This window comes from Mesorhizobium sp. M0048 (assembly GCF_040323405.1).
GTDB lineage: Bacteria > Pseudomonadota > Alphaproteobacteria > Rhizobiales > Rhizobiaceae > Mesorhizobium.
Map to the genome: position 1 here is coordinate 57672 of NZ_JAMYUV010000015.1, position 45200 is coordinate 102871.

General features: G+C 59.3%; 36 protein-coding genes and 1 pseudogene (1 of these 37 only partly in view). 18 read left to right on the forward strand and 19 right to left on the reverse strand.

What is annotated here, in order from left to right:
* The 3 genes in view from NKJ84_RS15845 to NKJ84_RS15855 are tightly spaced (at most 22 nt apart) and all read left to right on the forward strand, a layout consistent with a single transcriptional unit that may run on beyond the window.
* A protein-coding gene (locus tag NKJ84_RS15845) for an ABC transporter permease (protein WP_352507220.1) crosses the window boundary here: on the forward strand, window positions 1-689 show its 3' portion. Its footprint begins 133 nt before the window's first position; only the last 689 of its 822 coding nucleotides appear in the window; the start codon falls outside the window, past its left edge; it ends in the stop codon at window positions 687-689.
* A gap of 22 nt (window positions 690-711) precedes the next feature.
* Window positions 712-1854: an extracellular solute-binding protein gene (locus NKJ84_RS15850; RefSeq protein ID WP_254819524.1), complete on the forward strand. Its 1143-nt coding sequence runs from the start codon at window positions 712-714 to the stop codon at window positions 1852-1854.
* On the forward strand, window positions 1847-3022 hold the full coding sequence (locus NKJ84_RS15855) for an ABC transporter ATP-binding protein (protein ID WP_352507221.1): 1176 nt from the start codon (window positions 1847-1849) through the stop codon (window positions 3020-3022). The genes NKJ84_RS15850 and NKJ84_RS15855 overlap by 8 nt, the downstream gene beginning before the upstream one ends.
* 19 nt (window positions 3023-3041) lie before the next feature.
* On the opposite strand, the gene NKJ84_RS15860 is transcribed toward NKJ84_RS15855, so the two are convergent.
* The 7 genes from NKJ84_RS15860 to NKJ84_RS15890 form a co-directional block, all read right to left on the reverse strand.
* Entirely contained in the window at window positions 3042-4019 is a 978-nt protein-coding gene (locus NKJ84_RS15860; RefSeq protein ID WP_352507222.1) for a branched-chain amino acid ABC transporter permease, read from the reverse strand.
* A gap of 1 nt (window position 4020) precedes the next feature.
* Window positions 4021-4908 carry a branched-chain amino acid ABC transporter permease gene (locus NKJ84_RS15865; RefSeq protein ID WP_352507223.1) on the reverse strand — a complete coding sequence of 296 codons (888 nt, stop codon included), beginning with the start codon at window positions 4906-4908 and terminating at the stop codon, window positions 4021-4023.
* 7 nt (window positions 4909-4915) lie between these two features.
* Window positions 4916-5626, reverse strand: coding sequence for an ABC transporter ATP-binding protein (locus NKJ84_RS15870; RefSeq protein WP_352507224.1), 711 nt, complete (start codon window positions 5624-5626; stop codon window positions 4916-4918).
* On the reverse strand, window positions 5619-6392 hold the full coding sequence (locus NKJ84_RS15875; protein ID WP_352507225.1) for an ABC transporter ATP-binding protein: 774 nt from the start codon (window positions 6390-6392) through the stop codon (window positions 5619-5621). Before NKJ84_RS15875 ends, NKJ84_RS15870 begins: the two co-directional genes overlap by 8 nt.
* A gap of 11 nt (window positions 6393-6403) precedes the next feature.
* A complete protein-coding gene (locus NKJ84_RS15880) occupies window positions 6404-7612 on the reverse strand; it encodes an ABC transporter substrate-binding protein (RefSeq protein WP_352507226.1) in 1209 nt (402 codons plus the stop codon).
* A 312-nt stretch (window positions 7613-7924) separates the two neighbouring features.
* Window positions 7925-8005, reverse strand: a complete 81-nt coding sequence (locus NKJ84_RS33245; RefSeq protein WP_502895561.1) for a hypothetical protein — start codon at window positions 8003-8005, stop codon at window positions 7925-7927.
* A gap of 195 nt (window positions 8006-8200) precedes the next feature.
* Entirely contained in the window at window positions 8201-8422 is a 222-nt protein-coding gene (locus NKJ84_RS15890; protein ID WP_352507227.1) for a hypothetical protein, read from the reverse strand.
* Between the two features lie 305 nt (window positions 8423-8727).
* Between NKJ84_RS15890 and NKJ84_RS15895 the strand changes: the two genes are divergently transcribed.
* The 6 genes from NKJ84_RS15895 to NKJ84_RS15920 all read left to right on the forward strand — a co-directional run bounded on the left by NKJ84_RS15895 (window position 8728) and on the right by NKJ84_RS15920 (window position 16856).
* Window positions 8728-8976, forward strand: coding sequence for a hypothetical protein (locus tag NKJ84_RS15895; RefSeq protein ID WP_352507228.1), 249 nt, complete (start codon window positions 8728-8730; stop codon window positions 8974-8976).
* Window positions 8977-9236: 260 nt separating this feature from the next.
* Complete coding sequence (locus NKJ84_RS15900; RefSeq protein ID WP_352507229.1) at window positions 9237-11975, forward strand: AMP-binding protein; 2739 nt, start codon at window positions 9237-9239, stop codon at window positions 11973-11975.
* On the forward strand, window positions 11972-12955 hold the full coding sequence (nadE, locus tag NKJ84_RS15905; protein WP_352507250.1) for an NAD(+) synthase: 984 nt from the start codon (window positions 11972-11974) through the stop codon (window positions 12953-12955). Before NKJ84_RS15900 ends, nadE begins: the two co-directional genes overlap by 4 nt.
* 3 nt (window positions 12956-12958) lie before the next feature.
* Window positions 12959-14980: an asparagine synthase (glutamine-hydrolyzing) gene (asnB, locus tag NKJ84_RS15910; protein ID WP_352507230.1), complete on the forward strand. Its 2022-nt coding sequence runs from the start codon at window positions 12959-12961 to the stop codon at window positions 14978-14980.
* Window positions 14977-16533 carry a class I adenylate-forming enzyme family protein gene (locus NKJ84_RS15915; protein ID WP_352507231.1) on the forward strand — a complete coding sequence of 519 codons (1557 nt, stop codon included), beginning with the start codon at window positions 14977-14979 and terminating at the stop codon, window positions 16531-16533. Before asnB (NKJ84_RS15910) ends, NKJ84_RS15915 begins: the two co-directional genes overlap by 4 nt.
* A 56-nt stretch (window positions 16534-16589) precedes the next feature.
* Entirely contained in the window at window positions 16590-16856 is a 267-nt protein-coding gene (locus NKJ84_RS15920) for an acyl carrier protein (protein ID WP_254819389.1), read from the forward strand.
* 85 nt (window positions 16857-16941) lie between these two features.
* Here the strand turns inward: NKJ84_RS15920 and NKJ84_RS15925 are convergent, their stop codons facing one another.
* The gene (locus NKJ84_RS15925) at window positions 16942-17634 is read right to left on the reverse strand and encodes a N5-glutamine methyltransferase family protein (RefSeq protein ID WP_352480482.1); all 693 of its coding nucleotides are present in this window, start codon (window positions 17632-17634) and stop codon (window positions 16942-16944) included.
* Between the two features lie 406 nt (window positions 17635-18040).
* Here NKJ84_RS15925 and NKJ84_RS15930 point away from each other — a divergent pair, with 406 nt between their 5' ends.
* Both NKJ84_RS15930 and NKJ84_RS15935 read left to right on the forward strand, forming a co-directional pair.
* Window positions 18041-19792, forward strand: a complete 1752-nt coding sequence (locus NKJ84_RS15930) for a type I secretion system permease/ATPase (protein WP_352507232.1) — start codon at window positions 18041-18043, stop codon at window positions 19790-19792.
* Window positions 19793-20034: 242 nt separating this feature from the next.
* Complete coding sequence (locus NKJ84_RS15935) at window positions 20035-21333, forward strand: HlyD family type I secretion periplasmic adaptor subunit (protein WP_352507233.1); 1299 nt, start codon at window positions 20035-20037, stop codon at window positions 21331-21333.
* A 37-nt stretch (window positions 21334-21370) separates the two neighbouring features.
* Here the strand turns inward: NKJ84_RS15935 and NKJ84_RS15940 are convergent, their stop codons facing one another.
* The 6 genes from NKJ84_RS15940 to NKJ84_RS15965 form a co-directional block, all read right to left on the reverse strand.
* Window positions 21371-22633, reverse strand: coding sequence for a polysaccharide biosynthesis/export family protein (locus NKJ84_RS15940; RefSeq protein WP_352507234.1), 1263 nt, complete (start codon window positions 22631-22633; stop codon window positions 21371-21373).
* A complete protein-coding gene (locus tag NKJ84_RS15945; protein WP_352507235.1) occupies window positions 22620-23894 on the reverse strand; it encodes a hypothetical protein in 1275 nt (424 codons plus the stop codon). Before NKJ84_RS15945 ends, NKJ84_RS15940 begins: the two co-directional genes overlap by 14 nt.
* Window positions 23891-24895, reverse strand: coding sequence for an SDR family NAD(P)-dependent oxidoreductase (locus NKJ84_RS15950; protein WP_352480477.1), 1005 nt, complete (start codon window positions 24893-24895; stop codon window positions 23891-23893). Before NKJ84_RS15950 ends, NKJ84_RS15945 begins: the two co-directional genes overlap by 4 nt.
* Window positions 24896-24969: 74 nt before the next feature.
* Window positions 24970-25644 carry a sugar transferase gene (locus tag NKJ84_RS15955; RefSeq protein ID WP_352507236.1) on the reverse strand — a complete coding sequence of 225 codons (675 nt, stop codon included), beginning with the start codon at window positions 25642-25644 and terminating at the stop codon, window positions 24970-24972.
* The gene (locus tag NKJ84_RS15960; RefSeq protein ID WP_352480475.1) at window positions 25641-26777 is read right to left on the reverse strand and encodes a DegT/DnrJ/EryC1/StrS family aminotransferase; all 1137 of its coding nucleotides are present in this window, start codon (window positions 26775-26777) and stop codon (window positions 25641-25643) included. Before NKJ84_RS15960 ends, NKJ84_RS15955 begins: the two co-directional genes overlap by 4 nt.
* Window positions 26778-26824: 47 nt before the next feature.
* Complete coding sequence (locus tag NKJ84_RS15965) at window positions 26825-27547, reverse strand: nucleotidyltransferase family protein (protein WP_023675619.1); 723 nt, start codon at window positions 27545-27547, stop codon at window positions 26825-26827.
* 511 nt (window positions 27548-28058) lie between these two features.
* Here NKJ84_RS15965 and NKJ84_RS15970 point away from each other — a divergent pair.
* On the forward strand, window positions 28059-28733 hold the full coding sequence (locus NKJ84_RS15970; protein ID WP_352480474.1) for a LuxR C-terminal-related transcriptional regulator: 675 nt from the start codon (window positions 28059-28061) through the stop codon (window positions 28731-28733).
* Window positions 28734-28914: 181 nt separating this feature from the next.
* On the opposite strand, the gene NKJ84_RS15975 is transcribed toward NKJ84_RS15970, so the two are convergent.
* Entirely contained in the window at window positions 28915-30654 is a 1740-nt protein-coding gene (locus NKJ84_RS15975) for a PAS domain S-box protein (RefSeq protein ID WP_352507237.1), read from the reverse strand.
* A gap of 287 nt (window positions 30655-30941) precedes the next feature.
* On the opposite strand from NKJ84_RS15975, the gene NKJ84_RS15980 reads away from it, so the two are divergent.
* The 5 genes from NKJ84_RS15980 (at window position 30942) to NKJ84_RS16000 (ending at window position 36858) form a co-directional block, all read left to right on the forward strand.
* Window positions 30942-31652, forward strand: coding sequence for a helix-turn-helix transcriptional regulator (locus NKJ84_RS15980; protein ID WP_352507238.1), 711 nt, complete (start codon window positions 30942-30944; stop codon window positions 31650-31652).
* 243 nt (window positions 31653-31895) lie between these two features.
* Complete coding sequence (locus NKJ84_RS15985) at window positions 31896-32978, forward strand: NAD-dependent epimerase/dehydratase family protein (protein ID WP_352507253.1); 1083 nt, start codon at window positions 31896-31898, stop codon at window positions 32976-32978.
* 447 nt (window positions 32979-33425) lie between these two features.
* Window positions 33426-34676, forward strand: a complete 1251-nt coding sequence (locus NKJ84_RS15990) for a lipopolysaccharide biosynthesis protein (protein ID WP_352507239.1) — start codon at window positions 33426-33428, stop codon at window positions 34674-34676.
* Entirely contained in the window at window positions 34673-35716 is a 1044-nt protein-coding gene (locus NKJ84_RS15995; protein WP_352507240.1) for a glycosyltransferase family 2 protein, read from the forward strand. The genes NKJ84_RS15990 and NKJ84_RS15995 overlap by 4 nt, the downstream gene beginning before the upstream one ends.
* A 95-nt stretch (window positions 35717-35811) precedes the next feature.
* The gene (locus NKJ84_RS16000; RefSeq protein WP_352507241.1) at window positions 35812-36858 is read left to right on the forward strand and encodes a class I SAM-dependent methyltransferase; all 1047 of its coding nucleotides are present in this window, start codon (window positions 35812-35814) and stop codon (window positions 36856-36858) included.
* Between the two features lie 315 nt (window positions 36859-37173).
* Here the strand turns inward: NKJ84_RS16000 and NKJ84_RS16005 are convergent, their stop codons facing one another.
* From NKJ84_RS16005 to NKJ84_RS16020, 4 genes are read right to left on the reverse strand one after another with little or no spacing between them, the layout of a single operon-like run.
* Window positions 37174-39390 (reverse strand): GumC family protein, encoded by a 2217-nt coding sequence (locus NKJ84_RS16005; protein ID WP_352507242.1) that lies wholly within the window; start codon window positions 39388-39390, stop codon window positions 37174-37176.
* Between the two features lies 1 nt (window position 39391).
* Window positions 39392-41386: an asparagine synthase (glutamine-hydrolyzing) gene (asnB, locus tag NKJ84_RS16010; RefSeq protein ID WP_352507243.1), complete on the reverse strand. Its 1995-nt coding sequence runs from the start codon at window positions 41384-41386 to the stop codon at window positions 39392-39394.
* A gap of 4 nt (window positions 41387-41390) precedes the next feature.
* Complete coding sequence (locus tag NKJ84_RS16015) at window positions 41391-42599, reverse strand: O-antigen ligase family protein (protein ID WP_352507245.1); 1209 nt, start codon at window positions 42597-42599, stop codon at window positions 41391-41393.
* A gap of 44 nt (window positions 42600-42643) precedes the next feature.
* Window positions 42644-43864: a glycosyltransferase family 4 protein gene (locus NKJ84_RS16020; protein ID WP_352507247.1), complete on the reverse strand. Its 1221-nt coding sequence runs from the start codon at window positions 43862-43864 to the stop codon at window positions 42644-42646.
* An 888-nt stretch (window positions 43865-44752) separates the two neighbouring features.
* Between NKJ84_RS16020 and NKJ84_RS16025 the strand changes: the two are divergent.
* Window positions 44753-45200 (forward strand): annotated as a pseudogene (locus tag NKJ84_RS16025) (calcium-binding protein); the annotation flags it as partial.

The following is a 45200-nucleotide window of genomic DNA, read 5'->3' on the forward strand; positions in this document are numbered from 1 at the left end:
TCGGCGGCTTTCCCCTCACCGGCTTCAGCCTGCGGTGGTATGAGAAGCTGCTCACCAACGAGCCGGTTCTCGACGCCTTCCGGACATCGATGTGGATTGCCCTGGTAACGGCAACGGTGACGACACTGCTCGGCATCATGGCGGCATTAGCGCTGGTGCGCTTCGAGTTTCGTGGCAAGCAGGTGATCAACACGCTTGTCATTCTTCCCGCGCTGGTCCCCGAAACGATACTCGGCGTCGGCCTGCTGGTCATGATCAAAGCCGTCGACCAGCCGCGCAGCATGACGCTGCTGGTGCTCGGCCACATTCTGCTCACGCTCCCCTACGTGGTGCTGATCGTCCAGGCGCGCATGGTCGGCATAAAGCGTTCCTATGAGGAGGCGGCGCTGTCGCTCGGGGCGCCGCGTGTGTCGACATTCCGCGAGATTACGCTGCCGCTGCTCATTCCCGCAGTGCTTGCCAGCGTCCTGCTCGCTTTCACCATTTCGTTCGACAACACTTCGGCCAGCCTGTTCTGGCGGCCGGCGGGCGTCGAGACCATGCCGACGCAAATCCTTTCGATGCTGAAGATCTCGATCAGCCCCGAGGTGAACGCGCTCGGAACCGTCATGATCCTTTTGACGGTCGGCATTCCCTTGGCTGGCGGGCTCATCCTGCAAAGCCTCACCTGGTTCAAGGCAGGCAAGTGAAAATGAAAATGGGAGAACGGAAATGAAAGTGACAACCACCAAACGACTGGAACGGCTGAATGAGCGCTATGCCGATGGCGACATCAGCCGGCGATCATTCCTGACGCTGACGGCCGCCGCTGCCGCCGCCACCGGGCTTTCCATGCCCTGGATGGGACGGGCGCTGGCCGCGGTTTCGGAAGTGCGCTTCGACGGATGGGGCGGCGTGGTGCAGGAAGCGATCGATAAGTACGCGTTCCAGCCTTACACCGCCAAGTCCAAGGTCAAGGTCGTCCAGGGCACCTTTGGCGACGAGAACGAGATCATCACCAAGATCAAGACGTCGAAGCCGGGCGACTTCCAGATCGTCCATTCTTCCGGCGTCAACTACTACATCAAATACGTCAATGGCGGTTTCAATTCGGAGATCAACGAGGCGAACATCCCGAACATGGCAAATGTGCTGACCGCCATGATCGAGCCGTTCCGCAAGATCACGCCAAAGCTGTCGGCTGTGCCCTATGATTACGGCACCACCGGCATCGCCTACAACAACAAGGTCATCTCGCCGGAGGAAGCCAAGGAAAAGGGCGCCAACCTGCTTACCGACAAGAAATATGCCGGCAAGATCGGCGGCTACGCCGATATGACGACGCGCGTCTGGTATGCGGCGCTGCAGACGAAACAGGACCCCAACAACATCCAGGACATGGATGCCATCTGGGCCAAGGTTCGCGAGACCCGCGACCTGGCCAAGAAGTTCTGGAGTTCCGGCGCGGAACTGATGGACCTCCTGTCGCGAAACGAGATCGTCGTCACCGACGCCTGGTCAGGACGTGTCGCCGCCCTGCAGCAGCAGGGCCAGCCAATCGGCTATCTCGACCCTGCCGGCTCATACGCGTGGATGGAGGACATGCTGGTGCTCAAGGGTTCGCCCATGGCCGAATGCGAGGAACTGATCAACTTCATGCTGGATCCGGCAACGTCGATCGCCGTCGCCGAGGGCCAGAACTATCCGCCATCGCTTGACCCGACCAAGGTGAAGCTGACCGACAAGATCGCGGCACTTCCGGCCTTCGATCCGACCGGATCGATGAAGTCGCTGACCTTCGCCGATCCGCTCTACTGGGCGAAGAACGAAGACGCCTGGACCAAGCAATGGGACAGGGTGTCGAAAGGTGCATGACGACAACAGCCACGACCAGCAGCCCCGGCCGGCTTCGGCCGGGGCCGCTGGCGACCCGCTCGCCCAAGGTGAGAGACAGCCGACAGGAAAGCCTGCGGTCGAGTTTCGCGACATCGATATTTTTTACGGCAAGTTCGCCGCTGTGCGCGATTTTTCACTGGCGATCCGCAAGGGTAGTTTCGTCACCTTGCTCGGGCCGTCCGGCTGCGGCAAGACGACGATCCTGCGATCGATCGCGGGCCTGGTCGACATCTCCAGCGGCCAGATCTCGATCGGCGGAAAACGGGTCGACGACATCCCGATCTACAAGCGCAACATTGGTCTGGTGTTCCAAAACTACGCGCTCTTTCCGCACAAGAACGTCTTCGACAACGTCGCATTCGGCCTGAAATATCGAAACGTGCCGAAACCGGAAATCGTGCGCCGGGTCAAGAAGGCGCTGGACATGGTGCGGCTGCCCGGCAGTGAGACAAAGCTGCCATCACAGCTCTCTGGCGGCCAGCAGCAACGCATCGCACTGGCCCGCGCCATCGTCTTCGAGCCGGAAGTGCTGCTGCTGGACGAGCCTCTGTCGGCACTCGACGCCAACATGCGCGAGGACATGCGCGTCGAGATCAAGAAAATCCAGAGGGAGACGGGCATCACCGCTATCTTCGTGACGCACGACCAGGAAGAAGCTTTGTCGATGTCCGACCACATCGTCGTCATGAATGCCGGCCTGATCGAGCAGATCGGCTCCCCCGCGCAGGTCTATGACCAGCCGGCCACCGCATTCGTCGCCAATTTCCTTGGCAAGGCCAACATGCTGCCCGGCAGCGTGACTGTGATGGACGGCAAGATGGCGACGATCGCGCTGGCCAGCGGCCATGTCGTAAAGGCGGCCGCGCCGAAGGCGCTCGCGACCGGCAGCGCGGTCACCGTCGTCGTTCGCCCGCAGAAGCTTACCGTCGGTACCGTCGGTGCTGCCAACAGGCTGGCGGGACGGATAGTCTCGACCTCCTATCTGGGCGGCAATGCGGTCTACGAGATCGACATCGGCGCCGGCACGCTGGTGCGCGCCAACACGCTGATCGACGGCCAGCCGCTGCGTGAAGGCGAAATGGTCGATGTCTGCTTCGATCCTCTGGGCTGCGTGCTTCTCGACGCGCAAGGCTTACGCATCGCGTAGCGAGGCGGAACTGAGCCGTTCAGTCTTTCCCGTTACCCTTTGGCCCGAGAAACCGCGCATAGACCTCACCGACAATACCGCGCCGGAAAACCAGCACGCAGACCATGAAGGTCAGGCCGGTGGCGATGGTCACCGGAAAACTCGAGGTGGCGAGCGTGTTTTCCAGGCCGACGACCAGACTGGCCCCGATGATCGGCCCGACCATGGTGCCGATGCCGCCGAGGAGCGTCATCAGGATCACCTCGCCCGACATCTGCCAGGTGACGTCGGTGAGCGTGGCAAACTGAAAAACGATCGCCTTGAGCGCGCCGGCCAGCCCGGCCAATGTCGCCGACATGACGAAAGCCGCCAGCTTGTAGTTGGCGACGGAATAGCCCAGCGAAATGGCCCGGCTCTCGTTTTCCCGGATGGAACGCAGGATCATGCCGAAAGGCGAGTTGATGATGCGCCAGATGGCGAACACGCCGATGAGGAAGACTGCCAGCACGAAATAATAGATGTTGATCGAGACGTTCAGGTCGAGCATTCCAAGCAGCCTACCACGCGGCACGCCCTGGATGCCGTCCTCACCTCCGGTGAACGGTGCCTGCACGCAGAAGAAGAAGAACATCTGCGACAGCGCCAGCGTGATCATGGCGAAATAGATGCCTTGCCGGCGGATGGCAAAGAAGCCCATCACAAGGCCGAGCAGCGCGGCACCCAGGACGCCGAGCAGGATGCCGGCTTCCGGCGGCCAGCCCAAGACCTTGACCGCGTATGCGGTGAAATAGGCCGCCCCGCCGAAGAACGTCGCATGGCCGAAGGACAACAGGCCGGTGTAGCCGAGCAGAAGGTTGAACGCGCAGGCAAACAGCGCAAAGCACAGCATCTTCATCAGGAAGATCGGATAGACGAAGAAAGGCGCCACCAGCAGCGCCAGGATGCCGAGCCCGACCAGCGCCCATTCAAGCCGTGCGGAATTCTTGGCACGCGTCTCGCGAAGGGTCAGTTCGGCCATCTCAGGCATCCCTTCCGAACAGGCCGGCTGGCCGGACCAGAAGCACGATCGCCATGATGACGAAGACCACCAGATTGGAGGCTTCGGGATAGAAAACCTTGGTCAAGCCTTCGGCGAGGCCAAGCATGTAACCGGTGACGATCGCCCCGAGGATCGATCCCATGCCGCCGACCACGACAACGGCAAAAACGACGATGATGAGGTCAGATCCCATCAGCGGGCTCACCTGATAGATCGGCGCGGCGAGAACCCCCGCAAGCCCGGCAAGAGCGGCGCCGAGGCCGTAGGTAAGGGTCAGCAGCAACGGCACGTTGACGCCGAAAGCCTGCACCAGGCCGGGGTTCTCCGTTGCCGCGCGCAGATAGGAGCCCAGCCTGGTCTTCTCGATCAGCGCCCAAGTGCCGAAACAGACGATCATCGAGGCTACCACCACCCAGCCGCGATAATTGGGCAGGAACATGAAGCCGAGATTGGTGCCGCCGGACAGCAGCGGCGGCACGGAATAAGGACTTCCCGATACGCCATAGTAGTAACGGAATACCCCTTCGAGCACGAGCGCGAGGCCAAAGGTGAAAAGCAGCCCGTAGAGCGGGTCGATGTCGTAAAGCCTCGACAGCGCCAGGCGCTCGACCACGATGCCGAAGCCGCCGACGATCAGCGGCGACAGGATCAAAGCCGGCCAGTAGCCGATACCGAACCGGGTGAGAAGCAGGTAGCCGATGAAGGCGCCGAGCATATAGAGCGCGCCGTGAGCGAAATTGATGACGCGCAACAGGCCGAATATGACAGCAAGGCCCAGGCTCAGCATTGCGTAGAACGAGCCGTTGATGAGGCCGACCAGCAATTGGCCGAGGAATGCCTGAACGGGTATTCCGAAGATCATCGTCATGGCGCCATCATACACCCAGCACTTCATGCAGCAGCGTCATGCGATCCGGCAGTTCGCCGACCGGAAAGGCCGCCACGACCTTGCCGTGCTCCATCAGGTAGAAACGGTCGGTGACGCGGCTGGCAAAGCGGAAATTCTGCTCGACCAGCAGGATCGTCATACCGCGCTTTTTCATCGTCGCCAGCAGATCGCCGATGCGCTGCACGATGACCGGAGCCAGGCCCTCGGTCGGCTCATCGAGAAGCAGCATTTTCACGCCGGTTCTGAGCATGCGCGCAATCGCCAGCATCTGCTGCTCGCCGCCCGAGAGCCTGGTGCCGGGGCTGTTACGGCGCTCCTTCAGATTGGGGAAAAGATCGAATATTTCCTCCACGCTCATGCCGCCTTCGGCGACGATCGGGGGCAGCACCAGATTCTCGTCCACGGTCAGCGTCGCGAAGATGCCGCGTTCCTCCGGCACCAGGCCGATGCCTTGCTGCGCAGTCCGGTGCAATGGCAGGCGCATCAGATCCTTGCCGTCGAAAAAAATCTGGCCGGTCCGCTGGCGGATTAGCCCGATGATGGCGCGCAATGTCGTGGTCTTGCCGACGCCGTTGCGGCCCAGCAACGTCACAGTTTCACCTGGAAAGACCTCCAGATCGACGCCGTGCAGCGCATGGCTCTCGCCATACCAGGCGTTGAGGTCGCGGACTGCAAGAAGCGGCGCGGCGTCAGTCATCGGCGGTGCCCATATAGGCGACCCTCACCCGCTCGTCGCGGCTGACCGTGGGGTAGTCGCCGGCGGCAAGGATTTCGCCGCGCTGCATGACGGTTATCCAGTCGCAAAGATCGGCCACCACTGTCAGATTGTGCTCGACCATCAGCACGGCGCGATCCCTGGCAACCGAGCGGATGATGTCGGAAACCGTACGCACGTCCTCATGCCCCATGCCGGCCATCGGCTCGTCGAGCAGCAGCACTTTCGGCTCGAGCGCCAGCGTCGTGGCGATCTCGAGCACACGTTTCCTGCCATAGGAGAGATCGGCGGCGGGCCTGTTCTTGGCATCGTCGAGACCGACAGACCGCAAAAGCTCCTCGGCGCGCGGCGTCAATCTATCGAGCGCCGATAGCGAGCGCCAGAACTGAACGCTGAGCCCGCCCGGTCGCTGCAATGCAACGCGCACATTGTCGAGCACGCTGAGATGCGGAAACACTGCCGATATCTGGAACGAGCGCACCAGGCCCATCCGCGCGACTTTGGCCGGCGAGGTGCGGGTGATGTCGTGGCCGAGCAGTTCGATCCTGCCGCTGGTCGGCGGCAGGAACTTGGTGAGCAGGTTGAACACGGTGGTCTTGCCGGCGCCGTTGGGTCCGATCAGCGCGTGGATATTGCCGTGGTAGACGTCGAGATCGACATTCCTGACAGCAACGAAGCCGGCGAAGTCGCGCCGCAAACCGCGGGCGGAAAGCACTACCTGCGGCCGATCCGGTTCAGGCGGCGCCATCGGTCCGCCAATCACTCGCCGGCCGTGGGACAGCCGCTCTCTTTGGCGCTCAGGAACGCCTCGTTACCGGGGATCGTGGCGAGGGGTTTGTAATAGTCCCACTCCTTGGTGCTCTCACTCGGCGACTTGACCTGATAAAGATACATGTCGTGAACCATGTTGCCGTCGGGCTGCACTTTGCCGTTCGCCGTAAAGACGTCGTTCACCGGCATCGAATGCAATTCCTTGGCGACCGCCTCGGTTCCATCGGTGCCGGCTTTGTCGATCGCCTTCAAATACTGTGTCACGGCTGAATAGGTGGCGGCCTGGATCATATTCGGCATGCGGTTGGTGCGCTTGAAGAACCGCTGGGCGAACTCGCGGCTCTTGTCGTCGCGATCCCAGTAGAAGCCTTCGGTCAGCACCACGCCTTGCGCCGCCTCGAGACCGAGCCCATGCACCTCGGCCAGCGTGAAGAGAAGCGCTGCAAGGCGCTGACCGCCCTGCACGATACCGAATTCGGCCGCTTGCTTGATCGAGTTGGAGGTGTCGAGGCCGGCATTCGCCAGGCCGATGACCTTGGCGCCCGACGATTGCGCCTGCAGCAGGAAGGATGAATAGTCGGTCGAGCCGAGCGGGTAACGCACCTCGCCAACCACCTTCCCGCCATGGCTCTCGACGAACTTTGCGGTCTGCTCCTTGAGCGAATATCCGAATGCATAATCGACGGTGACGAAGAACCAGCTGTCGCCGCCTTGCTGGACGAGAGCGCCACCGGTCCCCACTGCCTGCGAATGCGTGTCGTAGGCCCAGTGGAAGCCATAGGGCGAGCACTGTTTACCAGTTAGCTCGGTGGTCGCGGCGCCGGTGACGATATCAATTTTCTTCTTTTCCTTGGAAATCCCCTGGACGGCGAGTGCCACCGAGGAGGTGGTGAGTTCCATGATGGAATCGACCTGTTCGGTGTCATACCACTGCCGCGCAATGTTGGAGGCGATGTCCGGCTTGTTCTGGTGGTCGGCGCTGACGATCTCGACCGGCGCACCTTGCACCTTGCCGCCGAAATCCTCGACCGCCATCTTGGCGGCCTCGACCGACCACTTGCCGCCGAAATCGGCATAGACGCCCGACTGGTCGTTGAGAATGCCGATCTTGACCTTGCCATCGGAAATCTCGGCGGCTGCAGCAGGCATCGCAGTCGCTGCAAGAAGCGCGGCCGAGACCAGGTACGATAGCTTCATTGGTGACTTCCTCCCTTATGGTCGACAACCGAGCAACATGTCGGCGGCTGCCTGCTGCGGCACGAAGAGCGGCCTCCCATATTCCATCCTCTCCAGCGCAAAATCACGCAGCGCTGTACGGCCACCGTCCTTCAAATCGTAACATCGCTCGGCAACGCGAGAACAGTTACTTTAGTATTAGGCATCCGCGATACCCGGCCGCCGAAGCGCAACATAGCGCCGGATCGTGCGGCGTCCAGATCGGCCTTTATTCTCGCCGAAGCAACAATTACGGCTGACGGTCCGGATATCGTTGAACGAGAATTCCCCTCGTCAACCGTCGGCTGGATGATGGCAGGCGACCAGGCGGCCCTCGCCGATGCTTTGGAGAAGCGGGCGCTCGCTGCGGCAGATCGGGGTGGCAGCTGGGCAACGGGTGTGGAACCGGCACCCCGAGGGGTGGGTTCATCGGGCTGGGCAGGTCACCCTTGAGCACCAGCCGGCCACGCCGCGCCCGGTCGATGCCGGGTATCGGCACGGCGGAACGCAGCACCGCGGTGTAATGGTCTCCCGGACATTCGCGGCAATCGAGGAAGATCCGACCGTCTATCACACCATAAATGGTCCCAATGAGTTCCACGTCATCGGCACGATGCGGGACTGGACCATCGTCGACCGCCTGCATCGGATCGAGGCGCCGACCTGGTTTTCCGCGGCTTCTACAACGAAGCGACCGAGGCCTGCGTCCAGCCCTTTCTGGATCTTATCCCCTACGTCGAAGGCCTGGTCTTCCCGAATTCCAGCCACATGCCGCATGTCGAGGAAAAGCACGACGGCCTCGCCGCCGTCGGGCGCTTCCTGGCCAAATACGATTGACGTTGCAGCACCAGGCCTTCTGCTCCAACGGATCGTCGACACGGCGCAGTGGTCATGAAGGCCGGCATGGCCGGAATCAGCCTGCCTTCACCTGTACTGGCTTCCCGTCGCTGAAAAATCTGACGGATACGGAGTGGGAGGGACCCCCGGCGCCGGTGGGTATGGAAACCATCGCCTCCAAGTTTCGCAAAACACGTTGCAACCGAATTGATTAGCCGTCGTTAAAGTGCGGGTGATCTAGCGGGGCATGGGGAGCTTTCATGCAGACGTATCTCGTCGAGCGTATGGACGGCGACGATGTTATATCGGTGCGCGTTGTCAACGCGCCGAGTCCGTTCAGAGCCGCAGCTATGATGACGGGCGGGCGTATTACCTTCCGAACGTGGGAAAAGGATTGGATTCGTGTGACCGACGAAAATCGGGGACAGATCTATGCATATTGTTTCGTCTCCGGCAGCTATTCCGACACCGAAGCATCGCCTGTATCGCCCGGGAGAACCACAGAATAGGCAATATGCCTGCGTAGCGGCAATTCCGTCTTCAACCCGCCTTGGTCTTCGATCCCGCCTTGGCATGTGTCCAACAGGTGTTGCCAACTTGGCACAAACGCCAGTGCTCGCCGTGTCATGCGCACCACGGCAGCCAGCGAGCTCGGCATGATTGGCTCGGCCCGCGGCTTGCGAAACAGGCGAAGGGCATCATCAGAATGATCGATGAAAAGATCGGGGCGGGGGGCGATAAGTGACCCTAATCTTAGCGTAGGCAACTCATGTCTTCGGCATATTTGGGATCAGAAGTCGCGGATCAGGATCTAGCGGTGGATTGTCAGACAACGACCTCCGATAATTGGTCAAGTGTCCCACAATACCCACTGGATCAGGGTGGTCCCGTACTGCGCCCATTTCAAAGATTGGGCGCCGATTTTGCCAACAGTGCGGCCTTCGAGCACCTGAGAAATATCGTCCGCCAGTACCCCGACAAGCTTGCAATCAGCGACGGCGCCAATCGTCTGACCTATTCCCAGCTTCTCCGGTCAGTCGAGACGCTGTCCTACCAGATCGCGGCGGCCGTCCCAGATGGACAGGCGATAGGGATTCTTCAGGCCAACTCAGCCTGGTATCCCATCGCCATGCTGGCCAGCATGGCGGCTGGGCGCCCTTCGGTGCCGCTCAACGCACGAGATCCTGGCTCGCGGATTCTTGAAATCGTGGCCGGGGCGCGACTCTCAGCTATTCTGGGCGAGGGCAATGTCCGACCCGAACGTTTGCCTCACCGGGTCAGTTGGATCGATGTGTCGACCAGTGCGGCCTCGCAGGGTGGGCAAGTGCCTCAGTCTTATTCCGCCTCGGTCGATGCGCCCGCCATCGTGCTTTATACATCAGGAAGCACGGGCCGGCCCAAAGGCATCGTTAACAGCCAGCGCAGCTTGCTGTGCCGGGTCCAGCAATATGTCGATGCATGCCACATCAACTCGGATGATGTTTTCCTGCCATTGACCGGACCCGCCACAATCGCCGGGTGCCGGGAGATTCTTGCGGCTCTTCTCACCGGCGCCACCTTGCATCTGGTCGAAGTCGAAGCGGTCGGCTTGCGCGCCGTGCAACGTCTGGTGCGATCCGCGGGCGTGACAATCACCTATCTGGTGCCGGCACTGCTTCGCGCGCTTATGGCAGACGGACCTGCGGAAGCATTTCATTCACTCAGAGTCGCCCGGATCGGTGGCGAGAAGGTGCCGTGGAGCGACATCGCCCTGCTGCGCAAGGCCGTCTCCGATACGTGCCTCATCCAGATCGGTTACTCGTCAACCGAGACCACGGGCTCGCAATGGTTCCTGCCGCGAGACTGGCCGGAGCATGGAGATTCGGTTCCAGTTGGCTGGCTACTGCCTGGCATCACCTTTGCAATTGTCGACAAAACGGGCCGCCGCGTTCAACCAGGCCGCAGCGGAGAGCTTCTGATCAGGAGCCCCTATGTCTTGCTTGGCCATTGGGAGGACGGGGCTGTTGTGCCGACAACATCAGACCCGGACGATCCAAGCCTTCGGATTTTCGCGACGGGTGACCTCGTTAGACTTGATGACCAAGGCCTACTGCACATCGTCGGTCGCAAGGGGCGCCAGGTAAAGATCAATGGTCGACGCGTCGAGCCAGCCGAGCTCGAACGGGTGCTGCGTTGCGCACCCTCTGTTGCGGATGCTGTGGCAATCGTGGCTGCGGCGAATGAGCTTGTCGCCTTTGTTGTTCCTCGGCGCTCGGCCGAAGCGGCCTTTTCAGACGAGCTTCGCCAGCTTGTCAGGTCCAATCTGCCGCCGCCGCTGCGTCCCCTGCGGTTGCACACGATCGCCGAGATGCCGCGTCTGCCGAGCGGCAAAGTCGACATCACGACACTTGCAGACATGGATCTTTCAGCCAGAGAGACGGCAGCGATCGAGCGTCCGCTCGAGCCGCGAGGCAAGCTGACGGCGCAGCAGGTCGTCCAGCGGGCATGGACCAGCATTCTTAATACGCGGGTGGCGGCAGGGCGCTGGGACGACGCCGGAGGAGATTCACTGAAGCTGCTGCACTGCGTCATGGAAATCGAAAGCGCTATCGGGCAGGAACTCGGTCTTGAGGCCTTCACCGTCGGGATGAGCCTGGACGAAATGGTCAAGGCGGTCGTATCTGCACAGGCAGGCGACCAAAGCGCGCGCGCCGAGAAGCACGATCCTCCCATTCTTTTTCTGTTCCCGGGGTCGGTCGGCTATGGCCCGAGCCTTGCTGCCTTTGCAGCAGCGATGGGCAAGGTCACCCGCGTTGCCCCGATCAGGTATCCGGCCCTGGCTCTGATACTGCGCGGGCAAAACAGCCTCGCCGACATGGCCGATGCCGCCGTCGAGCAGATCCGCCGCACTCAACCTTCGGGTAACATACGACTTCTTGGCCATTCGCTCGGCGGCGCTGTTGCTTTCGAAGTGGCGGCGCGGCTGCTGGCCGCGGGGCGAACCATAAAGTTTGTCGGCATACTCGACACCAGCCTCGTCGGCGAGCGAAGCGCCTACTTGGAGACGTTTACGCGCACATTTAATCGAATCCGGACCAACCGCGTATCCGCTTACCGGATGGCTTGCCGCGCCCTCGCGAAAGTCGCCGTGAAAATGGGGCGAGAGGCGCAACTGGTCCGGTTTCTCGATCGCTACGCTCAGGGACAATTCAATGCGACGAGCTTTAGAACCAAACTGGAACTGCAGGAGGTTTTGCGGGCACGGGCCTTCTTCCAATGGCTGACAGAGCCGAAGCCGGCGCTGCCGATCACCGGCACCCTGTTTCGCTGTGCTCGACCCGGAATGACTCTGGCCATCGGCTGGGATCGCGTTTTCGCCCATCTGGACGTGATTCCGATCGTCGGCACCCATATCGACCTGGTCATAGAGCCTCACCTCGCCACCAACCGTCCCCTTATCGAGAAAGCGGTGGCGCAAACCTATTCGCCAACCGAGTCTCGCAAACTGGAGTACAAGCCATCGACCTGATCTCAACATTCGGCAAGGACGCGCTGGTGCTCGAGGCTGGCGCGGAAGTCGATCGTATCGTCCAGATCTTGCGCCAGCAGGTCTTTGGCACGCTGCGACGTCGAGGGGTGGTTGTCGGCCTCTCAGGCGGCATCGACAGCTCAGTCGTCGCGGCGTTGTGTGCTCGCGCCTTTGGAAAAGACAAGGTCCTCGGGATATTCATGCCGGAGCGCCATTCCTCCGGCGACTCGCTAAGGCTCGGCCGCACCGTCGCCGCGCAGCTTGCTATCGATACGGTCCTGGAGGATATAACGCCGGCCCTGGAAGCGATCGGCGCCTATAGACGGCAGATCGAAGCAATCAAGACTGTCGTTCCCGAATATGGGGACGGCTGGAAATGCAAGCTGGTGCTCGCCTCGGTTCTCGAGAGCAACGGTCTCAACATCACGCGCCTCACGGTTCAGGACCCCGAGGGCAGGACCGACACGGTGCGTCTGCCGTCGGCAGCCTATCTGCAGATCGTCGCGGCAACCAATTACAAGCAGCGCCTGCGGAAGATGACCGAATACTACCATGCCGACCGCCTCAACTACGCGGTAGCGGGCACGCCGAACCGCCTGGAGTACGACCAGGGCTTCTTCGTCAAGCAAGGCGACGGAATTGCCGACCTGATGCCAATCGTCCACCTCTACAAGACCCAGGTCTATCAATTGGCGGAATATCTTGGGGTGGAGGAAGAGGTCCGGCGAAGACCGCCCACCACGGACACCTTCTCGATGCCGCAGAGTCAGGAGGAGTTCTACTTCGCGCTGCCTTATTATTTGATGGATCTGTGCCTCTACGGCTTGAACCACGGGATAGCCAGCGAAGAGATCGCTGAGGCAACCGGCCTCACCGAGGCGCAGGTCCAGAAGGTTTTCAAGGATATCGACAGCAAGCGGCGCGCCGCACGTTATCTTCACGCGCGGCCGTTGGTGTCCTCTTCAATGGGCGAGGGCTAGGCGATGTGCGGCATCGCCGGAATTGTGTCGCTGAGCGCCGCAGCGGCGTCCCCTTCCCGGGATGCGCTGATACGTATGGCGGGCGCGCTGGCGCATCGCGGCCCGGACGAGCGCGGCCTTTACCGGGACAGACGTGCAGGATTGGCGCATGCCCGCCTGTCCGTCATCGATCTCGCAAGCGGCCAGCAGCCACTCGCCGGCGCGGACGACACAATGTGGATCGTCTTCAACGGCGAAATCTTCAATTACGTCGAGCTGCGACAAGACCTGGCCGCGCTCGGTTATCGCTTCCGCACACGCAGCGACACCGAGGTCATCGTCCATGCCTATCATGCCTGGGGCGAGGCCGCCTTCGAGCGAATGAATGGGCAGTGGGCAGTCGCCATCTGGGACTCCGTGGCTGGTCGTCTCGTCTTGTCGCGGGATCGGTTCGGCATCTGCCCGCTGCACTTTTGCGAGCATGGCGGACGGCTTTACTTCGCCAGCGAGGTGAAGGCCATTTTCGCGGCCGATGCGGACATACCCCGCGCGTTCGATCCAGCCGGCATCGATCAGACTTTTACTCTTTGGACTGTCGCGCCGCCACAAGGCGTGTTTGGAGGAGTAAGCGAACTCACGCCTGGGCATGTCCGCATTTATGACCGCGGCGTCGTTCGCGAGCGGGCTTTTTGGAAGCCTGCCTATCCAGAGGTTGACGGGCCTGGCGATGATGAATTCAGCGGCTCGCTTGATGACGCGGTGGAGGAAGTGCGCAGCGCCTTGGAGACCGCGACGGCGCTCAGGATAGTACGCGCCGACGTGCCGGTTGGCTGCTATTTGTCCGGCGGGCTCGACAGCTCACTGGTCGCCACGCTGGGGAGACGCTTCGCGGGCGAGCGCTTCCAGACTTTCTCGCTGCGTTTTGCCGACGCCGAATATGATGAGACGCATTTCCAGCGCCTGGTTGCCGGCGTGGCCGGCAGCGACCATCATGAGGTGGTTGTTTCGCGCAGCGATATCGCTGGCATCTTCCCTGAGGTTATCTACCATGCCGAGCGGCCAATCCTAAGAACCGCGCCGGCGCCGCTGTTCCTGCTCTCGAGACTGGTGCGCCAGCATGGCATCAAGGTCGTGCTGACCGGCGAAGGGGCCGACGAAATGTTCGCCGGCTACGATTTGTTCCGCGAAGGCAAGGTCCGCCGCTTCTGGGGACGCCAGCCCGCCTCGAAGCGACGCTCCCGTTTGCTGGAGCGCCTCTATCCCTATCTCAGCCGCTCGCCGGTACAGCAGCAAGCTATGGCACGCCAGTTCTTCGGGCGCGACATCCACGCCTGTGGTGCGCCTGGTTTTGCGCATGGCACGCGCTGGCGTACCACAAGCGCCATCAAGCGGCTGTTTTCGCCAGACATGCGCGCCCAAACGGAGCGCCATAACGCCGTGTCCGAGCTGCTTGCCCGCCTGCCGTCGGAGTTTTCGCGATGGGGCTCTCTTGCGCAGGACCAGTATATCGAGATCCAGACGCTGATGTCGGGCTACCTGCTGTCCTCACAAGGGGACAGGATGCTCATGGCTCATTCCGTCGAGGGGCGCTTCCCGTTCCTCGACCATGAACTCGTGAGGCTCGCGAATTCGCTTCCGGCCGCCTACAAGCTGCGCGTGCTCGACGAAAAGCATGTGCTGAAACGTGTAGCGCAACCGATCGTGCCGTCGGAAATCGTCACCCGCAAGAAACAGCCTTACCGGGCCCCCAACGCGCTTTGCTTCGTCGCAGATGGCGCTCCGGTCTACATTCGCGAAGCACTTTCGGAGGCGGCGCTGCGCGAAGCGAACGTCTTCGATCCCAAATCGGTTACCCGGCTCCTGAGCAAGTGCCAAGCCAGCGCCGGCGGCGGCGACCTGTCCAACTCCGACAATATGGCGCTGGTCGGAGTGCTGTCGACGCAGCTTCTCCATCGGCAATTTATCGCGAGCCGTCCAAGTGGGGCTCGCACGCTCAAGCTCAGCATCGATATCGACCGCGAGCATCGTGAAGAGGTGCTCGCATGATGCATGGCGCCGTACCCCTCCTGCACGACTATCTCACCAACTCTGCCAGCCGGCTCGGCGCCAAGGTGGCCCTGGTGTGCGGCAATCAACGTGTCACCTATGGCGATCTCGACATGCGCTCGAACGCCATAGCGCACCATTTGACCGAGGCTGGAATTGCGCGTGGCGATCGAGTGGTGATCTTCGCCGACAACACTGTCGAGGCCGTCGTCGCTTTCTGGGCGGTGCTCAAGGCCAACGCCGTGGTGTGCATCGTCAATCCGCTCACCAAAAGCGACAAGCTCGATTATTTGCTCAACGATTGCCGCCCGACGGCACTGATCACCGACAAACACCTGCACTCGATTTTCAGGGATCCGGCGCGGAATTGCCCATCGTTGCGCCGCATGATCGTCTCCGGGCCGATCGAACGCAACGACCTGCAAGAACTTCCGCATGCTGTGCGCTGGGATACTGCGGTCGCGGCAGCCCGCAGCACGCCGCCCGCGCGCCGCTGCATCGACATCGATCTCGCTGCGATCATTTATACGTCCGGCTCGACGGGCGAGCCCAAGGGCGTGATGCTGACGCATCGAAACATGATCGCCGCATGCGCCTCGATTTCCTCGTACCTGGCGCTTGCCGAAGACGAGGTGATCCTCAATGTCCTGCCGCTCGCCTTCGACTACGGTCTTTACCAGATGATCATGGCGTTCGGCGCGGGCGCCCGGCTGGTGCTTGAGCGCTCGTTCGCCTTCCCGGCGCAGATCCTTGGGCTGATCAAGCAAGAAAGGGTGACGGGCTTTCCCGGCGTACCGACCATCTTTGCCGCACTCGGGGAGCTCAAGTCTCTGAGGGATCAGGATTTTTCGAGCATTCGCTATGTCACCAACACTGCGGCCGCCCTGCCGCTCAAGCACATTCTCCTGCTGCAGGAGCTGTTTTCTGGCGCCCGTATCTATTCGATGTACGGCCTTACCGAATGCAAGCGCTGCACCTACCTGCCGCCGGACGATCTGGAGCGAAAGCCGTTGAGCGTCGGCATCGCCATCCCCAACACGGAAATGTGGATTGTCGACGAGCATGACAGGCGGGTCGGACCCGGCGTCGTTGGTCAGCTCGTCATCCGCGGAGCGACGGTGATGAAGGGCTATTGGGGCAAGCCGGAGGCGACAGCCAGAAAGCTCAAACCCGGACCGCTGCCGGGTGAGCAGGTCCTGTACACCGGCGACTACTGCCGGATGGACGCCGAGGGCTATCTCTACTTTGTCGGTCGCGGCGACGAGATCATAAAATCGCGCGGAGAGAAGATAGCGCCGAAGGAGGTGGAAAACGCGTTGATGAACATTGCCGGCGTACGGGAAGCCGCGGTCATCGGCGTTCCGGACGAGATGCTCGGGCAAGCAGTGAAGGCGTTTGTCGTGATGGAGCAGGGAAGCATGCTCGGCGAAAAGCAGTTGCAGAAAGAGTGCCAGAGACGGCTGGAAAACTTCATGGTTCCGAAGTCCATCGTCATCGTACCCAGTCTGCCGATGACCGACACGGGCAAACTCAAAAAAACGGCCCTGTCATGAGTCGGCACCAAAGCGAAGTTGATCAGCATTCATCTTTTGTACCGGAGGCGAAATCAATGTTATCTACCAAGGATAGAACCGATACCTTCAGTGAACAAATTCGCGCTTTCCTGGCCTCGAATTTCTATATAGCCGATCCGGACAGTCTGGAGAGCGACACCTCGCTTCTCGACCAGGGCATCGTGGACTCGACGGGGGTGCTCGAGGTTATCGGCTTCATCGAGGAGACCTTCGGCATCACGGTCGAAGACAGCGAGCTGCTGCCCGAGAACCTCGATTCCATCCAGGGAATTGCGCGATACGTCATGCGCAAGAGAAACTGATTGCCGAAAGCCCGCAGCTCTGTTTCAAATCCCCGGCTGTTTTAAGCCGCGACAGTGCGTCTGAAGCCTGCCGCGACTGTGGCGCTTATGCCTGCGCCTTTGTATGTGCCACAACCACCCGGCCCTCGCCGGCTGGATTGGTGACTGCCCGGATACTCTCATAGACCTTGGAACGCTCGAGCAAACTCATGACCTGCCGGTCCTGGCCAAGGCCGACCTCGAAAAGCAGGATGCCTCCGCGCCGCAAATAACGCGGCGCCTCCTTCAGCACCCGCATGTGGATGCTCAGGCCGTAGGGGCCGGCTGCGAATGCTTCACGCGGCTCGAGTTCGACCAGATGCGAACGGTCGCCCTCGAGCCGTTTTTCCGAAATGTAGGGCGGGTTGCAAACGACCACATCGATCGTCCCGTCAAGCTCCAGGCCGGAGAAGGCGCTGAACAAGTCGCCCTGAAGCACTGTTACCCGCTCCTCCATATCAAGATGGATGACGTTGCGGCGCGCGACCTGCACGCATCCGTCGGTAAGATCGCTTGCCCACACGCGCGCGGTGGGGGCGTGGTGCGCGATGGCGCATGCCAGATTGCCCGCCCCACAGCACATGTCGACAACGCGAGGTACCGGCAAGTTCAGTTGGCTCAGAACATCGAGAGCGGCGTTGCCGAGCAGTTCCGTTTCCGGTCGAGGAACAAGCGCACCGGGCGAGACGAGCAGCTGCAGTCCCATGAAGGTGCTGCGGCCCCTGCCATAGGCATCGGCGACATTGATCTCTTCGCTCACGACACTCACCTCCCGTTTTATCCGGCGTTGGTGGCCGACAATGGCGCACCGATAAAGTGTATCTTAAAACCGCTTAACTCTCGATCGACAAAATCAAAACCCAATCCCGCCTCAGACGCTTTGAAGCCCTGATGCTACAAAGATGACCATAAGCTTCTGCGCCGTGTCATGATTAGGAATATCTCCTTACTCGAGCCGGTTATCCCCAGGCTGGCGAGCCAGTTGCCGAATTCTCAGCCTGGCGTCACGATTTTGCTACATTTTAATCAAAGAAGGCACATATGTAAGCAATTCGTAATGTTCCAGCAGCGGGGCGGAGCTGCTGCTTCCCGGAAGGTTAAAGTTTGTCCCTCATCGAAAGAATCGACGAGATTGCGCGGCAATTTCGCGTCAACGAGCGCGCATCATGAAGTCGACCAAAGAGCGCTCGCTCGATCTACGCTCCGCAATGTTTGGCTGTGTGCACGGCCTCGTCGGCGTAGGCGTTTTCTCCGCATTGATAAATATCCTCGCCTTGACCGGCTCCGTCTACATGCTCCAGGTCTACGACCGCGTGCTGCCTTCGCAGAGCGTGCCGACTCTTATCGGATTTACCGTCGGGATGCTGGGACTTTACGCGGCCTATGGGCTCCTCGATTTCGTGAGGCTTCGCCTGTTGGTCCGCATCGGCAGCCGCCTGCATAAAAATCTGCAGCAAAAGGCGTTTGCAGCCTCGCTTTCCCTGCCCCTGGTCGCCGGGCCGGATGCGAACCGGATACACCCGCTTCGTGATCTGGACCAGCTACGTGGCTTTCTTTCCGGGCTGGGGCCGACGGTCTTATTCGATGCTCCCTGGATACCATTTTATATGGTGGTCATCTATCTGCTGCACCCCGCCCTTGGCGTGCTGGCAACGCTCGGTGCATGCGCCGTTGTTTTTTTGACGGTGGTTGCCGAGATCATCGGCCGCAAACCTGCGGCTCGTGCATCTGAAACACTCGTCGCGCAGCGGCTGCTGGCCGATTCCGGCCGCCGCAATGCAGAGGTCGTTCAGGCGATGGGCCTGTCTGCTCCGCTTAGCCGGCGCTGGAACGAGGTCAGTCATCTTTATCTGAAGAACCAGGAACGGCTTTCGGACGTCGTCGGCGCAGCGAGCTCACTGTCGAAGACGCTGCGAATGGCCTTGCAATCATGTGTGCTGGGGCTTGGTGCCTACCTTGTGATCGGGGGCGAGGCCTCGCCCGGCGTGATCATTGCATCGTCCATTTTGCTGGGCCGCTCACTAGCGCCGGTCGATGTGGCCATCGCAAACTGGAGAGGGTTTCTGGCAACCCGCAAGAGCTATTCCGAGCTGGCGGCAGCGCTGGATGCCTTTGTTAGCCAGCAAGAGACAATGGAACTGCCGCGCCCAAAGGCGGAGCTTGCGGTCGAAGATTTGACTGTCGCGCCACCAAGCCTGCAGAAGCCAACCATCTTCAATGTAAGCTTCCGCTTGGCAAGAGGCGCAGGGTTGGCGGTCGTCGGCCCGAGCGGCTCCGGCAAGACCACGCTCGTGCGCGCTTTGGTCGGGGCGTGGAAGCCGCTTCGTGGCACGGTAAGATTGGACGGCGCCTCGCTCGATCAGTGGAACTCAGAACTGCTCGGCATTCATATTGGCTACCTGCCACAGGACGTTGAGCTGTTCGACGGGACGATCGCCGATAACATTTCGAGGTTCGGTGGCAAAAGCGACGCAAAAGGCGTGCTGGCAGCTGCCAAGGCTGCGGGCGTGGACAAGATGATCATGCGTCTTCCGCAGGGTTTTCAAACACGCATCGGAGAAGGCGGCGCGGCCCTTTCGGCTGGGCAGAGGCAGCTCGTCGGGCTTGCCAGGGCACTTTACGGCGATCCCTTCCTCGTCGTTCTTGACGAACCAAATTCCAATCTGGACGCAGACGGCGATGCTGCTTTGGCCGGCGCAATCCTGGCTGTGCGTCAGCGCGGCGGTATCGTGATCGTCGTTGCGCATCGCCCCTCCGCTCTCGTCAACATCGATCAGGTACTCGTCCTGTCGAACGGGATGCTCCATTCGTTCGGCTCGCGCGAAGACGTTCTGGCAAATGTGGTCCGGCCCTTCCCGCGTCCGGACAAGCCAAACATTGTCGTTCCGCTGCAGCACGGTGCAAGCGGGCATGCGTGAGGTATTGCTTAGTGTCTAACGTGACCATGTCGTCATATGCTGCGGTTGGCGGCGAAGGCCAGCCGACCGGGGCGAAGCCGGAGTCGGATGGCATTCGAGCCAATCTACCCTGGGGTAATCTGGTCCGGAGCCTGGCAACAAATTGTCGTTCCGCCGCGCAAAGGTGCGGCCGAGCATATGCGAGGTATCGCTCCACTGTTACCGTGTCGTCATACGTCGCCGCCGGCGGTGAGAGCCGTTCGTTGGAGACGAAGCCAGATCCGGATGGCATCCGGGCCAATCTGCTCCTGGGCCTGGCAACCAGCTTGCTGTTGGTCTTTGGCGGAGGGCTCTGGTTGGGATTGACCAAGATTGCCGGCGCGGTGATTGCGCCTGCGACTGTGGTGGTCGAAAGCAACATAAAAAAAGTGCAGCATCAAACCGGCGGCACCATCGGCGGAATCTTCGCGCAGGACGGCGATCATGTGAAGGCCGGCGACGTGTTGGTCAGGCTGGACAACACCTTGACCCGAGCAAACCTGCAGATAATCACCGAGGACCTCAATCGCGCCACCATTCGTCTGGCCCGACTGGAGGCCGAGCGCCAGGGTCTGCCGGAAATGCAGATCCCGCCCGACCTTCGCGCTCAAATGGGTGATCCGCAAGTGGCGGCACTTGTCAGTGGCGAGCGTGCCTTGTTTGAAAGCCGTGCTGCGGCGCTGGCTGGCCAGAAAGCCCAATTGCAAAGCCGCTCGAAGCAGCTGGAACGTCAGATCGATGGCCTCAAATCGCAGCAGTCTGCGACGGACGAGTCTCTGGATCTGCTGACCAAGAACCTTGCAGATGTCGAATCTCTCTATGCAAAGAAGTTGGTGTCCAAGGAGAGGTTGAGCAATGTCAGCCTGGAGAAGACCCGGACTCGCGGCGAATCGGGACGCCTTGTCGCGGCGATAGCGGAGGTACAGGCTCACATCAGTGAAACGGACCTGCAGGTGCTTCAGCTCGACGAACAAATGCGGAGCGACGTGACCAACGAACTTCGCGAAACGGAAGCCAAGCAGACCGAACTCAGTGAGCGCAAGGTGGTGGCCGAAGACGAACTCGGCAGGACAGACATTCGTGCCCCGCAGTCGGGCACGGTACAAGAATCCTCGGTCCACACCGTCGGAGGCGTAATTGGCGCCGGAGAGGTGCTCATGATGATTGTGCCCGATTCCGACAACCTTGTCGTCGACGCTTCCATTCCTCCGTCGCGTATCGATGAGATTCATCCCGGACAGCAGGTATCGATCCGCTTTCCGGCGTTCGACGCCGGCACCACACCTGCTTGCGAAGGCTCGGTCAAGCGCGTCTCAGCGGATCTGATCAAGGATCAGCAACGCCAGCTTTCCTATTTTTCGGCTCGCATCGACGTCGAGAATGAAGCGACCTGCCTGACTGGAGAGAAAATACTCAAACCCGGCATGCCCGCCGAAGTCCACATAAGAACCGACGAGCGCAGTGTCTGGTCCTACTTGATGAAGCCTCTTACCGACCAGTTCTCCAGGGCCTTCAGGCAGTAAGGAGGCTGCCACACTCTCAACCGGCAGCCCGGCCGATTCATCGGGTCGCCGCGTTTTCGAGAGCGCTGCTGAACCTGACCTCGATCGTGTCTCCCGGCATGACCTCGGTGTCTTCTTGGACAAGCTGTTTCCGCCATTCTTCGCCGAGCTTGCGAATGATCGTTACCTCGGCCTGGATCCTTTCGCCGGCAACCGGCAACGGCAGGGCGGCCGCTCCCGTGGGCTGCAACTTCTGGCTGGCGGCGCGAAGTCTTGCGCTGACGTCGGCAAGGCGCACGTTGGTATCCTTCAGCTCGGTCAACAGACCGATCCTTCTTTGGTTGTCATTGCGTTCGCGCTGTCTGGCAAAATCGTCCTGCTGACGTCGTGCTCTCATAAGTTCAACCGAGGTTTCGAGTGCCCGGCTGGAAGAGAGCACCAAAGCGCGCCGGACGTCGGCGAGCCGGGTATTGGTTAGATTTCCCGACTCAAACGCTTTCCTTACGCGCGCCAGTTCGTCTTCGTCCGCCTTCACCCCATCCGCTTCGGCCCGCTCGCGCTCGAGCAAGGTCTCGGTTTGCGCTGCAGCATCCTTGCCACTTTTGTCGAGAAAGCTCTGCTCTTTCTGGAAATTGTCCAACGAGAGCTTCAGCCCTTCTGCTTCGGCCTGCGCGATCGCCGACGCAAAACCTGCCGACAACGGCGACCCTTGTGGTGGCTGCATGTCGAAAGTCGACTTACCCTGAAGTTCGGCGCGCAGACGGGCGCTGTGAAAATAGTCTCTCGTGTATTCCCCCCAAAGCGACTCATAATCGCGCCGCAGATCCACCGGATCGGGGCCAACCTGGTTTGCCCGGGACCGCAAAAGGCTGAAGCCACCTGACACCGCAATCGCCTGCCGCACGGTCATCAGCGGGCGATAGGCCTGCTGTCCGGGAGTGAGCACGTCGCCAGTCACATAGATCGGCCTGTACTCTGCAACCACGGCGGTCACGTCTGTCGGCTTGATGACGATCATTTGCTCCCGCCCGTCAGGCAGCCGCTGGTGGAATATCTTGGTTGGCAAGATCGTCTGCATGCGTGTCTGCAGTTCGGCCGGAGTCAGGCCGCCAACCGAAACCATCCCGACTTCGGGAAGCGCGATCGTGCCGTCCATCTGGACCACCGCACGTTGCGTTCGCTCGGAGATGGAGGCAATTCCTATCTCGACGGTATCGCCGGCGGAAAGTCGATAAGCAACCCGTGCTTCCGCCGCAGCGGCCGTTTCCATCGCGGCTAGCATGCCGAGCACGACAAGAAGGATTCGATTAACGAGGACCATTGGCGGCAATCTCCTTCTGGTTCGACCGCGACTCTTCCGGCCAATCGAGACGGGTGATGAATTCGTAGACTGGCCCGCCAGGCACGCCCCAGTTGCTCGACCAGATCACCTGTGAGCCGTCGGGGGACGGCGAGGCATGGGTTTCGCTCCAATAGTCGGACGGGACGTTGTGGGTTTGCGTGACTCGTCGAACCTCACCGCTGCCGTCGAGGCGCAGCGCGATCACCTCTCGCGCATATGGCGCCCAGTCGCGATTGGCAGATATCTCATCGGGATTGCCGCCATAGCTCACGAACACCCAGCCGCTCCTGTCCAGTGCCCGCGCGGACGCATGCTCCGCTTCGCCAAATTTCATAAGCGAGGTGACCTTCCCGTCAATCAGTCTCCTTTTGATGACGTGATATTTGTCAGGGTCGGATTTGCTGATGCCCACGAAAACTTCGCTACCGTCATCATCGACCGTCATATCGCCATGGCCGGGCCGATGATGGTCCGTCCACCTCTGCCGCAACGTCCCGTCGACGGAGAAAATAGCTCGCTGTTCTGTGTCTTCGTTCACGTTCTGAAAGCACAGGATGTTCGCTCCCAGCGGGGAGATCGAGCAGGCGCTGACCGTTCCGGCAAGCTGGGCAAGATCGATGTCAGGAAATTTCCGGCGCTGCTTGAGATCATAGGCAAAGGCAACCATCGCACCATCCCCACGGATCGCGCGCACTGCTATGCGGTCGCCGTCGCGGCTAGGATTGCCTTTGGACGGACCGAACTGAAGATCATGGTAATTCGGCGACACGAACAGCACGTCTTCGCGATTGGTCCGTGGCGCCCAGGTCGAAATTTTCCGGTCCTGAACGCAAATCATCAGATCGGGATTTTGCGGATGCCATTCGCATTCAGCCGATCGAGCGCGACGGAAAAGCGGGACATAGGTGTGCCCGTCGAAAAAGCACATGCCATTGCAGCCGTTGGTGATGACGAGGAGGCTCTGGTCTGAATTCCATGCCTGGGAGCTGGAATAACGGTGGCTGCAAAATTTCTTCTCGCATACGACGCCATTGCCAAGAGCGCCAGGCTTGGTGATGCGCATGAAAACTGTCCCGAAGGCTGGATCCGTCGCGGGTTGGAGATAATCGGGCAGATCCATCATCACTGGCGCGACAAACTGTGTCGGCGCGCTGTCTTGCCGGCCGCTGGCCGTGGACAAATCCAACGACAAGGCAGCCGCAATCAACAGCGGAGCCAACCCACGCGGGCGAAAGGTCATGTCATGTAGCCCATTTCGTGTCGCACCCGGCCTTCGCTGAGGCGCCCTTGCCACCATCCGATGGTCCGCTCCAAGCCTTCGCGCAGGCTGGTCTGGGCGCGCCATCCAGTCTTGCTTTCGAGGAGCGAAGAATCGGCCAGCAAGGCACGCACCTCGGAATTCTGCGGCCGCAGCCGGCGCTCGTCGCGGTGAATTGGTTTCTTGCAGCCACTCAACTCGATCACCAGATCCAATATGTCCGAGATCGTCACAGCGCGCTGGCTTCCGGCGTTGTAGGCATGGCCAAATTCGAGCTCGGCCGAACCTGCGGTCAAAAACGCCGCCGCGGTGTCTTCCACGAAAGTAAGGTCGCGGATCGGGCTTGTGTCTCCCACCATGATCGCAGGGCATTTTTTATCGAGAGCCTGACGTATGATGGTCGGTACGATGGCCCGCTCACTTTGGCGTGGGCCGTACGTATTGAAGGGCCGCATGATAACCACGGGAATGTCGAACGATCTGGCGTAGGACTCCGCCATCATGTCCGCACCGATCTTGGATGCCGAATACGGTGACTGTCCCTGCAATGGGTGGGACTCGCTGATAGGCATTGTCAGCGCGGTGCCATAAACCTCGCTTGTCGAGGTGTGCACCACACGCTCTGTCTCCCATTGGCGCGCCGCTTCGAGGACGTTGACCGTGCCCAGGATGTTGGTTTCCACATAGGACTGGGCGGCGGCATACGAATACGGGATAGCGATCAGTGCGGCGAGATGAAACACGACCGCCTGGCCGCGCACGATCCGATTAACGAACGCGCTGTCGCGAACATCGCCGCGGATGAGGTTCAACTGGCTTCGTATAGTGTCCGGTAAATCGTCCAGCCAGCCGTGGCTGTCGAAGGAATTGTAGAGAGCCACCGCGGTGACGTCGGCACCGCTGCGGACGAGCGCCTCGGTGAGATGCGAACCGATGAACCCATCGGCACCCGTAACCAGAACTTTCCTGCCCTTGTATGCCATGACCCAAGCGTTCCCCCTATGACGTGAGGCACTGACTTTGCAAATCCACGAGAGCGCCGATGTCCCATCTGCTCTCAAGTTTCGATCGGCGGCGGCGAAACGACGCCAAGCACCGCCAGCAGGCCGCGCACCATCCAGACGACATCGGAGACGATCGTGCGTTGCGGATAATAGGAAAGGTCAAGCCTGGCTTTGGCCGGAAACAAGACCTCACGGTAGAACAGTAACGGGTCCACGGATCGCGGATAAAAATGCGCTTCATTCCGGAAGAGAACCTGGGCTGGACCAAGCAAGCCTGGCTTGTATTGTAAAATACCCTCGAAGCCCCCGCGAAAACAATCGGCGAAGACAAGGCTCTCCGGGCGCGGCCCGACGATTGCCATCTCGCCCCTGAAGACGTTCCAAAGCTGCGGCAGCTCGTCGAACTTGGTGACGGCGAGGAACCGTCCTACCGGCGTCATGCGGCTGTCATCGGCCATGGTCAGCGCCAAGCCACCGGGATCGCATTTTACGCTGAACTTGCGGAACTTGTACATGCGGAATGGGCGAGCACCGGCCCCGACGCGGGTCTGCGTAAAGAAGATGGGCCGACCGCCTTCCAGCAGCAGCGCCACGGCAATCAGCAACATCAGCGGAGCAAAGACGATCGCCGCGGCCGCAGCAATGACGAGATCAATTGCTCGTCTCACAGTCCCATGGGCGGCACTTGAGACGTTAGGCCGGTGAATGGCTACGTCCAGGGCATTCATGCGGCTGTTCCTGTCTGAGCGCAACCGCTAACCGCTGCGGCAAGAGCGACAACCACCGTTTCGACCAAAGGTGCCGTGACCTGCGGATGCAGCGGTACCGTCAGCTCGCGCTGCGCGAAATCTTCGGTGCGCGGCAAATGAGTATCGGGGATAAGCTCACGATAGAGCGTCATCTGGTGCACCGGCGGGTAGTGGATAGTGGTTTGTATCCCTTGCGCGCGCAGTGCGTCGATGACGTCTTGCCTGTCGGCGTAACGTGGCAAAAGGATAGGCATGATGTGGTAGGCCGACGTCCGCGGCTCGTGGAACGGGATGGTCACGGCCGGACAATGCTTGGCTATGAGACGGCGATACAGCATGACCAGGATACGCCTGATCTCATTCCACTCCTGCAAATTTTGCAGCTGGACGAGTCCGATCGCAGCCCGCAATTCATCCATGCGATAGTTGAATCCGAGCATGGTGACATCATACTGAGGGGTGCGGCTGTTCAGCCTTTGACGTGTCCCGGTGGTCATCCCATGTCCACGCGCCTGGCGGATTGTCTCGAGCAGACCGGCATCCCTGGCGATCACAGCCCCGCCTTCCGCCGTGGTCATGTTCTTGTTGCCGTAGAAGCTGAAGGCGGCCGCGGCACCAAATGTCCCCACCTCCTTCAAGCCCGGCGCATGCGCCGCGTCCTCGACGATATGCAGCCCCCGGGCACGGGCGAACCTCTGCCATTGTTCCCGATCGGCGAGGTAGCCGGCGAAATGGACGAGAATGATTGCCTTGGTGCGGGTCGTGCATTTCGCTTCGGCTTCCACGATCGACATCAGCGGCACGTCGGCTGACTCGATGTCCACGAAGACCGGTGTCGCACCGACATAGAGGACCGCATTTGCGGTCGCCACGAAAGTCAAGGATGGCACCAGCACCTCGTCGCCCGGTCCGATGCCAAGTGCGTGCAAAATGAGATGAAGCGCTGCCGTACAAGAACCGACCGCGACGCAATCCTCCGCACCATGGACGTCGGCAAAAGCTTGTTCGAAGGCTCGTACCTGCTCCCCCATTGTCAGCCAGCCGCTGTCGATGACCTTGGTCAAAGCAGTCTTTTCCGGCACACCCAGGATCGGGGCACTGACCAAGAGCATCACAACCTCCTAGACTGATAATTGTGGGAACCGAGCTCGTGACTTCATCATGCAGCCGTCGCGGTGACCTCGATCGAGGCCGATTGGTCTTCCCAGGAAATGGTCTGTGCGTTCTGGAAGTCGTCGACGCGCCCGATATCGAGCCAGAGACCCTCATGCTTGTACACGTGCACGGTTGTGCCGTTCTGCATCATCTGCAGCATCAGGTCGTCGAACCCAAAGGGTATGCCGGATGGGATAAACTGCAGAACGTCCGGGTTCATGCAGTAAATTCCCATGCTGACCAGATGCGAGAGGGTCGGCTTCTCGCGAAAGACCTGCACGGTATTGTCGACTTCGTCGATGACGCCGAAATCCATCTTGATCAGACGACAGGCTGTTGCGATCGTCACCGGATCGGTGTGCTTACGGTGCGCTGCTACAAATCGACTGAGGCTTAGATCCGTAAGGACGTCGCCATTGAGAACGATAAACGGCTCCGTCAGTTCATCCCTGATCAAAGACAGTGGCCCGATGGTGCCAAGCGGCTCCATCTCCTGCGTATATCGAATTTTCAGGTTCCACTGCGAGCCATCTCCACACACGGTGCGGATCAAGTGGCCGAGATACCCGGTTGTAATATAGACTTCCTGAATACCGTTGCGTCGCAACCATTTCAGAAGCATCTCGAGAACCGGCCGTGCGCCGATCGGCATGAGCGGCTTCGGCAAGACCGAAGTGAAGGGGCGGAGGCGTGTTCCCATTCCTCCACATTGAATCACCGCTTTCATCCTGGTCCTCCCTTGTTCATTCGGCCTGAACGCTATCGTCACGGGCCGGCTATCCTGCCTTGGTCAGCACCCGGGAAACACGTTCTTTGCCCCTCCGAAGAACCGGTGAGATTTCCCGCAGAAGACCGGTGAGATTTCCCCACCGATCCCTGATCCGGACATTGCATCTGGATGGTATGTGGCCGTCGGGGTGGATGTCGTCGTGCATTCGAATGGTAACAATTCGGCCGTTTTGCTGTTCTATATCTTTGGATCTATGGCAGTGCTGAATGACCAGCCGGTCTGTCAGCTTTCCAAAAGGTCAGAACGTATGTTCGACGACGTTCGGCGGGTTCGCTCACAAGGGGCAAAAAAAAGAGGAGCGTTTCCCGTTATTTAAGATTATATTAGAAATTCGGCGTTTGTGGTGTTGGGGGTGCCGCGGCGTCGGCTGGATGAATCGACGAGTGAATGGCTACGACTTCAGGCCCATCACCGTTCAATCCATTCAGATACGCGTTGGGGTAGTTCAATGTATCGAATCGTCATCGCCGACGATCACGGCTTGTATCGTCGCGGCTTGCGATTGGCACTGACCGCAGGCATTCCAGGTGTAGAGATATTTGAAGCGTCTTGTTTCGACGCGGTGCTCAGTTTGCTGGCGGAGCAATCGTTCGTGGATCTCGCGATCCTGGATCTGAATATGCCAGGCCTGTTCAATCAAGAAGTGCTCGGCGGGATCCTGTCCGCCTATCCGGATACGCGATTTGCGATCGTTTCCGGAAACGATTCACGCTCGGAAATACTCACGGCTCTGTCGATCGGGCTTCACGGTTACATCGTAAAGTCGCAGACGGACGAAGAGGTTGTTTTGGCCGTCAATGAAATCCTCTCCGGGCGCATCTATGTTCCCGCACTTCTGTCACGCTCGGGTGCAACGCAAGCAACCCACGCGCATACCCACTCCGAGAAGGGCCCACAGCGACGTACCGCTGGCGTCAACCTTGGCAGGCTGACCTCGAGGCAAAAGGAAGTCCTCAAGCTGATGGCGGAAGGCTATTCAAACAAGGAAATTGCGCGCGATCTGGAAATCGCGGAGGCGACCACGAAAATCCACGCTGCTGCGGTTCTGCGTGAATTGGGGGTACGCAATCGGACCGAGGCTGCCGTTATGCTGAAGACTTGGCTTTCGAGACATGCCAGCTAGAGCGCCGCGCGTCCTTTTGGACGTGCAACGGCATCCCATGACTCCTCACGCATATTACTGCATATCCCAAAGCCACGGCGCAGCTTTGGGCCAACGACATTCTTGGAAAGAACACTGCCCATCTCAAAGGCCGCTCAGCGCCACCCGCCTTTAGATATCTGCTTCCGATTGTAGCACTGCACTACAATCCGATTTCCTTGCGCGACAGCCGCAGCGAATACCGCAACCCTTGGTCCGATATTTCCAGCCTGGGAGAGTGACCGACAAGCGGCGCTCCATCCACTCCGATTATCATGGAACCGAAGCCATGACGGACTACACTTGAGGTCCGCCGCCGCCCCGATTCCACCCACTCGAACACGACATCGCTGCCTGTGTCTTCAGCTGCGAACGTCCAGCTTACGTCGATCCGGCCTTTTGAATCGCCAAGCGCTCCGTATTTCATGGAATTGGTGGCAAGCTCGTGAACGATCATTGCAAAACTCTCGGCGGCGCCTCCCGATATCGCCACGGACGGACCGCTGACCGATATGGCGCGTGTCCCCATATAAGGGTGCAACTCTTGCGCAACGAGATCGTTTATCGCCCCCGATACGCTGCCGTTGCGTGAAAGAAGCAAATGGGTTGCCTCGAGCGCGCGTATCCGATCGATCAGCATTTCCTTGTATTTGGCGACGTTGTTTCCGGGAACATCGACCATCTTCACGAGCGCCGTGATCACCGCGAAAACATTGCCGAATCTATGACGCTGTTCGAGCATGATGCGCTCCCGCTTCTTTGCCGCGGCACGCAGCAGCGTGGTTTGTCGTCTCTCGCTCAGATCGGCAGCCACTCCAAGCCGCTGTCCACCATCATCATGTCTTTCCTCCCTTCCGCGCAGCGCAACCCAGCGGATATGTCCGTCCGGTCGGCGGACACGTATCTCAACATCGTAATTCGTGACCGATGGTGCGGCCTTTCTCGATGCCGCCAGCTTTGGCCAGTCCGCCGGATGGACGACAGCTGACAGTTCCTCCAAACTGCGGCTATTGGCCTGGGCCAGGCCGAGAATGTCCCAGAACGTGTCCGAGCCCGTGACTGTCCCGTCTTTAAGGTCGATGCGCCACGTGCCCAAGCGTCCAGCAGACAGAGCGAGGTCCAGCCATTCCTTCTGAGCCCGAAGCGCTTCGTGAACAGCGCGTCGTTCCGAAATATCGTCGACCACCACGAAGATGCTCTCCGAGAGTCCCCCCTTGGGCACGGACGAAGAAAGCGTTAGCCGAGCCCAGAATGCCATACCGTCCTTTCTTAACAGACGGACCTCGGAAACGAACGAAGAGATGTCATTGCCCAGCCTTGCCAACAATTGCGCCAAGGTATGCCGGTCGTTCGGATGGGCGAGCGTATCGAGCCGCAATTGGGCAAGCTCCTCCTCCTTGTACCCGGTCATCTCGCAAAGGCGTTTGTTGGACTGAAGCAACTCACCTTTCTCGTTGGTGTTCGCGAATCCCAGGGCAGCACGTTCGAAGGCCCAACGATAGCGGCTTTCTGTCGCTTCGACGGCAGCTAGCCTGGCCTCCGCGACTTCCAGCAACTCACGCAAGTCCTGCCGAAGGCGATGGAACGTCATGGCAATTACCCCGCCCGAAACCAGAAGCAGGATTGCGCGTGCCCAATCTCCATTTGAAATGTGATCGTGTCCTCGCGCCCACAGGCCGACAGTCACCATCAGAATGGTCGCAGCAAGCGCTGCCACGCGGTCTTCGAGATAGGCGATAATAATAATAGCCGGAATAAATTCCAGAAAACTGGCGCCTTGCCCAATATAGGCTGACGATTTGATTTCAAATATCAGTGTGGCAGCTAACACCGATGCAGAGGCAATATGAGTTAGCAATCTGCCCGACGGGTTCGAATTCGACCTGCGCGACTGCGAGCTCATGGACACAGACTACAACCTTCTGACTAGCCCGTCGAGACTAGAGCAAAAAACGTACAGCTTAGTACCACTGCCGGATTGCCATACCGCTATCATAGCGCGCATTTTATCGGACGCAGCGGGGCCTAAGAGCTGCCTTAGAACTGTCGGATCATATTAAGTTTTTCAAGGTGGCGATGAACATATTATCCGTCAGCGCATAGAAGACTAGAATCCAGCGACACATAGAAGACTACATGAATCCCGAATACTTATTTCGGGCGTGTGAAACTTTGGGTTAGGGGTAGAAAATGAATCTGATCGATAGACAGGTCAATGCTTCTTCGAGCAATCGGTACATTGCTACGAGGACCAGGTATGATTTTGAAGCGCGGAATACGCGGCCCTCTTCTGGTCACCTTGCCGATCGCGCATCGGATCTATTGGACGCAAGGTTCGGCGAACAAAAAGGCCGCAGTCTGGAATCCATAACCGGCGTGCTTGATCGCATTGGCTGTGGCTATCTCGTGCTGAATCGCGAGAGAAAGGTGGTCGAGTGGAACGCAGCCGCCCAAACCACGCTTGAGCGCCAGGGGGAAGCGGCCGACACTGCGAGCGGGCTTACGACCGCCCTAAGGCGGCTGATCGCAAATGTTCCGGGTCAATTCCTGCCGGGCTCACTATCCTGGGTGGTGATCCGCAGCAGAGGCGACCGTCCGGTGATTCTGAACGAGAACGGCGTTATCGCTCCCGACGGAACGAGCATTGTGGCGTTGCTGGATCGGGATAACAGATCTGGGCCAAATCCTCGCACGTTGCAAAGAATGTTTGGCCTGACGAGCGCAGAAACGCACCTCGCCTTGCGCCTGGCTCAGGGCGACGCTCCTTTGGAGATCGCTCGCAGCTGGCGCCTCAGCCGCACCACGATCCGTTCCCAGCTTGCCTCGCTGTTCGCCAAGACCGAAACAAAACGCCAGGCGGAACTGGTGGCCCTTCTTGGCCGCATTTCGGTCCTGCCGTAGAGGCAGGCCACTGGATACCATCGCCGGACGTCGGCATCCGCCCGGGGATTCAGACGGCGCAAGTTGGAGTGTCATGACTTGGCAGGTCGTGCACCGCATGACGGAAGCCGCAATCCCGGACCGGCCATTCGGTACTGTCGAACGGATTCGAAAGGCGACAAGTTGGACAACGATCTAGGCAGCGAGTCTGTTCTTGCCGCAGCGGAGAAGGTGGAAATCGCTCGATCGCGTTCGGACCGCGCGGTGAAGAGACTGGCACGGACCGGACCGATCGTCGTCACCGGCGCGGCAGGCTTCATTGGTTTTCACGTCGCTTTGCGGCTTTTGCGTCTGGGTGTCGAAGTCATCGGCGTCGACAATTTCTCCCCCTACTACGATCCACGACTCAAGGAAGCGCGATTTGCGCGCCTCTGTACCGAGCCGGGCTTCACTCCGATGCGAATTGATCTGGCGGATGCGGCGCGTGTCCAGTTGCTGTTTTCAGAAGTTCGACCTTCAAACGTTGTGCATCTCGCGGCTCAGGCCGGCGTGCGACATTCACTAGTTGACCCGCATGCCTATCTGCAATCGAACATAATAGCCTTTCTCAACGTTCTTGAGGGCTGTCGGCACTTCGGCGTTAGTCACCTCGTCTATGCCTCTTCGAGCTCCGTCTACGGCTCAAATCGAACCATACCGTTTTCCGAGCATCACGGCGCCGATCATCCTGTCAGTCTGTACGCCGCAACCAAGCGTTCAAACGAATTCATGGCGCACTCATACAGTCACTTGTTCGGCTTACCTATGACTGGACTGCGCTTCTTCACCGTTTATGGCCCCTGGGGCAGGCCCGATATGGCGGTCTATATGTTCACGCGTGCGATTATCGAGGGGAATCCAATCGAAGTAGCCAATGCCGGCCGCGTGTGGCGAGACTTCACCTATATCGACGATATCGCTGAGGGCGTGGTTCGAGCACTTGCTGCACCGCCGCGGCCCGATCCGCATTGGGACCCCTTCACCGCCGATCCTGCTACAAGTTCCGCGCCGCATCGCGTCTACAACATCGGCAACGACTGGCCCGAGGAGATCAACCGGCTCATTTCGATCATCGAGACCGCCCTTGGCTGCCGGGCGCTTCGCGTGGATGTGCCGTTGCCGCCTGGCGACGTTTTAGAGACACGCGCCGACGTCAGCGACCTTCGCAAGGCCGTCGGCTTCGCCCCGACGACGCGGCTTGAGGACGGAGTGCAACGCTTTGTCGAATGGTACCGGGACTTTCATGGAAGGGATGCCGCGACCAGCATACGGCAACAAACGTTGGTGCATGTAGAGGCCACCGTGTGATCCGCGCCTTGTCGGAGCGACGGATCCACGCGTCTGTTATCCTGTCGGGGCTGCTGGTCTGGTCAAAAGATCAGCTGATGCCGCACAGCGTCACGACGACATTTTCCGGTCATCGATGCCCCGCGCGATCCTCGCGCAAATCAGCTTATCGCGGGCAGTTCCAATGAGCGATCTCGATTCGGAGACTGAAGTTGCACTTGGCACGGAGCACAAAGAATTCGCCGCATCCGCGCTCTGCCGAACAATGTCATTCAGATGGATGATGGTGACGTTCGGGCTCCATCGTAAGCTCTATTCGACCGCATTTTGCCTCCTCGGAATCGCGAGCTCATGTCCCAAAGCTACTTTCTGAGATCCAGGACGGTTGCTACGGTCGAGAAAATAATCACCCGTGTTCCTCCAAGCCCGATCGGCGGTATTCTTCGCGCGGCAGGAGGCGTTTCGGCCATGGCGATTGCCGGCCAGCTGACCCTGGTCGCCGCCATTCCCGTTTTGGCCCGGCTCTATTCCCCGGCAGATTTCGGGATCTTCACGATTTACCTGTCGATCGTAAACATCCTCGGTGCGATCGCAGCATTGCGTTTCGAGGCCTCGCTTTATGGGGTCAAGGACAGTGCGCAGGCGTACGTGACCGTTAAGCTCATTCTCCTGGCTGTCTTGGTGACGAGTGTCCTGGCCTTTGGGGCAGGACTGCTGTGGGCGAGCATCGCTCCAGCGCGAGTTGGCCACCTCGCCTGGCTCATTCCACTTGGGATGGGGGGTGCCGGCCTCGTCGAAGCAATGAACTGCTGGAGTCTGCGCGTAGGCCTGCTACGCGACTTCGCCCTCGGCCGCCTGATTTTGCCGGTGACCATGGCCCTGCTGCAACTAACTTTTGGGCTCGCCCATTTCGGAGGCGACGCGATGGTGCATGCTCATATCCTGAGCCAATTCATCTTCATCGGAATCCTCGGCTCTCGGATTCTGAGCAGGAAGGACATAGGCGGCATCGCCCGAGCGCCGTGGCGGACCGTCTTTGCAGTCGCCAGGCGAGAATACAAGTTTCCATTGTTTGACATTCCGTCGGCCCTAGCGAGTTTTGCCATCATCAATCTTCCCGCAATACTCGTTGGTTCGCTGTTTGGCGCCGCTTTTGCCGGCTACCTGGGAGTTGCGTCACGGCTGGTGACTGCACCCGTCACGCTGATCGCCAACCCGCTTAGCAATGTTTTTGTATCTGAGGCGAACAAAACCAGCAGTCGCGCCCATTTGCTCGGCACCGCGCACGGCCTCTTGATGCTTTCAGCCGGCCTCACCGCATTGCCAATATTAGCGCTTGGCCTGGCCGCGCCATATATCGTCGTTCCCCTCTTGGGCGCGCCCTGGGTTCCCGCCGCAGACATTATGACCGCGCTGGCGTTCATGGGTGCCACGCAGGCGTTGTCGACACCGCTTCAAGATGTCCCGGCTCTTCTGCGGCGGCAAGAGGTACGACTTCTCGTCGACGGCGCGCGGACGGCGCTTGTATTTGGCCCGCTACTCGCCGGTGCTGAGGCAGGTTGGGAACCACTCAAAGTCATTTATCTGATGGCGGCCGGCGGCGCCGTCGGGTTTGCACTGAAAACGGCGGCCTCTCTGTATCTTCTCCGCCACTACGTCGAACCATCGGGAGCCGCCATACCAAAGCAGAGTCATCATCTCGAGGGAAAAACACCATGAAGCACTCGCAGCTTGATCAGCTTCTAACGACCGATGTGGTTGACCAACATCATCGCGCTGATGCTTCGCGACTGCGCCCTTTCATTTCAGTTGCCATCCCGACCTTTCGCCGACCGGACACGATCCGCCGGGCGATGGATAGCATTCTGAGTCAAGATTTCGCCAGTTGGGAGCTGGTCGTCAGCGACGACGAGGGCCGAGAGGGAGCGACCTGGGCAATCGTCACCGAGTATGCACGGACCGAGCCTCGCATCCGAATTGTCGAGAACGGTCGGGGCCGGGGTCAGGTCGAGAATACCAACAACGCCATGCTCGCTTGCGTCGGAAAATGGATCAAGCTGCTCCATGACGATGACTGGCTCGCCCCAGGCGCACTCAAGACCTTTGCCGAGGTTTCCACCAAGCATCCCTCGGCTGCATTTATGACCTGTGCCGCGAATATAATTGAAGACGATCGGATGAAATTCCGATTGCCACCGCAAGGGCGACAACGGATCTCCGTCTACTCGAGCCAGCAATGCCTAACGGACCTCTATCTGGTCCGTACGACGCGGAGCCTCGGGATCATCCCGTCGACGCTGTTGATCAACCGCGACGTCATTCACGCGGGTTGCCTGATGCGCGCGCACAATTCTATCCCGGCCGGAGTCGACCAGCTGTTCTTTGTTGACCTGGCATGCCACGGAGACATGGTCGCGATAAATGACGGCTTGATCTTCTACGACGCGACCAATCACCCGAGCATCACTACAACTAAGAATTTTGATGAAGTTGATCAAGTAACTCTTGCCGTCAAAGAGCTTAACTGGAATCTAATTCAGGATCGTAAACACCTCCCTCGCCCCGAGACTTTGTTACGGGCGCTGCGGGTTGCTCGTATTCCCAGCAGATTCCACCAGCAGTCATGGCGAGCGACGATCCAAGATGCCATGCAAATTCTTCGCCCATCAGTTATGAAAATTGCGAGCCAGCACATTCTTACTTACGTGTTCGCCATCCGCCCGAGACTGGGCCGGTTGCGTAGCCAGAGGCGAATTTAGCGTGGCGGCATCATTGAGGCCTGCGTTGGCCGGCTGGCACGCATTCTACACCGTCGAAGGCGGCTTTCCTTCGTCCAGGCTTCGGGGATAGCGAGATGACCATTTGTCCGGCGTGTGGCAGTGTATCAACCGCAAAATTGTTCGAAGTGACAGCAGACGAGGCCTCTCGACATTTCATCAATCCGCGTCAGGACCCCGATCGCTCCCGAAAGTTAACAAGCCACCTGTCGGATCTCTGGGGCCGTAACACTTGCGACATTCGCAAATGCGCAGATTGTGGATTCGGTTTCGCAGATCCGTTCGTCGCCGGCGGCTTTGAGTTTTATAACTTAGCCTGGGCGTACCCTTCTTATCCAACTATGAAATGGGAATATGCAAGAACAATCGAAGAGCTCGCGGGCCTGAATACTGGCGGAAAGACTGCTCTCGAAGTGGGATCGGGGTTTGGGTATTTTCTCGACCGCATCAAGAATAAATTCTTCCATACTTCGGATATTTCTGCCGTCGACTACAACGAAACGGCGCGATCAGTACTGGCGTCAAAAGGCTTCAAGACATTTGCAAATGACTTTCGAGATGGCAGCTTCAATCCCATGAAAGAGGCGTTCGATTTTATTTTCATGTTTCAGGTCTTCGAGCATATGGACCAAGTGGATGAGGTCTTTGCTCGCTTAAAATATCTTCTGAAGGCGGAAGGATCTGTTTTCATTGCCGTGCCAAATGAAAACAGAACGTACTATATGGAGTCTCACGGTTCGCTCGTAGACATGCCACCAAACCACATTGGCCGATGGACGAAAGGAGCCTTCGATGCCATATGTCGGCGGCACGGCTTGCAATTGAGCAAATGCGAGCGCGAGCCGTTCAATCTCGCCAAATTCCTGAAGCAAGACATCGTCCACAGCTTTTTGCGAAAGGGCCAAAAACCAGGTAGTCTGAGTGAGTTCGTTCGGGCCCTGCCGCGAAGCAAAGCGCAACGAATGGCGCAAGGTTTGACCGCCCTTGCGATTTCACCGTCACGCTTGCCGGCATGGGCATACGCCATCAGGAACGCATCTACGATGGGCGGGAGCGCACTCTGGGCGAAAATCGACAAAGTCTCGTCACCTGCGCCACGGATTCATCGCCAAGCCAAGCAGTAATGAGCGGTGCCACGCCGCTTGCAGCGGGAAGGTGATTTTGACACCACCAGGCTGCTGGACCTGCCAAGCAGACGAAGGATGGCATCAGGGGCGTCGCCTCAGGCGTTGCTCCCGAAATTCATGAATGCCCGTCCGGCGGCTCCTGGCCAGTAGGTTCCGTTGTGACACCTCGGCCCCACGCTCCGGACGGATCTCTCCGCGGCAACCCCGGCTACGGGCGAATGGCCCGCGCCGGCAGCCGATCGGCGCGGCGCCTAAAACGGGGATTTTCAACGGGCGGTGGTGGGAAGTAGGCAACAGTAAAAGCCGAGCTCGTCATGCTCCCTCCAGCAAGAGATCAGCGCTGTCCCCAAACCGGTAACCCGCGTGCTTCCTGAGATTAACCTTCGTGAGAACGCTTGCGACGGGAACCGAAGCTGGCGTATCGCCCGCAAGCAAGTCTAGGACGCCTCGCGCGATGCTGCGTCGCGTTTTCGCCCAGCGAATGGCGAAAAGAACCACGTCACCCCAGCCTGTCAGGAGTCTGGCCTCTGGTCCCTCAAGCCCCAGCGGCCCATTTATGATGACCACCCGATAGACCGAGTGCAGTTCATCTTTGAAAGGGGAGCCATCGACACTGGACAGTAAGGGCAGCAGATCCTCCGACGGTGCGAGCGCCATGAAATCGATTCCGATTGCCGACATTCCAGCTATCGCATCACGCAGCGCACAACGGTCATTGATATAGTCTCCAAAAAAATTGTGCGGCTTACGTGCGCTGAATTCCTTCACAAACTCGCCTGTAAGGCGGCGGTCCGTGCGGTCCAGATCAATAAAGAGTACTCGCCCTCCAAGTCTTGTGGCCGCCAAGGCCATGCTCCATGCGAGCTCGGTCTTGCCATCATCCTCACTGCAGGATGTTATCAAGATTATGTTCGAGCAATCCCTCGCCCGCTGGGGCGCTGCAGCGACAAGCAGGGCCGTCACGGCGCGGCTGTATCTTGACTCCTGCTGACCTGAAACCAGCTGCTGCAGTCGCCTCGCGTGCGTTGTGGCAGCCTGGGGTATCAGCCCGAGGCACGGAACTTTGAGCGCGGCTTCAGCTTCGGCCTCTCCGTGCAAGGTGCTATCGAAGCGTTGGCGGACAAGTATGAAGATCCCCCCAATCAGGCCAAACACAACCATGCCGGGCGGAATAAGAAATATTGGCGACAGAGTCGTTGGATTGGTAGGAGGCCACGCCGCTGAGAGAAGCCTGACTCCGGGGGATGGACTTGCGATACGCCGCATCAAGTCTTGTTGCCGGGTCAAAAGGTCGTTGTAGCGCTGCGTCAGGATGCCGACCTGGGGCTCGAGAGCGCGCAATCCGGAAAGCCGGCCGGCTGTATCGGCCACAACCGCATCCAGGACGTCCTTACGCTTTTGCAGCACCGCTATTTGGGAGCGATAGATGTTCGTCTCGGCAGCGACGCGGGCGATTTCTTGTTCGATCTCACGATCGATCGCATTTGTGACATCCTCATCTGTTGTGCCGTTGGCCTGGCGTGCCAAGAGATCGGCCAGCACGGGTGATCCGATGGTTTCGGCTACCGCGGCAACCGACGCGCCCCCCTTTCGCAAGTCCTGAATGTGTTGAAGTCGAGATTCCGATGCGGAGAGATCGGCTTTCGACAAGGAGATTTGCTGGGTGAGTTCGACTATCTCCTTGGCGGCATTATCCGCTGCACCTTGGTCGATCGCGCCATGGCTCAGCCGATACCTCTCAAGACGATCGGTCGCTTCTGCGAGACTGTTCTGTGTAGCTGGAAGTCCGGCAACTATCGATTCAAGTTCCAGTCTGTCCGATGCTTGGCTTTTCCTTGCCAGATCGCCAATATACACTTGGACAAAGGTATTGGCGATCAAAGCAGCTCGCGCCGGATCGTGATCGGTGAAGCCGACACTGATGACCCTCGATCGCAGCTCCTGGCCGATCCTTATACCCTTACGGAGTATCTTGAGTTCAGCCGCATCTGGCTCCGCCGGAGTGCTTCGCGGCCAAATTTTGGCCAGCAGATCGGCTGTACCCGAGCGCAACTTCGGCGGCTCGACGCCCGCAGGGTCAGCAGCAGAATTTTCGGTAACAGCATCAACCTTTCTAGTATTGTTGAGAGCGTCCGTTTTGCGCAGCGCTGCCACCACGCTTCGCAGATGGCCTTGCGACGAGAGCATGGTGATGTGGTCGTCAATGCTGGAATCCAGCACATCTTGAGTAGAGACCGAGCCGCCGGCAGGGGCTGCTCTACTAGGTGCGTCGACGATTACCTGTGCGGTGGCTTCATACAGGGCAGGCCGTGCAAGACCCGCAAGCGCGGCTAATACACCGCCAGTGATGACCATGGCCAGCAGGAACCATTTTTTTCTTGAGAGGGTAATGAGGAGCTGATGGAATGGGGTTTGCGTGTCCATCTGTTCGCGTAAAGGCCGTTTCATGCGCGGAGCGATTTCGCGCGCAGGCACGTGCATTTCGTTAACGTGCGGAAGGTGGATGCGGCTAACTATGGACCCTTCCATCTTAATCTCCTGTAAGTTCGGGCACGCGAGAACCCGTTGCTGTGGGCGATGGCCGCCTTGCCTCGTTGTGCCAGGCCTGGAACATCAAAGCGGGCCACAATTCACGAGAATGGTCGTGCCTGCCGTCAACGTGATCGCGCCAGCACGCATCCACCTCTGCAAGGTCGAAAATCCCGTCTCCGGACAAACGCATATCGGCGACAAGGTCGTTTGCCCAACTCAGCAGCGGGCCTCTCAGCCAGACTGCTATAGGAACATCAAAACCTTGCTTCGGCCGCTCGATCAGCCGCTGCGGAACGTACCGGCGCAACAACTGACGAAGAATCCACTTGCCTTTGCCATTACGAACTTTCGTATTCGTCGGCAGGCGCCAGGCAAATTCGACAACCCGATGATCGAGCAGCGGGCATCGCCCCTCGAGGCTGTTGGCCATGCTGGCGCGGTCCAGCTTCACCAATATGTCCCCGGGGAGGTATCCAGCCATATCGTCATACAAAAGACGGGACAGCAGCCCATCAAGCCGGTGATCGACGTGAATTGATGAGGGTGGCTGGTGGAGGCTCAGGTTCTCGTTCGATGATCCCGTAAGTCGCCGATACAACTCGTCCTCGTTGGCTGCAGCAAGCAGCTGAGCTAGGCGATTCAGCCGATCCCCCCGAAGCGCATGCCGTGCACCCTCCGAAAGCGGCAGCTTGCCGACGAGATCGTGGCGGGCTGCACGGGCCAATAACCCAGTGCCTGCCGCGAGCGCCCGACGCAGTGCTGACGGCAGAATATGCTGTCGTCGCAGGCGGGCCGCCATGAAGTGGCGGGCGTAGCCGGCGAAGCATTCATCGCCACCGTCGCCCGACAGAGCCACCGTAACGTGCCGCCGGGCGAGCCGCGCCACCAGCAGAGTTGGTATCTGCGATTCGTCAGCGAATGGCTCGTCCCAGATCTGCGGCAGTTCTGGAATGACGTCGCGCGCTACGGCAGCCGAAAGGTGGAGTTCGGTATGGTCGGTCCCCAGATGGCGCGCGACTTCCGCAGCGTGGGGAGCCTCATCGAACCCGCCCTCTCCGAAAGCGATCGTGAACGTGCGCACGGGCTTTTCCGATTGAGCCTGCATAAGGGCCACAACCGTCGAGCTATCTATTCCGCCCGACAGGAAGGCCCCGAGCGGGACGTCAGCGATCATGCGCTCCCGAACGGCAAGTCGAAGCAGGCCGTCCAGTTCATTGGTGAGTTCCTCGTCGCTGCCGGCGACCTGTTCCGCCCGCCCTTTCGTGGCGGCTTCGGCCAGCGACCACCAGTGTCGAATGCGATGCGACAGAGAGGCGACACTGCGTTCCCCGGAGAACTCAGCGGCCGTTACCGACAGGACCGAACCCGGCGGCAGCTTGAACACGCCTCGCCAAATGCAGCTGTCATCCGGTACCCATCCCTTCGAAAGCATTGCCGCGGCCGCATCGATATCGAGCTCCTGGCAAAACCCTGGAAAACGGTTGATCGCCTTCAACTCGGAAGCAAAAACAAGTGCATCGCGTGTTGAGGCGATATAAAGCGGCTTTTTACCCATTCGGTCGCGGGCGAGATGGAGCGTCCTTGTCCTAAGGTCCCACAATCCTAAAGCGAACATGCCGGCGAAACGGGTGAGTGCTTTTTCGAGGCCCCAACTCTCAATTGCGGCGAGCATGACTTCGGTATCGCTGGCGCTCCGAAAATGATGGCCTGTACTCTCCAGCTCACGGCGCAAATCACGGAAATTGTATATTTCGCCGTTGAATGTAATGACATATCGGCCGCTTTCAGAATGCATCGGCTGACGGCCAGCCTCTGACAGGTCAACTATGGCCAGCCGCCTGTGGCCGAAGGCCACCCCCGATTCACAGTTTACCCAGAATGCCTCGCCATCCGGCCCGCGGTGACGAAGTGCGGCCGTCATCTGCTCTATTGCCCTGAGCGGCCTCGTGTCGGCTGAATCGGAGGCAAGAAGAATTCCGGCAATACCACACATACCATTACCCCGGATTGTTGGAGATTGCAGAAACTGCTTTCGGCGTACCGGCGACAAGGCAGATGGTTAGCGCAAACCATACGATCGGGTGGCGGATGATCAGATGCGGCATCCCGAAGATGATGATTGACACCACGAGCGCTAACAGCGCGTCGAGCTTCGCACGCCACACCGATATGATGGCGGCGCCGACTATCCAGACCAGCGCCAGAACCGCAATGAGACCACCTTGAGTGTACAGGTCGAGGATCGTGTTGTGAGCCTCGAAGGGCCGTTCCAGAAATTGCGAGTCGAACACTGATGGGCGCTCGAGATGCGGACCTGGACCAAGGCCCAGCGACCCGGATTCGGCGCCCTTCTCCAGCGCTTCGTTCCAGAGATGCACGCGGAGTGCGGCGGTTTCGGCAGTGGCCTCGCCGCCTTTGTCCTTGGTCAGGCCCTTGGCGAAATTTTCGAAGACGCTCGCCTCAGTTACGGCGTAAGGGGTTATCGCGATCGCCAACGGAAGGATACCGACAAGCAACAGGAGGACGGCTTGCCGTGAAAAGCTGACTCTGTTGCCACCGGTCTTGAGCCATGTCCTGATCCGCAGCCCGAGGAACGTCAGGCAGGTCAGGATGCTGGTGTACAGATAGGTATCGCTCTTTGTCAGCCTCCCGACATAGAAGGTCAGGAACAAGCTGGCGATCCCAAGAAACCTGCCCCATCGATTGCTGGTGGTGGTCGCAAGATGCAAGGCTAGCGGGCCAAAGATTGCGCAGTAAAGCGCGAGCTGGTTTGGATTATGCGACCAGCCACGGAAGCGGTCCCAGTACCAGGGATCGACGCCTGCTTGGGGGATCCAGCCCCAGCCCTGTCCCAGCTGAACGGCAAGCGCGATATTCGCGATGCCCACAACCCACCAGCCAGTACGACGCAGCCGGCGATCAGCGTCGGGTTCTGCAGCGGCAAGGCAGGTGATGCTGACCAACAGCAGGTAGGCCATCGTATCGTGCATCAGGCCCGTCAGATATAGAATTGTGGTCAGATAGCCGACGACGGTGCCGATCCCGAGAGCAAGCGCCATGATCGTCCAGAAGCTCACAAGGCGTGTCAGCGCCGGCCTTGTCTCCAGGTGGCCCCCGGCGAGTACGCGCCCAATCGACAGCATGATCCAAAGTACGATGAACAGTTCGCCAACCCCTAAGGGCGACCCTGGAATGTCGAGTTGCACCGCATAGGTCGTTGCGAGGCCGCAGGCCAGGATCGCGTCCCGGATCATCGGCGCCAGTCCAATCTGCTTCTCGCAGCACCCTCTCCAAACAAGATCGGAGACGCCGGTCGGGCGAGATCGCTGTAGGGTTTGGCGCCAAGGATATTTTTGTACAGATCGCAATATTGGGCCACCACCCGCGGCAGCGCGAACTGCTCCCGGACAAGTTCGACGGAACGACCGCCCATGACCTTTCCGCGACTGCGGTCGGAAAGGATGTCAACTATTCGAGATGCAAGACCATCGGCGTCGTGCGGTTGGACAAGATAGCCGTTCCATCCATCCTCGACCACTTCATTGCAGCCGGGCATGTTCGAGGCAACGATGGGCAAACCCGCCAGCCCTGCCTCGAGCAGGACGCGCGGGATTCCTTCCCGATATTGTGTGGGGAAGGCGAACACGTCGGCCATGCCAAGAAGGGCTGAAACATCGCGTCGTGGGCCAAGCGCGATAACATGAGGAGCGTGTCGATCGATTTCCGACTTGTCGACTGCAAATGGACCTTCGGACTCCCAAGGGCCGACAAGCACGAAACGAGCGTTAGGTCTTTTGGAAAGGACGCGGGGCACTGCTTGAAGCAGTATCGGGATGCCCTTCTGGCGGGTCAGCCGGCCCACAAAAATCACGATCTCCGCTGACTGGAGCCCTAATTCCTTGCGCATTTTCGTTGCCGGCGGAGCAAGATGCCTCGCCATGGCGAACGCATCGACGTCGATGCCAGAACTGCGGATCACTCTTCCGCTGCCGGGTTCAATTAATCGAAAGCGCTTGAAGAAGGCCTCATCGTCCCGGTTCTGAAACACCGTCGCTGCCGTCCAGAAGGAAGCAAGCCACTGCAGTCCGCAAAAGATTGGACGCAAGGCCAGAGCCCGCGGTTCCAGCGAGGAGAATGTCCAGCCGAGGCCGTTGATCGTGCGTACGACCGGAACTGTTCCGCGCAGCGAAAGGGGTGCCAGCAGGTTAGGCTTGGTGTCGAAACTTTGGACAATGTCAGGCCGGAGTTCCGCAACCAGTTTCCGAATCGCTCTTACGGCGGTCCACTCGCCACCGCCGCTGGCAAATCGGTCGAAACCGTAGCCGCGATGCGGAATGCCATGCCGCAAAAACGCAGCCTCATCGCCGGTCGAAACCGCTGTGACCCGGAAGCCGCTTTCGCGCAGCGACATTAGGAACGGAATTCTCAGGGCGTGATCTTCGCCTCCCACACAAACGAGATGCGGATTCATCCCGAAGCTCCCGTCCGTGCGCCGTGTTTCGGTCGCATGAAGTAACTACCTTTCGCATCTGCTTTCATGGTTCTGCTTCGTTACTTCTGTGCGCGTGAAAGGGTACGGTAGGAGGAGGCTTGCCTACTGTCCTCGTCTGTTTGAATGAGGTAAACCGCATTGGGATCACGGCCTTACGCATAGCGCGAAGCACCTCGACGGCATCTTGTGGATACGCCGATGAATTGTGCCTCGAACTCTGGCGAGTTCTGCCAAGCCGGACTCGTCACTGATAAGCCAACCGAAGAAAGCCCTTCCGACAGTCGTGCGCTGTACGGCTGCTCTACGCTGGGATTCCTAAGCTCCCTGTCCGGTCCGCGTGTTACCAGGCATGATGATCAGCCCTCTCACCCACAATCCCTGACGCGGCTTGCCTCCTTGCGACCAGCGGGCAAGCCGATTCGACCCCTCCGATGTCGAAAACCTGATCTGCCGACCGATATCCCGCGACGAGCGGGCAGACGCTTACGAATTGTCCACAACTAATTGGTTGCGGCAATGAGACTACGAAGGGCCTTGTCCCTTAGACTAAATGTTCTTCTGATCTGTAAATTTGCAGGTTAACAGCTAAATTAACAACTCAATACCGCAACATGCAGGCTAAATTTTTTAGACAATTAATCTATCGATTTTCAATTAAATTGGATTGATCTGCATAGCTATGCGAGCTTAACTTGATTGTATACTTGATATTTATTTAATACATCTATTGGGATTTCTCCCTCTGTGCAGCATTCCTACTGGCGATCAACCATTCTATCAGAGGCTGCAGGTATGTGATTTGGCGCTAATATACACCCTCTAGTAGGCAATCCCCGGGCGCTATCGAATGAGACAAAGGAATATTGGATGGCAACTCTGCACTACGCCTCGGGTGGCTCCGCCACCGAAATCGCAACCGCCGGGTTCAATCTGGCCGACGTTCAATATGTTAGCCAGGTCAACGCATTGCCGGATGGCATGAAGGGCCTGGTGTATCTGAATGAGCACGAGGGCGTAACCTCATCCTTCATCGAGAAAATGACCCCCTTCCTCGGCAATCCGAACGTGTTCGGATTCTATCTTGTTGACGAGCCCGATCCCACCGGCAGGTGGGGCACCTACGCAACCGCTGAGAACCTGAAGGCGGAATCCGACTGGATCCATGAGCATTTTCCGGGCGCCAAGACCTTCATCACCATGATGAATATGGGATCCCCGACCAATCCGGATTTTACGAACACCTACAATCCGGCCAACACGCATATCGACTATTTCGGAATAGACCCCTATCCGGTGCGCACGGGAACGGACACGG

Coding starts and splice junctions, on each gene's coding strand:
- NKJ84_RS15850 (WP_254819524.1), top strand. CDS start 712: ATGAAAGTGACAACCACCAAACGACTGGAACGGCTGAATGAGCGCTAT.
- NKJ84_RS15860 (WP_352507222.1), bottom strand. CDS start 4,019: ATGGCCGAACTGACCCTTCGCGAGACGCGTGCCAAGAATTCCGCACGG.
- NKJ84_RS15865 (WP_352507223.1), bottom strand. CDS start 4,908: ATGACGATGATCTTCGGAATACCCGTTCAGGCATTCCTCGGCCAATTG.
- NKJ84_RS15870 (WP_352507224.1), bottom strand. CDS start 5,626: ATGACTGACGCCGCGCCGCTTCTTGCAGTCCGCGACCTCAACGCCTGG.
- NKJ84_RS15875 (WP_352507225.1), bottom strand. CDS start 6,392: ATGGCGCCGCCTGAACCGGATCGGCCGCAGGTAGTGCTTTCCGCCCGC.
- NKJ84_RS15880 (WP_352507226.1), bottom strand. CDS start 7,612: ATGAAGCTATCGTACCTGGTCTCGGCCGCGCTTCTTGCAGCGACTGCG.
- NKJ84_RS15895 (WP_352507228.1), top strand. CDS start 8,728: ATGCAGACGTATCTCGTCGAGCGTATGGACGGCGACGATGTTATATCG.
- NKJ84_RS15900 (WP_352507229.1), top strand. CDS start 9,237: ATGTCTTCGGCATATTTGGGATCAGAAGTCGCGGATCAGGATCTAGCG.
- asnB (WP_352507230.1), top strand. CDS start 12,959: ATGTGCGGCATCGCCGGAATTGTGTCGCTGAGCGCCGCAGCGGCGTCC.
- NKJ84_RS15915 (WP_352507231.1), top strand. CDS start 14,977: ATGATGCATGGCGCCGTACCCCTCCTGCACGACTATCTCACCAACTCT.
- NKJ84_RS15920 (WP_254819389.1), top strand. CDS start 16,590: ATGTTATCTACCAAGGATAGAACCGATACCTTCAGTGAACAAATTCGC.
- NKJ84_RS15930 (WP_352507232.1), top strand. CDS start 18,041: ATGAAGTCGACCAAAGAGCGCTCGCTCGATCTACGCTCCGCAATGTTT.
- NKJ84_RS15940 (WP_352507234.1), bottom strand. CDS start 22,633: ATGGTCCTCGTTAATCGAATCCTTCTTGTCGTGCTCGGCATGCTAGCC.
- NKJ84_RS15945 (WP_352507235.1), bottom strand. CDS start 23,894: ATGACCTTTCGCCCGCGTGGGTTGGCTCCGCTGTTGATTGCGGCTGCC.
- NKJ84_RS15950 (WP_352480477.1), bottom strand. CDS start 24,895: ATGGCATACAAGGGCAGGAAAGTTCTGGTTACGGGTGCCGATGGGTTC.
- NKJ84_RS15955 (WP_352507236.1), bottom strand. CDS start 25,644: ATGAATGCCCTGGACGTAGCCATTCACCGGCCTAACGTCTCAAGTGCC.
- NKJ84_RS15960 (WP_352480475.1), bottom strand. CDS start 26,777: ATGCTCTTGGTCAGTGCCCCGATCCTGGGTGTGCCGGAAAAGACTGCT.
- NKJ84_RS15965 (WP_023675619.1), bottom strand. CDS start 27,547: ATGAAAGCGGTGATTCAATGTGGAGGAATGGGAACACGCCTCCGCCCC.
- NKJ84_RS15970 (WP_352480474.1), top strand. CDS start 28,059: ATGTATCGAATCGTCATCGCCGACGATCACGGCTTGTATCGTCGCGGC.
- NKJ84_RS15975 (WP_352507237.1), bottom strand. CDS start 30,654: ATGAGCTCGCAGTCGCGCAGGTCGAATTCGAACCCGTCGGGCAGATTG.
- NKJ84_RS15980 (WP_352507238.1), top strand. CDS start 30,942: ATGAATCTGATCGATAGACAGGTCAATGCTTCTTCGAGCAATCGGTAC.
- NKJ84_RS15990 (WP_352507239.1), top strand. CDS start 33,426: ATGGCGATTGCCGGCCAGCTGACCCTGGTCGCCGCCATTCCCGTTTTG.
- NKJ84_RS15995 (WP_352507240.1), top strand. CDS start 34,673: ATGAAGCACTCGCAGCTTGATCAGCTTCTAACGACCGATGTGGTTGAC.
- NKJ84_RS16000 (WP_352507241.1), top strand. CDS start 35,812: ATGACCATTTGTCCGGCGTGTGGCAGTGTATCAACCGCAAAATTGTTC.
- NKJ84_RS16005 (WP_352507242.1), bottom strand. CDS start 39,390: ATGGAAGGGTCCATAGTTAGCCGCATCCACCTTCCGCACGTTAACGAA.
- asnB (WP_352507243.1), bottom strand. CDS start 41,386: ATGTGTGGTATTGCCGGAATTCTTCTTGCCTCCGATTCAGCCGACACG.
- NKJ84_RS16020 (WP_352507247.1), bottom strand. CDS start 43,864: ATGAATCCGCATCTCGTTTGTGTGGGAGGCGAAGATCACGCCCTGAGA.